Source organism: Acetobacter farinalis (assembly GCF_011516935.1).
GTDB lineage: Bacteria > Pseudomonadota > Alphaproteobacteria > Acetobacterales > Acetobacteraceae > Acetobacter > Acetobacter farinalis.
Genome location: NZ_WOTF01000012.1, coordinates 1 through 56,875 on the forward strand (window position 1 = coordinate 1; position 56,875 = coordinate 56,875).

The window sequence follows — 56,875 nt, forward strand, 5'->3', positions numbered from 1 at the left end:
TCTTCAACATCAAAGAAACCAGTCTGCTTCATGATCCATGCCCCCAATCAACTCAAGGGAAATGGAATCACAGAGCAGCTCTCAAAACCAGGGGGTTTTTCGAACCCTCCATCTTCCGAAAAATCTGCCCCCGGTTATTTATTTTGATAACTGGACTGTATGGGGGCTCTGGAAGCCCGAGCAGTTTATGGCGTGCGTCGTGCAGATTTTGCAAACACAGTATGATTTGCTGCCGGGTATTCCCAACGTTTATGTGCGTAAAGACCGTCTGAAACAGTAAAGGCGCTCAGGAACAAACAGCTTTGTAGAAGTCAGTCAACCAGAACGTAACCTGTCTGCCCGTGTTACCGTTCTGGTCAGTGTTTTCCGTTCTTCTTCTTGCCCTTCACGCTCTCATCGGGAGGTGGCAGCGGCGCATTTTCACGCCCTGAATAGCGGTCGATAATCTGGCGGACGGCGCCTGCGGCTTCCTGTGCGGCCACTACCGCTACGTCTCCCCAGTATTTGTCCAGAGAGTGAGCCTCAATATCATGGATCTGGGTTGCGGCCCCTGCTTCCTTGCCGGCTTTGTCCAGAACGCGCCAGACAATTTCAATATGCTGTTGCGGGTGCCCCGTGGTGCCTGCCGGGCCGGGGCTGAGCTTGACCGTGGTTGCAACAGAGTAATCCGCGTTTTCTTTTGAGTTCTGGAGCGTGTCGGACGTATCGCGGAAGGAGGCGGCAAAGGCGCGGCTCAGTGAGATATCGCCATCCCCCGGCGCGCCTTTCACACCTTTGAAATACACGCGCGCCGCACGGTGTTTCAGGCTGTGCGGATCTTTTTCCATGTCAGCGGCCTGAATGCCTGTCAGCACGGAGGCCACTTTGGGGGCAGCATCCTGTGCGGCAAGGCTGAGAGTGGCAGGGTCTGCCGCAGCCCAGAGCTGAGCCGAAAGGGGGGCGCCTTCCTGTGTGGCGCGCACCTCATTCTTCGGGGTCATGACCATATAGACCGGCACTATCTGGTCTCCCCGCACGTCCGCGCGCATTTTCAGCCACCAGTCACCGGGGCGTGCAGGCTGGGCCATGGCCGGAATGGTCTGTTGCAGCAGTTCTGCTGCAACATCCTTGGCCCACAGGCGGGCGTTATCGGCGGAAAGCTGGCTTTCTGCCGGGACCGGAATATCCAGCCGGGAGGGCGGCGCATTGGCGGCCAGCCGCTGGGCTTCTTTCCCCGGATTGGAAAAAGGGTGCGGAACATCAATACAGCCGCTGAGCAGGACCAGCCCTGAGAGAGGAAGAGCTGTGTGGCGAAAGAAACTGCTCATCGGTTCTGCACTCCTGTTGCAATAGCCGAAATCTGGTGCCCGATGGGGCCGCCACCAGCCAGTGTACGCCGCCTGTGGCTAAAAAACCGTTGCGTGTCGGCCAGCGTGTCCACCCCCAGGGCGGCCACCTGCCCAACTCCGGCCCGCGTCAGCCGGAAGGTGCACCAGCCTGCCAGATCAAACTGATAATGGCCCGGCTTGCCCGGAATGAAAAAACGGGCTGCCTGAGGGTCGGCTGAGGTAATGGCGGCGTGCATGTCCTCGCCTGTTTCGTAGCTTTCCTGCGCAATGCAGGGGCCAACCACAGCGTGTATTTCGCTTGGGTTCACGCCGAGGGCCTGCATGGCTTCCAGCGTGGCTTCCAGCACACCGGCCAGTGCTCCGCGCCAGCCCGCATGGGCGGCCCCTACGGTCTGCCCGTCCCGCGCGGCAAACAGAACCGGGGCACAATCCGCCGTAATCACACCGAGTGCCACATCCGGCAGGCGCGTGACCATGGCATCAGCCTGTTCGCCCTCGCCCGGTGCCCAGGGGGCCTTCACCGTGATCACACGCGGGCAGTGAATCTGTGTCACACCCAGCAGCTTCTCCGGCGCAACACCCAGCGTATCGGCCACACGGCGGCGGTTTTCGGCCAGATGGGCCGGATCATCTCCCGAGCGGGTGGAGCAGTTCAGGCTGGCGTAAGGGCCGGTTGAAACGCCGCCTTCCCGTGTGAAAAATCCGTGGCGGGTGTTGGCCAGCAGCGGGCTGGTCAGCGGGGAGGGCCGGTTACGGGCGGAAGTCAGGCCAGAGGGCATTCAGCCGGTCCTTTCATCAAAGCCGGGGGGCGCGGGCAGGGAGGGAGAGGTAAGGGCCATAACCCGGAAAAGGTGCCCCATTTTTTCCGGTGCGGCCAGCCTGTGTGCTGCGCTGCGCAAGGTGGCCGCATCCTGCGGGCTGGCTTGGGCCGCTAACTGTTCTGTGCGTTCCATCAACCCTAAAGCACGTAAAAACGTCCCTTGTGTGACGGTACCCCACACCTCGGCCCCGGCGTGCAGGGCGGCGGCCGCAAAGGCGGTGAAATCCACATGGGCCGTGAGATCAGCCTCCCCTGCGGCCTCAAGCGGTTTGGCCGGGCGTGCATGGCGCAGGGCCTGCAGGGAGTCTCCCGTCAGGCCGGAGTTGTGGCCATAATCCACAATCAGCGCAGCACCGGGGGTTCTGGCAAAGCGCCGGCCCAGAAGGCGGGCCACATCCAGTGCGGGTTCACACAGTTCCACCACGTAGTCCGGGTCCAGCGTGCGGCCATCGGGCAGGCTGGGGGGCGGGCAGGGCACGAGGCAGAACGCACCATCCTGCACATAATGTTCCTGCCAGCCCTCGGGTGTGTGCAGAAACTGGCGGATGGGCAGGGCGTCCAGAAATTCGTTCGCCACCAGAATCAGCGGTCCATCCGGCAGGCTTTCCAGCGTGGTGTGCCAGACAGGGGAAAGGTTCGGAAAGCGGGCCAGAAAAGGAGCGAGGGCGGCCGCCTGGGCCTCCTGCATCAGGGGAGATGTTTCCACCAGATGCACCGTAAGCACCTGTGCAAAAGCTGGCACACGGGAGGTGATCAGCCGGAGCATGTCGGCCATCAGCGTTCCGCGGCCCGGCCCGGCTTCCGCCAGTATAATCCGAGGGGGGCAGCCCATGCTGCTCCAGACCATGGCGGCCCACGCCCCGAGCAGTTCCCCGAACACCTGCGAGATTTCCGGCGCGGTAATAAAATCACTCAGCAAGGGGTGTGTGGCGTAATACTGCGCATTGGCCCGCGCCATGAAGGCATCAAGCCGCTCCGGCGGCCGTTCTTCACCGGGGGGAGGGGCGGGCATGGAACTGCGGTCCTTCAGGCCCCGGCGTCCTGCACGGGGTCCGGCAGGCCGGTATAAACAGGGCTGCGGCAGGCATGCACCATCAGCGCCACACCGGCCACCAGCATGGGCACACAGAGCACCTGCCCCATGGTCACACCGCCGGGCAGGAAGCCCAGAAACGCATCCGGTTCCCGGAAGAATTCGCAGAAGCTGCGGGCGCAGGCATAGCCCGCCAGAAACAGGCCCGCCAGAAAACCGGGGCGTTCACGCACACTCTGTTTGCGGGAGGCGGCGAACATGACGAGAAACAGCAGCAGCCCTTCCGTCAGGGCTTCATACAGTTCGGACGGATGGCGCGGAATTGGCCCGGCATCGGGGAAGATCATCGCCCAGGGCAGAGTAGCCGGTGCTTCCCGCCCCCACAGTTCCCCGTTGATGAAATTGGCAATGCGCCCCAGTGCCAGCCCCACAGGAACGGCTACAGTCGCGCGGTCCGCAAAGGCCAGAAAATTGAGCTTGTTGCGCCAGCTGAACAGGGCGAGGGCGATAATCACGCCCAACGCCCCGCCATGGAAGGACATGCCCCCCTTCCAGACCTCTATAATGGAGAACGGATGCGTGAGGTAATAGCCGGGCTGGTAGAACAGCACATACCCCAGACGCCCGCCCAGCAGCACGCCCAGCGTGACCCAGCCCAGAAAATCATCCGCCTGCTCGGGGGTGGCGGCAACCGGGGGCAGCCGCACCAGCCTGCGCAGCAGGGAAATGCCCAGCACAATGCCCACAATGTAGGAAAGCGCATACCACCGGATGGTCAGCGGCCCCAGATGCAGCAGTACAGGGTCAAATTGCGGGAAAAGAAGAACTGGCAGCATGCAGGGCAATATCCGGACAAGAGATCAGAAAGGCGGCGTTCAGAGATAGGGGTTATCCGTGGCAAGATAGTCCTGCACATAGCGGCGGATACCGTCTTCAAGTGTGGTGAACGTGCCCGTATAGCCCGCGGCCCGCAAGCGGGAGAGGTCCGCCTGCGTGTAGGACTGATATTGCCCGCGCAGGCTTTCCGGCATGGTGATGAAGTCTACCTGCCGGGCGCAGCCCGCCGCGTCACACACCGCATGGGCCAGGTCCAGATAGGAGCGGGCCGTGCCGCTGCCACAGTTGAACAGGCCGGACACGGAGGGTGTGTCGTACAGCCAGAGCATGACATCCACCACATCCCCCACCCAGATGAAGTCCCGCATCTGCTGGCCATCGGCAATGTCAGGGCGATCAGAACGGAAGAGGCGGGCAGGGTTGCCGGCCTTCACCTCATCATACTTCACCTTCACCACAGAGATCATCTTGCCCTTGTGGTATTCATTCGGCCCGTAGACGTTGAAGAACTTCAGCCCGGCCCACTGCGGGGGGCGGGGGGCGTTCTTTTTCAGCCCGGCCATCACATGCTGGTCAAACGTGTGCTTGGACCAGCCATACAGGTTGAGCGGCGTGAGCTGGTCCAGCTTTGCCGGATCATCCGAGAACAGCTCAGGTTTGTCAGCCGCGCCATAGGTGGCGGCGGAGGAGGCATAGATAAAGCGGGTGTCCGTACGAGCACACCAGTCCCACAGGGTCTGGGTCAGGGCCACATTGGTCCGCCAGACCAGGTCCGCATCCCGGGCGGTGGTCTCGCTTATGGCTCCCATGTGGAATACGGCGTCCACTTTCGGGGCGGTGGCCAGAAAAGCCTCAAGCTCTTCCGGAGCAATCACGCGGGAGGGGGCATGGGCCGCCAGATTCCGCCATTTGAGGTCAGAACCCAGCCAGTCCACCACCACGGTTTCCTCTCCACGCCGTGCGAGAGAGGCCTGAAGGCATGAGCCAATGAAACCGGCGCCACCGGTAATGATAATCATGGCAGAGAGTTATAAAGGGCGTGGCCGTTCCCTCCAAGATGCAAGGCGGTTTTTGTTTCCTCTTTTTGCATAGCGGGAAATGTTTGGCTTCCGGATGTGGTTTTCGCGTAAGGAGAGGTAATAAACGGAGCCATGACGGGTGCTGTACCAGCACTGTCAGGTTGCGTGACGGTGATTGTTTAAGGATGTCTTGATGAAGAAGCTTCTCATTCCTGCGATTCTGCTGATTGGACTGCTGTTTGTTTTCGGGTCCAGCTATAATCGCTTCATGGCGGCAGATCAGAACGTGCTGGAACTGACCGGACAGCTTCAGAACGAAGTGCAGCGCCAGTCTGACCTGATCCCCAATCTGGTTAACACCGTGAAGGGCTATGCCACGCATGAGCATGACACCCTGACAGATTACGCCGCCGCCCGCTCCGGCGAAACACCGCTGAGCCGGATTGACCCCCGCACGGTGGACAACGCGACACTCCAGCAGAAAATTCTGGAAGCCCAGTCCCGCAACACGCAGGAGATCAAGGCGATCAATGCTGTTGTGGAGCAGTCTCCCCAGTTGCAGGCCAATCAGGACTTCTCCCGCCTGATGGTGCAGCTTGAAGGCTCCCAGAACCGTATCACGGTTGCCCGCCAGCGTTTGCAGCAGGCTATCCTGTCCTACAACCAGACTGTCATGCATTTCCCCGGCAATCTGGTGGCGGGTATCCTGGGCTATCACACCCGCGTTTATTACGAGGCTTCCCCGGAAGCGCAGACCCCGCCGGTTGTTGATTTCTCCAAACACTGAAACCGGTATCTTGAGGCATAACACCATGCGGCAGGAGTATCCTGTGTTCCGCACTCCACAGCCCCGGATTCAGGGCGATCTGATGCAGGCTGCCCCGGTGCAGGGTGGTTTGCAGCAGGGGCTGTGGCTTCGGCCGTCCCGGGCCGTAAGCCTGCAGGCGCGTGTTGCCCGCTGGTGTGGTCTGCCGGTTTTCGGCTGGCTGGCCGCCGGGCGGGGGGAAACCTGCTTGGCCCGCGCTTCGGCTCCTGCCCGTGCCTGTGTGTTCGGGCTGGTTGCTGTTCTGGGGCTGGTTCTGTGTGGGGTTGGCGCTGGCCTGCCTGCTCCGGCCTGCGCGCAGGATGGCCTGCTTCTGCGGCAATGGGTGACAGATCCGCAGAATGTCCTCTCGCCTGAGGACAATGCGGCTCTTTCCCACAAGCTTTATGATCTTTCCCAAACCCTGCCGGGGCACCCGCAGATTGTGGTCGCGCTGCCGGGGCATGTGGAGGATATCAGCCAATATGCCAATGAGGCCTTCCATAAGACCGGTATTGGCAGAAAGGGCGTGGATAACGGCTTGCTGGTGGTGCTGGATATTCCGGACCGTCAATCCCGCATCGAGGTGGGATACGGGCTGGAAGGTGTGCTGACTGACCTGCAGAGCAACGACATCCTTCAGGCCGCCCGGCCAGCCCTTCAGGCTGGGCAGTACGCACAGGCCGTGAATGGCATTGTGGATGCCATAGCGTCTGTCCTCAGCCATGCGGACCCGGCGGACCTGCAGGGTGGTGCTGCCCCGCCAGCCAGCCAGCCGGACTCTCAGACGGATGCTTTTGAGGCTCTGGCAGGGCTGGTTGTGGTGGGCATACTGTTTATCCTGCTGCCCATCTGGTTGATCCGCCGGTCCCGCCGTCGGGCCGCCCTTTACCCCGGTGGCTATGTTCCGCCGGAAATACAGGCGGAGCGGAGCGCGCGCTGGAGCTTCTTCCTGAACCTGATCCTCAATATCCTCTCCATGCTTCTGCAAGGCGGAGGCCGGGGCGGTGGTGGCGGGAGTTCGTCCGGTGGCTCATCCGGCGGTTTTCGCGGCGGTGGCGGAGATTCCGGCGGAGGTGGCTCGCAAAGCTCCTGGTAAAGCGGCATGGCGGGTAAAGTGGTCAGGGGCTGGCTTTCAGACCACCGGCGGTGTTTAAGAAGCAGGTGGTTTGGGGCGTGCCGGCTGTGTGCCGGTCTGACCCGATTCAAATCCCGCCCGACTCAAGAAAGCATCTGAGCGAAAGGTAAAAAGACATGAGTGAAGATATTACCATTGTCGCGCTGCTGCACGCCAAACCGGGCGCAGAGCAGCAGGTTGCTCAGGCCATGCAGGCCTGCGTGGCGCCCTCCCGGCTGGAAGCAGGTAATCTGTCCTATGTGCCGCAGCAGGACCAGAATGACGCCCGCATGTTCATGTTTGTGGAACATTGGGACAGCCATAAGAGCTTCGAACAGCATCTGGAAACCCCGCACTTCAAGGCCCTGATTGCCGCTGTGCAGGATCTGCTGGTCACACCGCCTGCGGTCCATGTTCTGAAGCCGCTTGCCGCTCACTGAGTTTTTCGCGGTTTGCGAGATAAAAAGCCGGGAGAGCCGTAAGGCCATCCCGGCTTTTCAGTTTTGAGCACGTGCTTTTTGCGCAGGAGCAGTCTCCTGCCCAGTCCGTGCTGCCTCAGTCTGTGCCGTATTTCACAGAGCGCGGCCCATAAAGCAGCCCGGCGGGCGGCCCTGCACTGAGCAGACGTTCCGCTGTGACATGCGCCACACGGAAGCTCTGGTCTGTCAGGCTATGCACAGCCTGCTTGATAGCCGCTGTGATGAGTATCCCGACAATACCGCCACCCGCTCCCGATGCTTCTCCCACATCCTGACTGTTGGCAGTACCGGTGCCTGTCCACAAAACACTGCCGGTTTTCAGGTCTACCAGTTTGGAAGATGCCGTGACAGTCGTGGTGCTGTTGACCACCTGATAAACAGAGCCATACGCCGTAATGGTGGTATACAGTGCGGCATCCGCCCCGAAGATGGATTGGAGTTTGGCTGCCGGAGCCTGCATGATGTCGTCTGGCGTATCCAGCCCGTTCTGGCGGAATGTTTCTATTTCCACCGTTACTGGCACCACATAATAGCCAGCTTCCGCCAGCGGATGCGTCATCTGTGCAATCAGGCCGTTGGACGCGTTGACATCCGGCGTATGGTTCACTGGTGGCAGGATCAGAATGGAGCGCGGTTTGGCGGAACGGAACGCCGTATAATCCGGGGCTTTCACAGGTGTGCTGCATGCTGCGGCCATCAGAGGCAGGGCGGCACAGAGGCACAGGCGGGCAAAGCGGGACATCTTCATGAGGACGGCTCCGATTTCTTGCCAAGATTTTTCAGCAGAAAATCCATATAGGTTGCGGATTCAGGAAAGAGTGTCTTTTCCTGACTGAATTCCTGCTGGGCCAGATCCGTTCTGCCCGTTGTGGCATAAAGCATCCCGAGATGAGCATGGAAACCCGGCGGGAGCGCCAGCCCTTTGGACTGTGCTTTCTGCACGTCTTTTTCCAGAACGGTTATCTGGGCCTGCGGGTCTGTCTGCCCTTTCAGATACAGATATTGCTGGGTGGGGTAATCCTGCCAGCTATAAAGCGGAGGTGTTTTGTCCGCGCCGGAACATGCAGCCAGACAGCCCAGCAGGCCAAGGCCCGCCAGAGCGGTTTTTGAGAAAGACATTACAAGAAAGTCCGTTTCTTATTTTTGAAAAGTCGAAATCTTGGAAATTAATTACCGGATCTGGCCGGAATCCACCTGCTGCGCCAGATGATTGACAGCATCCTGAATAGCCAGATCAAGAACCTTGCCGTTCAGTGTGGAATCATAGCTGGCTGTGCTGCCAAACCCGATTACCTCACGGCTGGACAAGGCATATTCCGCAGCGCCTTCACTTGAGGTGACAATCTGCGATGTCAGCGGGTTCACAATCTGAAGGCTGACCTTGGCATAGGCAATCTGGCTGCGCCCACGGCCCGCAATGCCAAACAGTTGCTGGTCACCCACGTCCTTGCGGCCAAAAGCGGTCACGTCACCGGTTATCAGATACTGTGCACCCTGAATGTTCTGCCCCTGCTTGAGGAACGCGGCTTCCTGGCGTCCTTCTGTCAGATTATCGCGGTCCATGACATTAAAGCGGCCGCTTTGCTGGAGGCGTGTCAGCAAAATTGTGCGGGCCTGATTGCCCAGACGGTCAATACCATCTGAAAAAATCCCGTTCATGTAATTGGAATGGTTGGCAAACTTGCCTGCGGCAATCGCCACGCGCGGGCCGTTATAAGGGATCTGGGCGCTTGCGACAGCAGGTACAGGCAGCGTGCGTGAGGACTCCGTTGCACAACCGGAGAGTGTCAGGCTTGCCAGAGCAAGGCTACACACAGGAAAAATAGAACGCAAATTCAATAGTCCTTAATAAAATGGTTATCAGAGTGACGAGTAACAACATTTTGGAATAGTGTGAATGGCAACTTGTGGAGTAAGATTTTCTAATTATTGATACTAAATCTATTTTTTATTTTCCTTCTCTCCAGTTTGGTGTCGCGTTTTAGACAAATTTAGGGGGTGGGTTTTCTTCAACACGCTCCCGCAAAGTGGTGGCCTGGAGGCCGGGATATGTCATTGAAACCATCATGACAGTTTCAGAGAAGCTGCGGGGCAGGCAGATGCAGTGTTTTTCTATGCCTGCCTACTTCATGTTTGCCAGCCGACCTCAACAACCTGCTCTGTCGTTGTGACCAGAACCGCCAAGATTTTGTGCAGGGTGGAGTCTGTGAACAGGATGGAATCGATCACAGACTGAAAAGGAGCGTTGTATGGTGTCTAAAATGCCGCAGAAATATCTAAAAAATGCTACCTATGATATGAGTGCATGCCTCATTGGCGTCTTATGCAGTCATGTGATGATGGTGTGTCCAAAATGCATCGTTCTCTATGCAAAATATTGCACATTCGTATTTAAGAGTTCGGTCCGACCCGGAAATCAGTTTTAAGAAGATACGTTTTTTAAAATGCGGTTCACATTATAATTTGGGGTTAGATTTATATGATACAGCTACATCGCGGAGGTATGAAACTGGGACAACATAAAAGAGGGTGCATTTCGCTCTCTTTCTCCCTTCTTTACGTTCTGCCGGTTCTGGCTGTTGGTGTTCCGGCACCGGGTAACGCAGCCGATACGTACACAAAAACAGAGGTCAGCCCACGCAAAGTGGGAAAGGCCAGAAAAGCTCACCCCAGAGCAGTCTCTTCCAAACCTGCTGTCACACAGGTAGCCACTCCTGCCCTGAAAAGCACAGCGCCTCGTCCAGTTGTACAGACCAGCGCAGCCCGTGACGACCGGCAATCAGTAGCCTCGGAAGTTTTGAAGCAGAGTGCAGATATTGCTGCCGGAACCGAATCCAACACCGAGCGCGTGACAGTGACTGGCTCCCGTCTTCTGCAAAACCGTCTGACCAACACTATGGCCACCATGGATCTGGGGGCGGATCAGATACAGGCGCGAGGATATACCAATCTCGGTCTTGCACTGATGAGGGAAAACCCGAATTACGGCGTGCCTGACAATAGTACGCTTGGTCTGCAGCAAGGTGCGTATGGCGCAGGACAAACCTATGCCGATCTTCTGGATCTGGGTTCCCAGCGTACATTGACACTGGTAAATGGCCGTCGCTTTGTGTCCTCTGCAACAGCCTCTCTGGGAGGGGCTGTTCAGGGCACGCCGGTTGACGTTTCTAATATTCCTTCTCTGTTGATCAAAAAAGTTGAAACGGTTGTTGGTTCCGGTGGCCCGGTTTACGGGTCCGATGCCATTGCCGGTGTCCAGAACTTTGTACTTGATGATGATTATCAGGGTGTGAAACTTGAAGGGCAGACAGGATTCAGCCAACGGCAGGATGCCATCAACTATCGTCTGGCTGGTAAAGTTGGACGCCACTTCGATCATGATCGTGGCACGGTAGTGTTTGATACCGAATATAATCAGGTTTTCGGTATGACCACGGCAGATCGTGCCAACTGGACCGGTGCGGGGGATAATCGCCTGCAATACGTGCGTAATGCCAGCGGAAGCGGGTACCAGCTGGCGCGAGGTGGGCGTTATTTCTTACCGTTTACCACGGCGGGCGTTCCGTCCATGTCTGGCGCGTTGTATGATTATCCCAATTATCAGGGGCAGGATATCGGGACAGCCATTACGAATGCTGCCGATCAGCCCTTGGTGTTCAGCCAAGATGGCAAATCACTGGTGCCGTTGACATATGGTACACTGACAGGGGATGGTATTACTGCTGTAGGCAAAAAAGGCAGCAGCAACGGCTTTCCGCTGGCAAATTATGATAATCTTGTTACCAATCAGCAGCGTCTTAATCTGACCCTTCTGGGGCATTATGACATTACAGAGCATTTACGCGCGTCTTTTGAAGGCTGGTATGTCAGGTCTTCTGTCTCTAATATGGCAAATCAGCCGTATTATAATACCCAGATGTTTAACAATGCCATGACGGATATGACAGATCCGAACGGCGCTCTCCAACTGAGTACGGATAACCCGTTTCTGACATCTGCCGAGCAGGCCACAATAAAGAATAACCTTCAGGCTGCTGGTCTGCCCACTGATACATTCTATATGGCGCGTGCCAACACGGATTATTATACCGGGAAATATACAACAGATACGAATTTGTTCCGTTTTGTTGGTGGTTTGCAGGGTGATTTTCATTTTGCAGGTCGGAAATTTGACTGGAAAAGCAGCGCTGAATACGGCGAGTACCGTTCCACAACCACCCAACGCGAAATGCTGACGCAAAATTATATCAACGCGCTGGATGCGGTGAGGGATCCGTCCGGCAATATTGTCTGTGCTTCCGGCTATACCAATGCAACTTATCCCTCACTCAACGCAACGTGCTCTCCGCTCAACCCATTTGGGGTCAATCAGGCTAGTGGCGCGGCGTCACGTTATATTCAGGCAGATGCGCAAGCAAAATCCATCAACCAGCAGTGGGATTTCAATACAGACGTGCGCAGCACTGTCGTGAAGCTTCCCGCTGGTGACTGGACCTATGATATCGGGTATGAGCACCGTTATGAGGGCATGAATTTCAATGCAGGGAATTTCTATCGCGGGCAACTGATGTCCGACGGTACATACCAGCAATATGGTAATTCTGCGCCAGTCACCAACGCTGGTGGAGCGTATCATACTAACGAAGTTTACGGTGAAACCATGATCCCGCTGGTTTCCCCCAAGATGAACATCCCAGGTGTTTATGCCCTGACCGCAACCGGTTCCGGTCGTTATGTGAACAATAGTGCAAATGGTGGATTCTGGGCGTATTCTGGTGGCGGCAGTTATGCGCCTGTACGGGATATTGTCTTCCATGGTAATTACACAACATCTTTCCGTACACCATCCATTGCGGAGCTTTATTCGCCGGAAAGCACCATATTTGATGATGGAACAGACCCCTGTGACGTCACTGCGGTCAATTCGGGGCCTAATCCGGCAGTGCGTCTGGCAAATTGCCGGAAGGCCAATATTCCGGCGGGCTTCCAGTCCAACTTTAATAAATTTACCATCAAAGGTCTGACTGGCGGGAACCCGCATCTGCAGAACGAGCAGTCCAAGCAGTTTACTGCTGGAGCGTCTATACAACCTCGCTGGGTGAGAGGACTAACTCTTGGCGCAGATCTTTATGACGTGCGCGTCAAAAACGAGATTGCCAGCCTTGGCATGACAGATATCATGGCTGCCTGCTATGACTCTACCAGCTACCCGAATAGCCAGTATTGCAGTGCGTTCAGTCGCGATGCCAATGGCCAGATTAATGAAGGGTTCAAGGAAGGACTGTTTAACGTCGGTACGGAACATTACCGTGGCCTTCAGGCTCATCTGGCCTACTTCCTGCCTCTCTCCCGGCTTGGCTTGTCAGATGATGATGGTGCGCTTCAGACAACTGTCAATTATAAACATGGCTTTATTCACAAAGGGACTATCCTGACCAGTCAGTACGAGTATCTGGGTACAAGCAATGATCTGCGTGACAATTTTACGGCTAACTTCAACTATATGCGTGGTCCGTTGTTTGTGCAGTGGCAGATGATGTATTATGGCAAGGCGAAGTACAAGCTTCAGGTTGCTGACGGAGTGTACCCCAACAACACCATGAAGCAGTATTTCATGTTTAACACGACAATCGGTTACACGTTTGCCAAGCGCTACAACGTCAGTTTCGTAATGAACAACGTGTTTGATGCTAAACCGCAGTTCCCCTATCAGGGCAACACAAACCGGTATTGGGATGCAATTATTGGCCGAAACTTCCAAGTACAGGCTGGAGTTGAGTTTTAAGGATATTAAAAAGGATCATCCCGCATAGGATGATCCTTTTCATAATGGTTGTTCTGAATGTCTACCTATGGCCTTTCCAGAAATTCTGTGAAGGCCATAGGTTTTTTAAGTCGTTAATGCAGAACATATTGCTGAACCACTACCATCAGCCCAAGGCAGATGGTCAGGAACAGGCTGTGTTTGAAGGTGCGGGCCAGCACCACGCCTTCCTGCCCTTTGAGCGATGTCACTGCCACACCCGTGGTGATGTTCTGGGGAGAAATCATTTTCCCCATTACGCCACCTGCGGAGTTGGCCGAGGCAAACAGCACGGGGTCCAGTGAAAGCTGGTGCGCTGCGGCCACCTGCAGATTGCCAAACAGGGCATTGCCGGATGTATCGCTGCCGGTAAGAAACACGGCCACCCACCCCAGAAAAACGGATACGAACGGGAATAGGACACCTGTGGAGGCCACAGCAAACCCAAGTGTGTAGGTCATGCCGGAATAGTTCATCAGGAATGCAAGCCCGATGGTCAGCGCCACTGTCACAACGGCCAGCCAGCCCTGTCGTGCCGTAGTAACCAGCGCCGCCCGGATTTTGTGCGGAGCAAGGCCCGTGAGGAGGGCCGTGAGCAGGGCAGAAACCAGAATGGCGGTGCCAGTGCCGAGAGGCTCAAAATTCCAGACAGCAGCATAGGGCTTCTGATACAGGGAGATAAAGACCTGATGGTCCAGCCCCGGCCACTTGATGGGTGTGGCTCCAATTTTGGCAACATGCAGGGAATCCCACACAATCACCACCAGTACGACGGTAATCCACGGAATCCAGCCCTGCCAGTGCGGACCGTTCCAGTCGCCTGCTTTCTGTGGGGCGGGCTTCAGGAAGGTCTGGTCAATCGCATAGGCCGGGTCGGGTGCAGGCTGCCAGACTTTGAGAAACAGAATAGTGGCCAGCAGGGAAATACAGGAAGAAAGCACGTTGGTCAGGCTGTACGTTACCCAGGTTGAAACCACCACCAGCGTCAGCGCGAAGCTGCCGCCGGCCACAGCCAGCACCGGCCAGATCTGCCGCAGGCTGCGCCAGCCCGCGTAAAGCACCATCACGTAAAACGGGATGAAAAAGGCAAAGGGTGCAAGCTGCTGCCCGATGGTGGCGCCCAGCGTATCAGCGGAAAGCCCGGTAATGGAGGCAAGAACGGTAATGGGAATGCCAAGGCCGCCAAACGCGACAGGGGCCGAATTGAAAATAAGTACATAGGTCAGGGCTTCCAGAGCGGGGAAGCCGAGCATGATCAGAAGAGCGCTGGTAATGGCCACGGGTGTTCCGAACCCGGCCACGCCTTCCAGCGCCGCGCTGAAGCAGAACCCCAGCACCACCAGCATAACGCGGCGGTCATTGGGGAGATGTGTGATAATCCATTGCCGGAAGGCGTCAAATCGCCCGCTTTCCTTGGCGATGTTGAAAAGGAACAGCGCGGAAAGCGCAATCCACATCACCGGCAGGAAAGAAAAAATCACACCGTTGCTGATGCTGGCGGCCACCAGAGAGGCTGGCAGGCCCCAGACCCCGATGGCCATAACTACGCCGACACACATGCCACCCAGCGTGGCCTGCCAGGCGGGCCTTCGTAGCACCCCCATCAGGATAAGGGTGACGATAATCGGAGAGGCAGCCAGCAGAAAAGACAAAAGCAACGAGTGCGCGGCAGGCACGAGAGGCTGAATGAACATGATCGTCTCTTGGACAAGATTTTTCCCAAAATCGGGATGGTCCTATGCGTAGCGTGCAATGCTTAAAGAGATGGAGTCACGTTTGAGTGTGACGGGGCACTGCCGATGCGCAGCCGACAGAAAGGGGCGGAGAAATGCCCGTTTCATTAAAATGACATAATGGTAACTTTAATCGTTGATCTGGGCCAATCCCGTCTTCAGAGTTTTCCGGGAGAGGCCGAACAGTCAAAACAGGCGCGCCAGACAGGCAGGACAAAGCCGGACGCGCAGGTGTCATAGGGGCAGAATGTGCGGACGAGAGCTATAAAGGCGCAACCGTTATGCGTGCTGGTCACGGTCCTTGGGCTGGGGGCGGGGAGTGCTGTCCCTGCGCTGGCACGCACCTATCACGCTGTTTATGACCCGAACGCCGCCTATGACCCGGATGCCATTTATGACATGGGCACCGTTGAAACCACCCATCCTGCTTATCACGCCCCCGGCCCTGCGGAAGACCCGTGGGGGCCTTATATCCGGCAGGCCGCCAAACGCTTTGCTATTCCGGAAACATGGATCCGCGCCGTCATGCAGCAGGAATCGGGCGGCAAACAATATCTGAACGGCGGGCTTACAACCTCAGGTGCCGGGGCCATGGGGCTGATGCAGCTCATGCCCGCCACCTATGCGGACATGCAGAGCCAGTATGGCCTGGGGGGAGACCCCTATAACCCGCGTGACAATATTCAGGCTGGCGCGGCCTATATCCGCCTGATGTATGACCGTTACGGCGCGCCGGGCTTTCTGGCGGCCTATAATGCCGGGCCGGACCGCGTGGATGATTACCTGAATAACGGCCGCCATCTGCCGGATGAAACCGTGAACTATGTGGCCGCCATTACACCGCATCTGGGGGGCGGTGTGGCTGTGCGGGGCAAGTGGGCTCCTGTGCCGATACGGAGCACGACCACGCAGGTTGCCTCGTCCGAAGCGTTCTACGCCCGCCCCGATCTTTCTCGCAGCGCGGATGGCTGCCTGAGAGACCCGGATGCTGCGTATGATCCCTCAGCCCCGTGCCTGATGGACCGGGACATCCCGCATCCTGACCCCGTACCGGAAGCGGCCCCTGTTGCTGTGGCGCAGGCCGAGACCGCGCCTTCCTCTATCCCGGCGCAGACGCAGCCGGTGGCGGATACCGCCGCTGCGGATGAGGCCGCCTCTGCGGCACAGGCTCCCATACAGACGGCTGCTGTCAGCCAGAGCAGCCTGCCGCCCACCCGTGTCATACCGGCATCGTATGCTCAGGCGTCTTCGCAGCGCGCGGGGGTGAGGGGTGCCGGGCGCACGCTGGCTTATCAGGCCGTGTCAGAACAGGCTCCGGCCCCGCATCTGCAGAGTGCGGTTTATACCGCGCCGGTTTCCTCATCCGCGCATGTTTTGCGCCTGCCCGGTTCCTATTCCGCATCGGGTGTATCCAGCCGGTCTCCCATGCTGTCTTCTGCGGTGGCCACACGCTCCGTGTCGCCATCCGGTTCCGGCAAGGGGGGCACGGTGCAGGTGGGGGCCTTCGGGTCCTATGCTGAAGCACGTCATGCTGCGGAACGCGTAAACCGCGTTCTTGCATCCCGTTCCATGCAGGCCACGCCTGCCGTGCAGTCTGCTTCTGTTTCCGGAAAAGCCGTTTACCGGGCGCAGCTTGTTGCTAACAGCGGGGTTGGGGCTTCCGGCGTGTGTCAGATCCTGCATGCGCAGTCCATGCCGTGCTTCCCGGTGCGGAACAGCTAACCGATTTTTTAAAAATGCATCTTCTGTCTTGAAGATGGGGAAACGGGCAGGACCGGTGCCGCGTTTGCCTTACGGTGACTTCACAGCGTCATCCGGGTTGTTGTCGTGATAGGAGGTGAGCAGGGCAGCAAGCGTTTCTGCATCCGGCTCGCCCAGCGGCATCTGGTAAAGGGTTTTTCCGTAACGGCGGGAGAGCAGGCCCCATGTGGTCTTTCCATCTGCGGAGAACACCACATCAAGCTGATGGTCGGCGCAGTCATGCGGTTTGCATAAATGGCCAATCAGATAGGTCCTGCCATCCTGTGTCAGTGTTTTGGTCGGGACAGAGACGGCCGCCGCTTTTGTCACCCATTCAGGGAGTTGCGTCATGGCATGATAGGCAGGGCGGTATTTTACAGTTTTTGCCAGATCAGATGTGGTTTGCGTGCTTTGTGCGAAAGCGGGTGTCGCCACGCAAACTGCCAGAAGCATAAAGGAAAGTTTTTTCATTCACGTCTCTCCTGTGATTAAGCGGAAAAAAGGGAGCCTGTCGCAGTATAAACGTTTTGGAGAAAAGGAGAGACCTTAAAGCTCTGTCGTGGTTTCCCCGATGAACACATATGCGGGAGCGCTGACAAAAATCATGCTCATGGATCAGGTTTTGTCGAGGGATGTGACGGGAGAAGTGCTGCGTCACGGCAGCAGGCCGATGTCGAGCAGATGTGCGGGAATGTCGCGCAGGCAGAACGCACTGGAACGCGACGGCCTCAGGAGAAGGCCTGAGGAAACAACCAGCTTCAAATTAAAAAAGGGAAGTGGTGCACCCGAAGAGACTCGAACTCCTAACCCCCAGATTCGTAGTCTGGTGCTCTATCCAGTTGAGCTACGGGTGCGCCTTGCCGCGGTGTTTAACCGAGAGTGTTGGGGGTGGCAACCCCCAAAATTCACGCAACGCGATTTTTTTTAGTCATTCCCCAAAAAGTTCTTCCAGGTCCGCCCGTCAGGCCGTTTCAGGGTGATGTGCGCCCGGCATTCCGGGGTGCCGTAAACGCCTTCAAATGTGTCTCCCGCCGGATGCGCTTCAAACACCATGGGTAAGGGCTGATGGTGGGAGTCCTGCAGGATGAGCTGTGCATGATAGTGCTGCGTGCTCTTGTTGGGTACACCCCGCAGCACCAGCGAACCCATTTCGGGGGTGAAGGTCATGCGTTTGGGTTCGATCTGCATCAGGGAAGGACTATGCACCGGGCAGTTATGCCCCTGGTCTGCCACCAGCGTGCCAATCCAGTCTCCATACGGGTCGTCCGCCGCAGGGGCTGCGGCCCCGCACAGCAGGGCCAGCATGGCAAGACCTGCAAGCCGCAGGGCGCGCTCCGGCTGTGGCACGGTGGTGCTGGCTGTAAGAGAGTGAGGTTTCATGAACACGCTCCTGATCTGCGGATTGGAAAGTCTCAATTATAGGGTGACGTTCGGGCTGCACCGTTTTATATGCGCTGTCTAGCATACAGCCGCCCCGGCCCGCGGTGGTTGTCTCATTGTTTAGTAAAGCCGCTCAGGCGCTGACCAGAAAGACAGTAGCTCATGCCTGCCGATGCCACCATCCCCGCTTCCTCCTCCGCACTGAGCGAGTCCCTTCACCAGGACCGTATCCTGATCCTGGATTTTGGCAGTCAGGTGACACAGCTTATTGCCCGCCGCGTGCGTGAGAGTGGTGTTTATTGTGAAATCTGGCCGTTTACCGCCACGGCTGAGCGTATTCGGGCCTTTGCCCCGCGTGGCATTATTCTCTCTGGCGGCCCCGCCAGCGTGACCAGCCCGGACTCCCCCCGCGTGCCGGAGGTGGTGTTTGATCTGGGTATTCCGGTTCTGGGTATCTGCTACGGGCAGCAGGCCATGTGCCTGCAACTGGGTGGGCGGGTTGAAAGCTCCGAGCACCGTGAATTCGGCCGCGCCTTTGTTGATATTGTAGAAGACTGCGCGCTCTTCCGTGGCGCATGGGCGCGTGGCAACCGTGAACAGGTCTGGATGAGCCATGGCGACCGCGTGACGGAACTGCCCCCCGGCTTCCGCATTGTGGCGGTGAGCGAGGGCGCACCTTTTGCCGTGATCGCAGATGAAGGCCGCCGCCTGTATGGCGTGCAGTTCCACCCGGAAGTGGTGCATACGCCGCATGGGGCTGCTCTCCTGCGCAACTTCACGCATAATGTTGCGGGCTGCTCCGGCACCTGGACCATGGCGGGCTTCCGCGAGATGGAACTGGCCCGCATTCGTGAACAGGTAGGCACGGGCAAGGTGATCTGCGGTCTGTCCGGCGGGGTGGATTCCTCCGTGGCGGCTGTGTTGATCCATGAAGCCATTGGCGATCAGCTCACCTGTATCTTTGTGGATCACGGCATGCTGCGCGCGGGTGAGGCTGAGGAGGTGATTAAAACCTTCCGGGGCCGCTTCAATATCCGCCTTGTGCATCGTGATGCATCCGAGCTGTTCCTGCGTGAGCTGGACGGCGTGACGGACCCGGAAATCAAGCGCAAGACCATTGGTCGCCTGTTTGTGGAAGTGTTTGAGGAAGAGGCCACCAAGCTGGGCGGCGCACAGTTCCTGGCACAGGGCACGCTCTATCCGGATGTGATTGAAAGCGTGAGCTTCACCGGTGGTCCGTCTGTCACCATCAAATCGCACCATAATGTGGGCGGCCTGCCCGAACGTATGAACATGCAGCTTGTTGAGCCGCTGCGTGAACTGTTCAAGGATGAAGTGCGTGATCTGGGGCGTGAGCTGGATATTCCGGAAGCCATCGTGGGGCGGCATCCGTTCCCCGGGCCGGGTCTGGCCATTCGTATCCCCGGCAATATCACGCAGGAAAAGCTGGATCTTCTGCGCAAGGTGGACACGGTGTTTCTTGAAGAAATCCGTGCGGCTGGCCTGTATGATGCTATCTGGCAGGCCTTCGCGGTTCTGCTCCCCGTCCGCACTGTGGGCGTAATGGGGGATGGCCGGACTTATGATCAGGCCTGCGCCTTGCGTGCCGTGACGAGCACAGACGGCATGACTGCCGATGTCTACCCGTTTGACATGAGCTTCCTGAACCGCGTGGCGGGCCGTATTGTCAACGAAGTCCGCGGCATCAACCGCGTGACCTACGATATCACGTCCAAGCCGCCGGGCACGATTGAGTGGGAATAATAAACCAATAACCCCGGCCTGAGTCTGGCTGGGGAAGGTTTTAGCGCGTTCATGGGGTTTTTATAAAAAACCTTGTGGGCGCGTTTTTTTGTGCCTCCCGGCTATTGTGCGTCTGCTACAGGCCCAGTTCAGGCTGTGCCGCGGCGCGGTATCAGGCCGGGTTGGCTTGCAGAACTGACAGGGTAAGCAGGTTTCTTCGTGCTGGCTGCTCGCGCGTTGTTCAGAAGCCTGCACAAACCGGCGTGACCACCAGTCCCACGGACTGCTGCATAAACCGCTTTTTGTAGCGTGTGCGGATATTTTCCAGGCGTATGGCAAGATCGGGCGCGGGTTCCACAAGAAGCATCACCAGCCGTGAGGATTCCTGCGTTGTGCGCCCCGTGACACTATCCCGCCACTGGCCCTGTGCGGGGAGTACGGAAAGCCCATCCGGGAAGGCGGGCGTAAGCGTTGTTTTGAGAAAACTCTGCCATTCTGCTTCAGGAATATCTGGTTCGTTCGGGCGGCTCAGCCCAAACAGAAGCGTGATGCTCAGCATCGGGTGCGTCTGAAAGGGAGAGCACAGGCTGGGTATTTTCTGAAGAGTCAGGTCTGAAGAAGAGCGGGTATCAAGGCTGGCTCCTGCTTTCAGGCTCGCACGGGAAGCAGCCGTGTCAGATTTCCGGGCCGCAGGGGGCGTGCCTTTTTCGGTATCGGACGCATGGGGCGCACCCGCACCATTACAGCCACTCAGTAAAAAAGCCGCCACGGCCAGTACGCCCCACCGGCGCCTTGCGCGCCAGTGTTGCAGGGCGTGGCGGCCCGGCATCCCGCAGAGGCTCTTATTTATCCAGCCAGGGCGCAACCGGCAGGTTTTTGCTGCGCAGAAACGCGGGGTTGAACAGTTTGGATTCATACCGCGCCCCGCCATCGCACAGGATGGTGACAATCCGGTGCCCCGGTCCGAGCTTGCGGGCCGTGCGGATGGCGGAGGCCACGTTAATGCCGGAAGAGCCACCCACGGAAAGCCCCTCTTCAATCAGCAGGCTGTAGATGATGTCCAGCGCTTCCGGGTCTGGAATACGTTCGGCGTCATCAATGGGGGCACCTTCCAGATTGCCCGTCACGCGGGACTGGCCAATGCCTTCGGTAATGGATGAGCCGGAAACGGAGAGATCATTCTCCTTCACCCAGCCATACAGGCTGGAGCCTTCCGGATCTGCCAGCACAATGCGCGGCGCTGCAACACCGGCCCGGGCCGCAGCCTCGTGCAGGCCCATGGCCGTGCCCGCCAGCGTGCCGCCGGTGCCGCAGGCGCAGGTAAAGGCATCCACCTTGCCGCCCATCTGTTCCCAGATTTCGGGGGCGGTGGTGGTGCGGTGGCCTTCACGGTTTGCAAGATTGTCAAACTGGTTGGCCCAGACATATCCGCCTTCTTCCGCCAGCCTGCGGGAGACATGCACGTAATTGCCTTCATCCCGGTAGGGTTTGGCAGGCACCAGCCGCAGGTCCGAGCCGATCATGCGCAGAAAGCCGATTTTTTCCTGGCTCTGCGTTTCCGGCATCACGATAATGCAGCGGTACCCCCGCGCATTGGCCACCAGCGTCAGCCCGATGCCGGTGTTGCCCGCCGTGCCTTCCACCAGCGTTCCGCCGGGCTTGAGCACACCCCGGCGCTCCGCATCCTCAATAATGGCAAGACCCGCGCGGTCCTTGACCGAACCACCGGGGTTCATGAACTCGGCCTTGCCATAAATTTCGCAGCCGGTGGCTTCAGAGGCCTTGCGCAGGCGGATAAGCGGCGTGCCGCCTACAGCGCCGGGCATATCGGCAGAAAGGGTCTGCCAGCCGGGGCGGGCGGAGGGGTTTGCGCTTGCAGTCATCTGGTTGCACCTTCTCGCTTCGTTCAACAGGCTCGCATCTGCGCGCATCAGATGGGGCAAAGTCTGGCGTATTCAGAACAGGATAACAAGACGCCCTCCCGGCTTCCGCACGGGCGGCCAGCCGGGTCTGCCGGGTGAGGGCAGGGGCCGGGGAGGGGGGGTTATTGCCCCGCGTCCGGTTCCGCTTCTGCATCATAGAGCACTTCAAGCACCGCGCACCATGGGTAGCGGGTGTCATAGCTCTGCCCGCCGGGCGCGGAAATGCGGCCTGAAGGGTCTGTCGGGACATGGGTCAGGGCCACGGCATCATCAATATTGCCACCAATAATGCTGAGCTGGCGGCCGAAGGGCTGCCCGTTCTGCCCTGTGGCCACCACATAGCCGCAATGCGCCGGAAAGCCGTATGAGGTGGGCAGGCTGGAGAAGCGTACGGACTGTTTGGCACGGCCGCGCCCCACACAGATCAGATCACCCGCCTTGGGGGCATAGGTTGCCGGGTCCTGCGCACGCAGGATGGGAGACTGCCCGGAGGCAGCGGCATTGATATAGGTGGAATGGTTGGGAGAATACGGGAAGCGGCTGTTCGCTCCGGCCACGCGCATCACGTAGGAGATGAACGCAGCGGACCACGCATAATCGCCATCATGCACAAAGTTGGTCAGTTGCCCGTTGGCGTCATGTTTGCCGGTGAAGGTGGATTCCGTCATGTCCGGATCCATGCCGATCCACCAGTATTCCCCCACGCGCTGCCACAGGCCGGGCGCGCGTTCGGGTTTGACGGCGGGTGTCTGGGGTTCAGGGCGGAGTTCGGGGTCATCATCATTCACGGGGCTGCCAAACAGCCGCCACTCGCGCATGGCAATAGCCACCACATCCTGCCGGTTGAACGGTTCAAAATTACGGGTGGCAAAATCCGGCACGTGGGCAGAATACCCGGAGGTGTAACTTCCAGCGCTGCCCCCGGTGGTGGCTACGGTGGGGCGTGCGCCCGGAACCTGCGCGGGTTGGGTGGCGCAGGCAGCCAGACATAGCGGCGCCAGCAGGGCAGCAGAGAGCTTGCGTGACATCTCGTCTCCATCCAGACAAATTCCTCCGGGGTGCCCGGAGCGTCAGGAGCCCTTGCCTTCAAGAACTCCCAGCGTCCTGCATAAGCTGCCGGGGAGCGCGGGAAAAGAGGGTGATGCTTTTTTCACGCTTTGCATCTTTATCGGAGCCAAGGTCTTCAGGTGGTGGGGTCTACTGTCAGGTCGGCTGTCTGCCCGTTCACGCAGGAGAGGGCGTCCGCCGGGGCAAGCCCCACCACAAGGCCACGGCCCCCGCCGTTGATATACAGGGTATCCAGCGTCAGAGCTGTTTTTTCAAACACCACCGGCACCGGTGTGCGTGCCCCGAACGGGCTGATGCCGCCCACCTGAAACCCTGTGAGGGCTTCGGCCTTGTCCGCACCCAGCATCCGGGCGTTCTTGCCGCCAAACAGCGCGGCCACCTTTTTCAGGTTCATTTTCTGGTGGACGGGAATAACCGCGCATACCACCTGCTTTTTATCAATTTCGACCATCAGGGTCTTGAAGACCTTTTCCTGATCAATCCCGATACCTGCCGCAGCATGCAGGCCGATTTTGCCGGGGTCTGCCACATATTCATAATCATGCATGGTGTAGGCAATGCCATGAGCCGCCAGAAAGCGGGTTGTGGGGGTTTCTATTGTCTCAGACATGGTCTTGCCCTTTCCAGATGGCGTCATGGCGCAGGAGGGGAGTGCGGTGCGTATCGCTTATCAGGTGCAGGCCGGGGGGCGTCAAGAAAACGTGTGTGCATGGGTGCATGCACAAAAAAACGGCCCCGGGCAGATGGGGGCGGTCGGGCAGGCCGGGCGGCCAGATCGGATGGATAGAGGGAGCAGGTGGCCGGGCAGAGCGGGGAGGCACCGGTCGGGCCCGGTGCATGGTTACGGTGCACGGTACAGGACGCACTGTGCAGGTAACGCAGGGGAAAAACCGGGTTTGGTGAAGAAGCCGGTTTACAGGAGGGGGGATCAGGAAGGCGGGAAGGCCGCAACGTGTGTTGGCCGGGCCCTGGGGCCAACACACGGCAGCACTCAGGAGGCTGCTTCTTTATTTTCTCGCGGTTCAGGTCTGATCTTCAGCCCTGCTGTTCCGGAAACAGGGAGCGCAGGCCTGCCTCTGTCGCGGGGCAGCAGCCACGTTCGGTGATCAGCCCCGTAACCAGTCGGGCCGGTGTGACATCAAAGGCCGGGTTGGCGGCGCGGCTGCCGTCCGGAGTGATCTGCACGCGTGTCTGCACGCCGTCTTCCCCACGGCCCGCCACATGCGTGATCTCGGATGCGGAGCGTTCTTCAATGGGAATTTCCGTCACGCCATTGGCCACACTCCAGTCAATGGTGGTGGAGGGCAGGGCAACCCAGAACGGCACCGCGTTATCCTGCGCGGCCAGCGCTTTGAGATATGTGCCGATCTTGTTGGCAACATCCCCCGTGCGGGTCACGCGGTCTGTCCCCACAATCACCAGATCCACCTGCCCATGCTGCATCAGGTGCCCGCCGGCATTATCCGCAATTACTGTATGCGGCACACCATGGCTGCCCAGTTCCCATGCTGTCAGGGCAGCACCCTGATTACGCGGGCGGGTTTCATCAACCCATACATGTACATTCAGACCTTCATCATGCGCCATGTAGATGGGGGCCAGTGCGGTGCCCCAGTCCACCGTGGCAATCCAGCCCGCGTTGCAATGCGTCAGCAGGTTAACAGGCGTGCCGGCAGGACGGTTTTTTGCAAGTTCGCGGATCAGCTCCAGCCCGTGGCGGCCAATGGCTTCGTTCTGGGCGGCATCTTCATCACAGATGCGGCCGGCTTCCGCATAGGCGGCGGCCACGCGCTCCTGCGGGGCAACGGGGCGCAGGGCTTTCAGCATACGGTCAATAGCCCAGTGCAGGTTTACGGCGGTGGGGCGTGTTGCCGCCAGCATGGCGGCATTGCTTTCCATGGCGGCATCTCCCGCATCCTGCCGGAGTGCCAGCGCCAGGCCATATGCCGCCACAGCGCCAATCAGCGGTGCGCCACGCACCTGCATGGTGATGATGGCCTGCGCAACCTCCTGCTGTGTGGTCAGGCGCAGAATATCCAGAGAGAAGGGGAGGCGTGTCTGGTCAAAAATATGGATGGACCAGCCATCTTTTTCGTTCACCCAGACGCTGCGATAGGGCGTGCCGTTAATCTTCATGAAACCTGTCCTGTCAGGAATTGGGGATATGCGCTGATAATACCGGAGAGTTCACCACATCACCACTCCCTGTCGCCCGGAAGCTGCCCGGCCTGACCTGCGCAGGGCCGGTGCATGGCAAGCGGGTGGCGTAAAATGCCGACTATTCTTTCCTGTTCCAAAGTATTTTTTGCATTTCCCGGAGTTTTTGTTATGAATGACAGAAGTTTCAGGTCGTCTGGCTCTTTTTGGGGGGCCTTTTCCTGGAAAGCGTTAGAGAATGATTTGATAATCCCGTTTGTGGTTCTTGTACTTTTCAAATGGGAGTAAAACTGGAGTTTAAAATGAGCGAAACCAAAAAGCGCCGTGCACCGGCCCGGACAACAGCCCCCGCTGCCCGTACAGCCCCTGTTGCCACGCGCCGCACGCGCAAGGCCCCCGCAGAAAATGCAGTGCTGGAAGCAGAGATTGCACCGAAAGCCCCGGCCCGCAAATCGGCCAAGGGTGCTGCAGCCAAAGTTTCTGCGGCTGCCAAACCCGCACGGGCTCCCAAGGTTGTAAAGGCGGAAGCCGCCCCGAAGAAAAAGGTTGCCGCCAAGGTGACTACCCGCGCCACGCGCAAGGCTGCTGTGGTTGAGGCCAAACCTGCAACGCGCGCACCCCGCCGCAAGGTTGTGGAAACGGTGGTGGAAGCTCCGGCCTCCGCGCGTCGTAGCCGTCGGGCTGCTCTGGCTGTCGCTGTTGTAGAGACCAAACCGGTTAAGGCCACGCGCAAAGTGGCTGCATCCAAGAGCGTTTCTGCCAAGGCAGCGCCTGCAAAGGCCGAGGTCAAAGCCCGCACGCCGCGCGCAAAGGCGGCTCCGGTGGAAAAGAAAGTGCGTCTCTCCGCCGTTGAGAAACTGCGTATTGTGCAGGATGCCCGCCGCCAGAAGCGTTATGACCGTCTGGCAGCGGAAGCAGCACAGGCTGCGGCCAAACCGGCCCGCAAGGCTTCCAAAGGTACGCGTAACAAGAAATAAGGGTTTTCAGGTCTGGTCCCTGCCACAGGGGCCAGACTGATCCTGTTTTGTCAGCCGGGGTGCCTGCTTTTTTTCAGGCAGTATCCCGGCCAGACAGGGTTCCGGCCGGGGAGAAACCCGTATGCCGATAAAATTTTTCTTTCATAAAAAGCATGTTTCGGAACAGGCAGGATGCTCGCAAGGGCAGGATTTTGCGTGTCCGATCTGAAAATCTCTTCCCGCAAAACGATTTTTTGACGAATTGTTTTTGATTTGTTCTTATTTCTGGTCCGGATATCCTCTGAAATTTTATGGTGTGACTTAGGGTTTGCTCTCTGTTCGGGAGAATGACGCTTGCATGACAGATGCGAAAATGTTAACTACAGTTAATTCAATGTTAACATTGGAGAGATAAACCTGCCCGAAACGATAGGTTCAGAGATGATGCCAAAAATTTTCATTGCAACGCCCTGTTTCGGGGGTGTTGTCACACAGGTTTATATGCAGTCTGTTTTAGGGTGCCTTGCTACAGCGCAGGATTATAACCTGTCTTTTTCCCTGTGCATGATGGGGAATGATGCTCTGGTCTGCCGGGGACGCAACACCTTGCTTGACCAGTTCATGAATTTTAGTGACGCCACGCATATCCTGTTTGTGGATAACGATATCGGGTTTGCCCCGGATGCTCCGGCCCGGCTGGTTGCGGCGGGCAAGGATGTGGTGGCTGGCCTGTACCCGCTGAAAGAGCGGTATTGGGATGGCCTGACAACCGCGCAGATCGTGCGGGGGGAAGCCCCCGCCACCGCCTCGCTCCGCTATACGGGAGAGACGGAAAAGCTGCACGAAACACCCGCTACGGGCAACCCGCTGGTGAAAGCCGCTTTTGCGGGGGCAGGGTTTATGCTTATCACACGGGATGCCATCCGCCGGATGATGGCATTTTATCCGGAAACCCGTTACGCCCGCATGGAAGTTCCCACACAGTCTCTGGATGAAATGCTGGGGTGCCCGCCAGAGCGCCCGGATGAGGGAATGGGCGCACCCCACGCCCTGTTTGACTGCTCGATTGATGAGGAAACCCGCGCGTTCATGAGCGAGGATTTCACGTTCTGCAAACGCTGGCGCACCATGGGTGGGGAAATCTGGCTGGATACCTCATTGCTGCTCTCGCACACCGGCTCGGCTGTTTTCGCGGGGGATCCCACACAGCGTGTGGGCATTGCCCTGCCTGCTTCCGCACCAGCAGGGCAGGCGCGGTAGTCTTAAGCAGGCGCGGTGGCAGTCGCAGGCAGCGCGTAGCGGGCAGAGTGCCGGGGGGGGGCTCAGGTGGCATGCGGCTGGTCAGGCCACCTCTCGCCCGCAATAGCCTGCCAGCCGCCCGCAGTGGCGGGGAGGCGGACCGTTCAGGATGCGGCGTCGGGCAGTCTGTCTCCGGCCAGTTCCCGCGCGGCGCGCAGTTCGCCCACCACCAACCCGTTCCAGTTCTTCAGCGGGCGGCGCATGAAGTGGTTCAGCACGGGAGAGTCTTCTCCGCCAAAACGCGCAATCAGGGCCGCGGCTGCGGTTTCAGCCGCGCGCACGCCGCCATCCCGGCATTTGATGGCAATGCCCAGCCCCTTTTCGGGCAGGACGGCAATCATCACGCCTTCCGCACCCATTTTGGTCAGCACTCGCGGGGCCAGATCCTGCATGATGAGCGTATCGAACTGGTCTGTTCCCGCAATTATGAACGGGGCGGCGCTCATGGCGGCGCGCAGGCGTTCCGCGGCAAGGGCGCGTTCGGCCCCCAGCCCTGTGCCTGTGGCAAAGCGCGCATAGCCCAGCGCCAGGGCTGTGAGCGGAATGGCCCATGTGGGAATGGCGCAGCCATCTGTGCCCCGGTTGGCATCGTTATGCGCCACACCGGTTACATCAGCCAGTGTGCGCGCCATGGTTTGCATGATCGGGTGTTCGGGAAGGATGTAGTTGGCCGGGTCCTGCCCTGTGGCGCAGGAAAGGCAGACAAAGCCGGCATGTTTGCCCGAACAGCAGTTGTGCAGCGCATTGGCCTGCTCTCCTGTGGCGGCCAGTGCACGGCTGGCGCGGGTGTCCAGCGGCCAGTGTGTTCCGCATTCCAGAGCCCCGAGATCCCGCCCGGTGCGGGCGAGCATGTCCGTGGCAACAGCTACATGCTCCGGCTCCCCTTGATGAGAGGCACAGGCCAGTGCCAGTGCCTCCTGCGGCAGGGCGTATTTGTCCGCCGCCCCTTCAGTCAGCAGCGGCAGGGCCAGCAGGGCTTTCACGGTGGAACGCGGATAGAGAGGGGTTTCCACATCCCCCGTGGCAAACACGGTCTTTCCGGAGGCATCCATCACAACAGCCGCGCCATAATGGCGGGATTCCACCCGGCCTCCGCGTATGACCTCGGCCAGAAGCGTATCGCTGCGTGTGTGTTCTGTCATGGTGGTTTATGTATCCTGTTCCTGTCTGCTTCCGCTCAGCAGATAACACGGAGCGGAAAATTCTGCGCTGTGGTCCGGGTCTGGCTCCAGCAGGCCAGTCACCATGGTGCGGCGCAGGCGTAACACCACGGCGGGGGTGGAGAAAAGTCCTCCGGTGTCGTCAGCCTGTTTTGCCAGCCAGCCGCACACACCACCACGCTCGGCCAGAAGGAGAGGGGCGGCTTTACGCAGGGGCAGGCCGTGTTCCAGAAAATGGCTGGCGGTGTCTGGCTCCGTCACAAGGTAAAGCCAGCCATCCGGGGCGGCATGCGGAGCAAATTCTCTGGCCGGAACAGCGCAAAGCCGGAGTTCGTCCGTATCCAGATGGGTGCGGGGTGGGCGCGGGCGGGGCGGCAGGGGGCCGGAAAACAGGTCAGTCTGAAGCGGGTTTTCCGGTTCTTTGCGCCCCCTGTGGCGGGCCGGAGCAGCGCGTGGTGCGCGGGCGGACCGTGCCGGGGGAGACGCTTCGGCAGTCTGCTCGCGAGCCCGCTCACCGGGCGGCGCACCCAACAGGTCACACTGCGCAGGCAGGTGGCGCACAGGCGGACGGCCGCGGTTTTGGGTCATGAAGAGGCGGGATCGGCCTGTTTGTGGGCGGCTTTACGGGCGGGGCGTGCTTTGGCGGCGCAGTCGGCGCACAGGCCGATCACTTCAACAGAAGCCCCCTGCATGACAAAATTCTGGTCCCGGCAGATGTCACGCAAGGTGGACAGAACGCTGGATTCCGCAATTTCCGTCACCGCCTTGCAGGTGCGGCAGATCAGAAACTGCGCGGTATGCAGGCAGGTGTCATGATCATGCTCGTGGCAATGGTCGGGGTCATGGGCGGGGGCGTCCTGCATCAGGTGGGTGCAGGGCACAAAGGCGGAAAGTCGCTCAATCCGGTGGATCAGCCCATGTTCCAGCAGGAAATCCAGCGCCCGGTAGACTGTGGGCGGGGCCGGGCGGCGGTCTGGCGTTTTGATTTTTTCCAGAAGATCATAGGCGCCAACCGGTGTTTCAGCATCCAGAATCAGGCCAAGAATTTCGCGGCGCTGCTGTGTCATGCGGCCACCCAGACGCGCGCACAGGGCTTCGGCCCGCTCCAGCCTGATGAGCGTGGAGGGCGAAAATTCTGTCGGGTTCGTGCGGTCCGTCACAGTATGCGCGGCAGAAATCACAGTCAGTCTCCATTCCGGCCTTGGGAGCGCGCGCATCTTACCTGTGCCAGAGACTGAACGCAAAACAGACCAGCCCTCCGGGTTCTGGTCAAATGGCAAATGTTATAATATCACACTTGTCAGGCGTCCTGTCCTGCGCCTTTTCTTGAACAGCCGATCAATAAGGATCAGCCTGATGCGGTTTCCCACCTCCGTTCTACCCTGCCAGATGCTGGTCTGTCTGCTGCTGGCCTGCCTGTGGGGCGGGCACGCCGTGGCGGCTGATCTGCCTTCCGTGGTGGCGGCGGAAAATACGTGGGGGGATCTGGCCGCACAGGTGGTGGGGCCGGATATGCGTGTTATCTCCATTCTGAAGTCTCCGGTGGTGGACCCGCATCTGTATGAACCCACCCCGGCGGATGCCCGGCTGGTGGCGCAGGCCAGCCTGATTGTGGCCAATGGCGCGGGTTATGATGCCTGGCTGGACCGGCTGGTGCAGGCGCGGCGCGGGCCAGCGGTGCCGGTGGTGAAGGCTGATGGCTGGACGGGCTGGCATGAGGGCGATAATGCCCATCTGATGTATAGCCTGCCTGCCGTTGCGGCGTTTGTCGGGCGATTCACCGCTGCTTGTCAGGCTGTGGACCCCGCTCACGCCAGCGCCTATGCAGCGCGGAGCAGGGCAGTGCTGGCGGCTGTGCGGGGCGTGCGGGAGCAGACCGTGGTCCTGCGGGGGCTGGTGCAGGGTCAGCCTGTGGCGGCCACGGAGCCGGTTTTCACGCCGCTGGCGGATAGTCTTGGGTTGGTTATGAAGGAGCAGGTGTTTCAGGTGGCTGTGATGAATGATGTTGAACCTCCGGCTTCCTCTGTTGCGCTGTTTGATGAGGATATCCGCCAGCACAGGGTGCGGCTTGTGGCGTATAACGCGCAGGCGGACCGGCCTTCCGTGCAACGGCTGATTGCGCAGGCCCATGCCGCCGGCGTTCCGGTGGTGCCCGTGCTGGAGATCATGCCGCCAGACACGCACTGGCAGGACTGGATGCACACCACCCTGAAGCAGGTTGCCCAGGTGCTCGGCCAGACAATTCCATGACACGCGCTGGCCATGAACCGCACGGCATGACGCCCGCCGTGCCCGAGAGCATTCGCCTGCAGGATGTCACTCTGGCGCGCGGGGGGCGGGTGGTGCTCAGCCAGATCAGTCTGGCCATTCCGCAAGGCAGTTTTGTGGGGGTGCTCGGGGCGAACGGAGCGGGTAAAACTACCCTGTTCCATGCGCTGCTGGGGCTGGAGCCCCCGGTGCGGGGGGGCATGTGGGTCAATGGTCAGCCGGTGCGGCGGGGGAACAGCGCCGTGGGGTATATGCCGCAAATGCGCAAGCTGGTTGGCGGGCAGTTCAGCGGCTGGAGCATGGTAGCCACGGCCCTGCATGGGCAGCGCTGGGGCCTGCCCTGGTATGGCCGGGCTGGCCGTGCGGCGGTGGATGCCGCGCTGGCCGCGGTGGATGCGCAGGCACTGGCCCAAAGGCCCGTTGCCACCCTGTCCGGCGGAGAGCGCCAGCGGCTCCTGCTGGCGCAGACCCTGCTGGATGACCCCTCCGTGCTGCTGCTGGATGAACCTCTGGCCAGCCTAGATCCCGCCCGCATGCGTGAGACTGTGGAGCGTATTCATGCCCTTGCGCAGGCCCGCCGTATGACGGTGCTGATGTCCGCGCATGATATCAATCCACTGCTGGGTGTGATGGACCATGTGCTCTATCTGGCCCGTGGCAGGGCGCTGCTCGGCACGGAGGAGGAGGTGATCACCACGGACGCGCTGACAGCCTTGTATGGCGCGCCAGTGGATGTGGTGCGGGCCGGTGGCCGTGTGTTTGTGGTGGCGGAAGGGGGCGGTTCCGCCCTGCATATGCAGGACTGCGGAGGGTGCAGCGCCCATGCTTGAGTATGATTTCATGCGGACAGCCTTTCTGGCCGCGCTGCTGGTGGCGCTGGTGTGCGGCCCGGTGGGCTGGTTTCTGGTGCTGCGCGGGCAGACATTTGCCAGCCATGCCCTCTCCCATGTGGGGTTTGCGGGGGCCACGGGGGCGCTCATGTTCGGGCTTTCCCCCCTGACAGGTCTGGCCGGTGGCGCGCTGGGGGCTGGTATCCTGATGGGTCTGGCCGGAGAACGTGTGGCCGGGCGCGATGTGATGATCGGCCTTGTGCTTTCCGTTGCCATGGGGGTAGGGGCGCTGTTCCTGCACCTGCTCACCCGCTCGGCCAGCGCGGCCACGGCGCTGCTGTTTGGCGATATTCTGGGGATCAGCCCCGGAATGCTCGGTTGGCTGGCAGCGCTCTCTGCCGGGTGCCTGCTGGGGTTGGCCGTGCTGGCCCGCCCGCTCCTGTTCGCCACCCTGCAACCGGAAATGGCGGAGGCCAGAGGTGTGCGGCTTCAGGTGCTGGATGTGCTGTTTCTCGCCCTTGTGGCCATTGCCACGGCGGAATGTGCGCAGATTACCGGGGTGCTGCTGGTTTTTACACTGATGGTGGCGCCTGCCGCCACGGTGCTGCGGCTGAGTCTGCCGCCGCTGGGTGGTCTGGCGGCTGCGGCAGGGTTGGCGCTGGCAGAGGCATGGGGCGGGCTGATCCTGTCATGGGAGACAGATTACCCGACGTCTTTCTGGATTGCCCTGCTGGGGGGGGCCGGATTTATGCTTGTCGGGTTGGTTCAGCGCGCGCGGGGAGCGTAAGGGGAAAGCCCGGAGCGCTCTGGTTTTATTGCGGCAGAGACCAGTCCAGCCAGCCCCACAGCGCAATGAACACCGCCAGACAGATATGGATGATAATCAGCGCCCGGACAGTAATCACGGGTGCGTCGTCTTCATGTTCCATTTTCGGGCGGGGGGCCATGGTGAATGTCTGTTTCCTGTCAGGGCGCCGTATGGGGCAGGGCGTGATAGGCGCGATTGAAATACACAAGCCCGCCTGCCGTTTCATGGATGCGTAGCGCTTCTACCACCCCGAACAGCACACTATGTGTTCCTACTTCTACAATCTGGCTGATGCGGCAGTCAAACGTTACCACGGCCTCTTCCAGCACAGGCGCGCCGGTGGCCAGGGTGGTCCAGTGCCCCATGGCAAAGCGTTCCGCCATGGTATTGGGGGCCGCAAAATGGTTTGAAAGCGCCTGCTGCGCGGCGGAAAGCACGTTCACGCACAGTGGCCCGCCTTCCACAAACGCCAGCCGTGCGCGGCTGGCGCGGTTCAGGCAGACAAGAAGTGTGGGGGGAGTATCCGTGACGGAGCAAACTGCGGAGGCCGTAAACCCGATGGGGTCTTCACGCGTTCCGGTGGTAACAATATTCACAGCTGCGCCAAGTCTGGCCATGGCATCGCGGAAGGTACTGGTTTCCAGTGCCAACATCTGCTCTCCTCCTGAGTACATTCCAGACGCTGTGTTTTGTGCACGATTATATGAGGAAAGCAATGACTGAAGACCCTCTTTCAGGCACCCCGACAGTCAGGACAGAACGCCTCGGGCACATGGGCCGTATCCGGCTGGATCGCCCGGCCAAGCTGAATGCGGTCAATCTTGAGATGGCCGAAGGTGTGGCCCGCGTGCTGGCCCGCTGGCGGGATGACCCGGAGGTGAAGGTTCTGCTGCTGGACAGCACGAGCCCGCGTGCCTTTTGCGCAGGGGGAGACCTCCGCGCCCTGAGTGAGTTCATCAGCACGCATCAGCATGGTGTGGAAGCTGCTTATCAGGCGCTCGTGCGGACCTATGCCATCATGCAACAGATTGCGGCCTTTCCCACCCCCATTGTCTCCCTGCTGGACGGCATTGCCATGGGCGGTGGCATCGGGCTGGGCGGCCATGTGCCCTATCGCGTGGTGACGGAACGCTCCGTGGTCGCCATGCCGGAAACCAGCATTGGCTTCACCCCTGATGCCGGGGGATCATGGATTTTATCCCGTATGCCCGGTTTTTCCGGGCTCCGGCTGGCCCTGCTGGGGGAACGGATGGACGGGGTGGCCGCACTTCAGGCCGGGTTTGCAGACTATATGGTGCCTTCAGAGCGCCTGCCGGACCTTGTGGAGCGGCTGGCTGTGCAGCCGGTGGCTGAGGTGTTCGCCCCCTTCCCGCGCCAGCCGGAGGCCCCGCACCTGCACCCGCACCCGCTGGACGCGTGTTACAATGCGCCCGATCTGGCTCAGGTTCTGCGTAATCTGGAGGCGCACGGCAGTGAGGCCGCACGGCAGGACCTGCAAAACCTCGCGCAGCTCTGCCCGTTTTCTCTGGAAGTCACCTGGGCGGGATGGCACCGGGCGCGAACCCTCTCCTCTCTGGAGGCGGCGTTCGCGCAGGAAACCGCACTGGTCGGGCACCTCATCCGCCGTCCGGATTTTCGGGAAGGTGTGCGTGCCCGCCTGATTGATCGTGATAACACCCCCCACTGGCAGCCGGCCAGCATTGAGCAGGTCAATCCTGCGGAGGTGGCCCGCTGTTTTGAAGCGTTCTGATGTGAGGGTTTTCGGGCGAGAGCGTCTGTTTTGTGGCGCTCCGGCTCTTTAGTTATGTTAGTTATGGTGCGCCTGCTTCCGGCTGACCGCAGACTGTCCGCCAGGTGGCATAAAGGTCCGCCAGTTCCGGGTTAGGGCAGCGGCCTTCCCGTCGTCCGTATCGCTGGTAATGCAGGGCGCCGGAGGGATAATCCCCACGGCGGACAGCCGCTGCCACATCCGGGTTCTGGGCAAGATACCATTCTTCAGAAAACGAGGGCCCAGCCCCTTCGCGCTCTTCCCAGTAGCCCTGTGTGACATAATGGTGCTTGGCGGAGCAGATGGTTCCCGCCCGGAGGGCATCGGCCACATCCGGGTTGGTTTGCAAATATGTTTTTTCATCAAACGGCTGATGTTGCAGGTAGTGCGTGAGCAGAAACGCCAAAAGAGGATGCGGGGCAGGGCGTGCCTGCCCGGGCAGGGTGCCGGGAACAGAGGCAAGACTGTCTATCAGGCAGGAATATGGGATCATGGCCCATCGTACCATAAGTTAACAAAACCCTAAGAAAATTATGCGGGAGCACCCGGGTTTTCGTCAACCCGCACCGGCACTACGCATCGGGGGTTTCAAGGCGGGAGGTCAGGGTCTCTCCTGCTTCGGGGGAGGGGGAGAGCGTGAGGGCGGCTCCTGGTGTCCGGCAGAACGTGGCCACGGTCAGGGGCGTGTAAGGCAAGAACAGATGAAGTCCTGCAAAGAAGCTGTTAGACATCCCTAACCATTCGGGATGTGAGGGAAGGGGTTGTAACACGTGGATGTGGTGGATCTGCACGCCCTGCACAGGGTGCCGGTGGCCGAGGTCAGCTCTCCAGCGTATGAGCTGACCCCTCCGCGCGTGGTCAATCCGTCTGCTATTCCGCTCTCCATCATGCAGGCCATGCGGCATGGCTGGTTTGCCCGAACCCATGCCTCCCGGCCGGTCACGCTGACCAAAGTGTTTGATGTGTATGTCACCATGGAAGGGCTGGTGTTCACACAGGACAAAAAGCTGGTGAGGCAGAGCATTGCCCAGCATACGCCAGAGGAGTGCGCGCGGGGCCTTGCCGCGATCATGCAGACGGAACAGGCAGGGTCTGTTCAGGTTATTCGGCCTTCATCCCTGCTGCTGCGCAAGCGCGGAGAACATAATTACGGCCACTGGATGGTAGAACTTCTGCCAAAACTCTGGCTGGCGGAAGAGTATCTGCCGCTCTGCTCTCTTGTTGTGCCGCGTGTGTCCGGCAATTTTGCCCGCGTTCTGCGGGACAGTGTGGCCCTGAGCACATCCTTCCAGCCGCTGTTTTGTGAAATGGATGCGGCGGAGGTTCTGTTTTTCAAGGAACTGGTTCTGGTGGACGGGCTGACCGATCACGGCGTCTATATGTCTCCGCTGGTGTTTTCCCGCACGGAGGAGCTGCGGGCGCGCATACCCGGCACGCAGGTGCGGCGGCTGTATCTGACCCGCCGGGGCCGCTCCAGAACGGTGCGGAATGAGGACGCCCTGATGGCCTTCCTCCAGACACAGGGCTTCCTGTGCGTGGACCCCGCAGAACTGACATTTGCAGAGCAGGTCAAGCTTTTCAGAAATGCGGACTGTGTTGTCGGGGTCATGGGGGCAGCCATGACCAACATCATGTTCTGTGGCAAGGGCACCAAAGTCATCACTCTGGCTCCTGCCAGTATGCCGGACACGTTTTTCCATTTTATCGCTGGCCTGCGCGGGCTGGCGTATTACGAAATTCGTGGCCGGGTCCATGGTCCTGCGGAAGACTGGAACGCCCCGTTTGACATTGAAACGGACGATCTGGCCCGTGTTCTGGGCATTGCCCTGCCGCACGGCGCGGCCTGATGCCTGACCCTTCGAGCCCTGCACCCACCCCGTGTTTGCCTCCGGCCTTACCCGAACATCACGCTCCGGCGCGGAACGGCGGCGGAAACAGGGGCATCCGCACCGGGCATGTCCGGGCCAAGGTGCAGCGGGCCATGCCGATCGAAAAAACCCGGTGCTGATCGGATGATATAGGCCGCCTGTTCGAGGCAGGACACCGCGCGGTCCCGCGCCAGAGCGGTGGGGGCGCTGTCAGGAAGGGTGCTGATCCTGTAGGCCGCATGGCTCAGCCGGTCTGCCGTTTCCAGCGGGGCGCGATGCAGGAGGCGGAATGCTTCCAGAGCCTCCTGCAGAAGCGCATGCGCCTGTCTGTCACGCAGTGTGTGGCTGGCGTTCCAGCGCAGGCGCACAACCAGCCGCCCGAGCGAGAGAGCGGCAAAGGCGGCATCCGTATAGCCCTGCCGGTCCACGCTTTCTGTCAGGAAGGAAAAGCGCATCATCATGCGGGAGATTTTCTGAATCTGGAATCCTTCCCATGCCACCCACATGACCTCCCTTTTAGGGGATGCAAGAGCCAGACGCTGTACACTGCGCGTGAGAGAAGACACGAGCCGTGCCGCATCCAGCCGGTGGTTCGCGGGCAGGATCACCCGAAAGACCAGAACCAGCAGTACGCAGGCCACCGCCATGGTCAGCCAGTTATTGGTCAAGGTCAGGTCATCATAGGTGATGGGGTTATTCACGGCCAGCATCATGGTGAAAAACACCGCGTAGCCAAACGCCCCAATGCTGTAGCGCGGGTGGAACTGGAGCCACACACCGGGCAGCAGGAACAGGCAGAGTGTCAGCCACAGCAGGGGGTAGCCATCAATCTGCGGTAGCCCCACCACGTGGCACAGCATGCTGGAGGGGATGGCCAGAGCGGTGCCAAAGGCCATCATGGGGCTGGTTTTGGCGGCCGAGGGCGTGGTGGAAAGCAGGCTGGAGGCCGATACCACAAACAGCATCAGCATCGGGCCGCTGCTCCAGTGCAGCACGTACCACATCATGCCTGCCAGCAGCGCGATAAACATGCCCCGTGCCCCGTTCCGCAGTGCCATGGGCCATTCCAGATAGGGGCGCAGCGGTATGAGCACGCGGGTCGGGCGCTGGATAGTCAGGTCATGCAGGGCCTGATCAAGCTGCACCAGCACATCCCGCGTATTGTCCAGTGAGGCCAGAACCGAGGGGGAGGGAGACTGGTGTTCAAGCGCTTCCAGCTTGCGCAGAGTGTCGTGAATACAGGCTGAAACCGGTGCCGGGTTGTCCTGCCAGTCCGGCTTTTCCGTCAGGTCCAGAATGCGGGCCAGTGTTGTGGCCACTTCCCGGTGTACTGCGGAGGAGGCCCCGTTGGCCAGAGAGAGGTTCAGCCAGTAGGGGTGATACGTGACAATCAGCCCCGTCAGGCGGCTCAGGCCAATGCGCAGGCGCTTGACGCGGGCCTGCATGTCCCGGTCATCCGCGGCGGCATATTCAATGGCGGGGCCAAGTCCGGCCATGCGGGCCAGCAGGTGGCTGCGGCTGTCATACAGCGGCGGGGGCAGGGCGCGGAAGGAGGCTGTGCTTTCCAGCCGCTCCATCTGCTCTGCCGTGTGGTCCTGCGCATCAACCGGGGCGGTATGCTGGCTTTCCGCTGTGTAGAAAGAGAGCGCGTGGCGCACGGTCTCCCGAAAGACCTCCCCCAGCGCACCCAGCACCAGAGCCGGTTTGCGCGGAGATGTGAGCATGAACACGAAGGCGGTAGTCACAACCCCGGTGGTTACGGCGGAAAGCCGCCCCATGGCTGCCAGAAAAATATGCTCCGGGTTGGAAAAGGCCGGTGCGGCGACAATCACAATCGTATAGCCCACCAGCACGGCAGCATAGGCGCGGAACAGCCGCAGAAAGGTGGCCACCATGCAGGCCAGCCCCACAAAAGCGGAGAGTGCGGCAAAATACAGCACGGGAGACTGCATAAAGGCGGCCATGACTCCCACGCTGATGCCCGCGCCGAGCAGCGTGCCAATCACACGCCAGACACTTTTGGAAACCATGGCTCCCACTGTGGGGTTTGCCACAATCAGCACCGTGGTGGCCGCACTCATGGGAGATTGAAGCTGAAACATGAAGGCCAGAAAAAGAGCGATACCAATGCACAGGAAAACTCTGGCCGTATAGGCCGCGGTGCCCAGCATGGCGCGCCATTTTTCATCCTGCACAAAAATGGAGGGCAGCAGGCGGCCTATCTGATCTGAAAGGGTACGGAGCATGGTGCGGGCGGGTCCGGACTGTCAGGCGGGAAGGGTGTGTGCAACGGCCAGAAGAGCATCCATCCGGGTGAGGAGCGCCCGTGCGTCCTGCGTGCTCATGCCGGTTTTCATATGCTGTTCCACCTCGCCCGCAACAGAGTGAAACAGGGCGCAGGCCTCGCGGCCCGCCGGGGTCAGGCTCAGGCATTTGGCGCGGCGGTCCTGCGGGTCTGGAACGCGGGCAAGCAGCCCTTCCTTTTCCAGCAGGTCCAGCACGCGCACCAGCGCGGAGCAGTCTGTGTCCATCATGAGGGCCAGATCCCGCTGCGTGGTGCCTTCGGGCATCATCATCAGATACGCCAGAGGGCGCATGAGGGCCACCGTCATGCCGTGCGGGCGCAGGGCGCGTTCAAGCCGCGTGCGCCAGACAGCCGCCAGCCGCATGACACGAAACGTGAGCGCCATGGAACTGAAGGCGGAGTCATCCAGAGCGGGCAGGCCGGGGTGTGTCACCGGAAACTCCCTTTTTGTTAGGGTGGGAATATTTGACATGAAAAATATATTGATAGCAATATAACAGACGCATCCATGCGGTCAATATGGCGCTTTTTCGGGATGTTCGGAAAAAATACACATCATCTGGCTTAAAAATACACCCAAAAAAAGAGACCGGAGACAGGCCAGCGTTCAACACATCTCTGTGTTGTGGGGAATGTCGCGCAGTGTTCAATTTGATGCTGGAAGCGGCCTTGTTATATCATTATAGGCATAGGCCTTGATGAGATAATGAGGGGAACCACGGCTGTTCTGCCCGGTGGTTCGTCCGGCGTGTACGCCGCGCGAGAAAGGACTGACCATGAAGAAAGAGTGGCCCAAGGAAAACCCCTGCGTGCCGGCCAATTTGCATACTGTCTCGCCCAATGCCATGCGGTTGGCCCGCCTCCTGCGGATGTCCCGGCGCGATATGCTGCTGACAGGCATGGGCGCTGCCGTAACCGGTGCCGCCGCCAGCCTCTCTGGTGCGACTGCGGCGGAAACACACGCCACGTCTGCGCCAGATGCGGGTTCCATCCTCCACTCCGGGCCGGAAGCGGCGCAGTTCATGGCCGTGTCCCGCAAGCTGACGGACCGCCCCGCGCTGGACCTGCGGATCGGGAATGCCCTTCATGCCGGACTGGTGCAGGGCAACCCTGCACGCCAAGGGCAGATCAGCACGCTGCATGGCCTGATGGAAAAAGGGCAGTTCGCCAGTGCCGCAGAGTTTGCCGCCGCAGCGGAAAAGGCTGATCCGGCCCTGAAGGATGTGATTCATGACATCCTGACCGGCTGGTATCGTGGTGTGGCGGATGGCAAGGTGGTGGTGTACCGCTCCGCCCTGATGTTCGACATCACGAAGGATGCCGTCTACCCGAAAACCTATGCGGAAGGCGGCCCGTTTTACTGGACCAGCCAGCCACCCGAGGTGGCGCGCCCTACAGGGCACCCAGCTCTTTCACCCTCGAAATTCGTCGTAGAACCGACCTGAGAGCGGGAATATCAGCCGTATGTCTTCCGAACAGACCCTTTCCGCAGATGTTGTCATTGTCGGGTCCGGCGTTGCCGGGGCCTCCATTGCCAATGAACTCGCGCGTGCCGGTATTTCCGTTATTGTGCTGGAAGCTGGCCCGCGTGTGGACCGGCAGCATTTTGTGGAAAATTTCCGCACTCTGGAAAACAAGCCCTCCTATCAGGGGCCGTTTCCTTCCGTGCCATGGGCCGTGCATCCGCCCAACCAGATGACCCCCAATGCCTATCTGCACACCACCGGGCCGGATGCGGAAGCATATCAGCAGGTGTATCTGCGCATGATGGGGGGCACCACATGGCACTGGGCCGGCTGTGCATGGCGGTATCTGCCTTCTGATTTCGAGCTGAAAACCCGCTACGGGCAGGGGCGGGACTGGGCTTTGAAATATGATGATCTGGAGCCGTTCTATTATCAGGCGGAAGTCATGATGGGTGTCTGCGGCCCGGACCCTGCGAAGGAAGATCTGGGCTCTCCGCGCAAGCAGCCTTACCCGATGGAGGCGCTGCCCATTTCCTATGCGGCGCAGCAGTTCCGTAAACTGATTGATGAAAAAACACCCTGGCGCGTGGTGCATGAACCACAGGCGCGCAACACCCGCCCGTATGATGCCCGCCCGACGTGTGAGGGCCATAATAACTGCATGCCCATCTGCCCCATCGGGGCAATGTATAACGGCAGTTATTCCGTATACCATGCCGAGGCCGCCGGGGCGAAGTTCATCCCGAACGCCGTGGTGTATAAAATCGAGCGGGACAGCGCGAACAAGCGCGTGACCGGCGTGCAGTATTATGACCCGGATAAACAGTCCCACCGTGTAACCGGCAAATATTTCGTGATTGCCGCGCACTGTATCGAAACGGCAAAACTGCTTCTGGTTTCAGCGGATGAGCAGAGCCCGGAGGGTGTGGCCAACAGTTCCGGTCATGTAGGTCGGAACATGATGGACCACACCGGCGTGCAGGTGACGTTTATCAGCGGCGATAAAGCCCTGTGGCCGGGCCGTGGCCCCCTGCTGACCAACGTGATTGACAGTTTCCGTGATGGAGACTGGCGGAATGAGCGTGGCGCGTATCTGGTCCATATGGTGGATGACAATCAGGTGGATCTTGCCACCCAGCTTGCCATTTCCAAAGGATATGTCGGGCGGGAACTGGAAGAGCAGATCCGCTATCTGGCCTCTCACACCGTGCGGCTGTTCAGCCATAACGAAGCCCTGCCGGACCCCGAAAACCGGCTGACCCTGAGCAAGACCCAAAAGGACGTTCTCGGTATTCCGCATCCGGAGGTGTATTACAAACTGCCTGAATACACCGTGAAGAGCTGTGACCATACCCGCTCCGTGTTCAGGGAGCTGATCGGCCTGATGCACGGCACGGATGAGCAGTGGACACCCGGCTACTTCCCGCAGGACCATCCCTCCGGCAGCACCATCATGGGGACGGACCCGAAAACATCCGTTGTGGACGGCCATTGCCGGACGCACGATCACGAAAATCTCTTTATTGCCAGTTCCTCAGTTTTCTCAACCGTGGGCACGGGCAACATCACCCTGACGGTCGCAGCACTGGCGCTGCGTGTTGCTGACACGTTGAAAAAAGAACTGCTCCATGCCTGATTTCAAAAATATCCTGTGGTCTGCCCTTATTGCCGGAACAGCCCTTGGCAGTCTGGCTCTTGCTCCGGCGGCACTGGCGCAGTCTTCCGCTCCGGTGCAGCCTGCACCCTCAACCCGGCCTGAAGGGGTAGAGGCCGAACTGGCGCGTGGCGCATACCTCGCCACCGCGGCGGACTGTGTGGCCTGCCACACCATGCCGGGCGGGAAACCCTTTGCCGGGGGGCTGAAAATTGCCACCCCGATGGGCAATGTGGTGTCCACCAACATCACACCGGACCCGGTCCACGGTATTGGCTCCTATACGGAAGCCGAGTTTGAAAATGCCGTTCGCCACGGCGTTCGGAAGGACGGGGCCCATCTTTATCCGGTTATGCCGTATGTCTCTTATGCGGGCATGACGGATCAGGATGTCAAAGCCCTGTACGAATGGTTCATGCATTCCGTGAAACCTGTGCCGCAGGATACGGAAAAGACCAGACTGGCTTTCCCCGCCAGTATGCGCTCCGCCATGGTGGCGTGGAACTTTATGGCGCGTAAGGAACAACCGGAAACGGGTGATTCCAGCACGTATGACACTGTGCGGCGCGGGCAGTATCTGGCCAATGCGCTAGGGCACTGCGGCACCTGCCACACACCGCGTAATGCCCTGATGAGTGAAAAGCATGACCAATATCTGGCCGGTGCGTCACTTGGCTCATGGTATGCGCCCAACATCACGTCCAGCAAAACCGGCGGGATTGGGAACTGGAGCGGGGATGATCTGGTAACCTATCTCCGCACCGGGCGCATCAAGAGCCGGGCACAGGCAGCGGGGCCAATGGCCGAGGTGGTGGAGCACAGCACCAGCCACCTGACGGACGCGGACCTGCATGCGCTGGCGACCTTCATCAAACAGGTGGCTCCCATTGAGGATAAGCTGGATCATACCCCGCGTGATGCCGTCGGCAAGGCGGCGGACGTGCCGGATATCCGTACCAGAGGCCCGCAGCGGATTGATGATCTGACGGAAATGGATGGCCCGCGCCTTTATGATGCCAATTGCGCGGCCTGCCACGGGCAGGATGGTGCAGGCGTGCAGGACCATTATGTGCCTTCTCTGTTTGCCAATTCCACAGTCGGGGCGGGGCGTCCGGATAATCTGGTCATGACCATCCTGAAGGGCGTGGACCGCACTGCAAGTGGGGCACATGCCTTCATGCCGGGGTTTGATGGTCAGTCGGACGTGCAGCGGCTGAGTGATACGGAAATTGCCCGTCTGGTGAATTATGTGACTGCGACCTTCGGCACGGGGGACCATCATGTCACGCCGGAACAGGTGAACACCCTGCGTAAAGCTGCACACTAAAGCGCCTGCTGGAAAAGCCGGACTATCGGGCACGGGTAAACCGGACAGCTGAACCCGGCAGAGGCATGCCGGGTGTGGGTAAATCCGGCACAGGCAAGAACGGGCATGGGGGAAACGGGCAGACGCAAGGCCCGTTTTCCCCGGGGTGCGCCGGGAGAGGCCGGGACGCCTGAAGGCCCCGCGCGCACCAGTATCCCTGCGGATACGAAAAGGGGAGGTGCGGAGCGGAACTGGGCTGTGCAGAAAGCACGTCCCTTACGGCTTGAAAAATACCCTGATTATGCGATGCTTGCTCCCATGATGGTGTCCCGCAAGGGATGAAAAGGGAAGAACGGTGCGCAGCTTCGGCTGCAAGGCCGTCGCTGCCCCCGCAACTGTGAGTATCTGAATGCTCTGCCACATGCCTGCCCGGGTTCTCCGGGGTACAGGCACCGCCACCGGTCTCGGAGAGCGAGCCGGGAAGGCAGGCAGGGTCGCAGACCGCAAGGTGTGATCCACCTTTGCATCCTGCACGGTGCAAGCCAGGAGACCTGCCATCAGCCGCACGCCCGTTCGGGCCTGCCGGTGTTTTGAGGTGTCGTGTCCGGCGGGGTGCCCGGAAGGCGAGGGCGCGCCGGGCTGTGCGCCTCTTCCGCATGTGCGGGAGCACTGTTTTAGCACCCTGTCTCAGCGCTGCCCGCAAGGGCTGGCGCCTGATCGGGAATTTTCATGCCTGCCTCTTCAGCCTGTTCAGTTTCTCCTTCTTATCCTCCCCCTGCTCCGGCGGAAGGTCCGGTGCTGCATGTGTGCATCACCTGCCGCCGTGGTGGCCCGGATATGGAAACCCCGCCTGGCGCACAGCTTCTGGAGCGCCTGACCGCTCTTCTCGATGCAGAGACCCAGCCGGGCTCCGCGCTCCAGCCTGCGTTCCACACCGCCTCGCACACTGTGCCCCGGCATGCGTCCTCCGCCTCTGAGCAGCCTCCAGTGCTCTCTGCCGTGCCGTCCAGTCCGGCTGTGGCTCAGGGGCTGGTTCCCCTTACGCTGCATCCTGTCTCCTGTCTGGCGGCGTGTGATCGGGGGTGCACGGCGGCCATCGCCATGCCGGGGCGCTGGACATGGCTTCTGGGCCACCTCGGCCCGGAAAAAGCGGAAGATCTGTTGGCCTATGCCCGACTTTATGCAGCGTCTCCTCGCGGCACGGTCATGCCCTCCCGCCGCCCGGCCTCCCTTGCGGATATGGTGCTGGGCCGCCTGCCTGCCGCTCTTTACCCTGCTGCCGAGCCCCCTGCTGCTGCGCTGCCTGCCGCCGTTCCCGTCGCGGCTGTTGCCCCGGTTGCCCTTGCCTCTGTTGCTCCGGCCTCGGCCGCCCTTGTTCAGGAATAAGACTGCCATGACCACTCTCATGACCACTCCGCCCGCCCGCGTGCCCGTCACCATCATCACCGGTTTTCTGGGGGCAGGGAAAACCACGCTGCTGCGCCACCTCCTGCAGAAGGCGCAGGGCCACCGTATTGCCGTGGTGGTGAATGAATTCGGTTCTCTGGGGATTGATGGTGAAATCCTGCGGGGGTGCGGTGTGGAAGGGTGCCGGGAGGAGGATATTGTAGAACTCACCAATGGCTGCCTGTGCTGCACCGTGGCGGATGATTTCCTGCCCACCATGGAAGCTCTGCTGGACCGGGCGGATCCACCGGAGCATGTGGTGATTGAAACCTCCGGCCTAGCCCTGCCCAAACCTCTGCTGAAGGCTTTTGGCTGGCCCACCGTGCGCAACCGCATGACGGTAGATGGGGTGATTACCGTGCTGGATGCCCCCGCTGTGGCCTCCGGCCGTTTCGCGGATGACCCGGAAGCCGTGGCGCGCCAGCGTGAGGCGGATCCCTCGCTGGATCATGACAACCCCTTGGCCGAAGTGTTTGAAGACCAGTTGAACGCGGCGGACCTGATTATCCTGAACAAGACCGACCTTCTGGATGCCGCGCAGCTTGAAGCGGTGGAGGCGGATATCCAGCGCCTCAGCCCCCGCCCGGTGCGCAGCCTCCGCGCCACGGAAGGGCGGGTGGACCCTGCTGTCCTGCTCGGCCTTGGCGCTGCGGCGGAGGCTGATCTTGATGCCCGCCCCTCCCACCATGATGCGGAAGGAGGCGAGCACGAGCATGATGATTTTGAAAGCTTCGTCGTCCCTGTGCCGGAACAGCTCTCTGTGGAACGGTTTCTGACCCTGCTGCAGGATGTCGCGGCCCGGTATGATGTCCTGCGGATGAAAGGCTTTGCCACCGTGCAGGGCAAAGCCATGCGTCTGGCCGTGCAGGGGGTGGGCACCCGCTTCCGGCATGAGTTTGACCGCCCCCTGACACCGCAGGACTCCCGCACGGGCCATATTGTGGTGATCGGGCAGAAAGGGTTGGACAAGGCGGCCATCACATCCGCTCTCACGGCAGACTCGGCCTCGGCCTTCGTGGCCTGATCAGGCAGGGCCGCCCGCATGCACCTTCTTGTTCGGGAAAACAGGACGCTTGATGAGCAGGACGCGGCGGAAGACCTCGGCCTGCCTTCGGCTGATCTGGTGGTGCTCTCCTTTACGGAGAGTGACCTGCTTGGCCTGCTCCACGCGCAGGAGCGGCTGAAGGAAGAGGCGGGCCTTACAGCGCCTTCCCTTCAGGTCACCAGTCTGGTGCGGCTGCGCCACCCCATGTCGGTGGACCTGTATCTGGAAACCACACTGGCGCAGGCCCGGTGCGTGGTGGTGCGGCTGCTTGGCGGGCTGGATTACTGGCGCTACGGCGCGGAGGAACTGGCCGCGTGGTGCCGCGCGCATGGCGTGCCACTGGCCCTGCTGCCGGGTGAGGCCCGGCCGCAGGAAGCTGATACCGCCCCGCAGCCTGCAAGCGCGCCGCAAGCGGACGCGGCCTCTGCCGGAACGGCGGATGATGCGCGTCTGGCTGAACTTTCAACCATTCCTCCTGACATCAGGAGCCGCCTGAACGGATTTTTCCAGTATGGCGGTGTGCGAAATATGGTCGCCGCCCTGCGCCTGATGGCCAGTATTGCGGGCAAGGGGGCGGATGAGGGCGCGCAACCGGAGCCTCTGCCGCGCTGGGGGCTGTATCGTGCTGTGGCCGGGGCTGCGGTGCGCCGGACAACCGCTTCGGGCCGCAGCATCCAGACCCGCACAGGGGGCCTGCCGCCCGGCACGGCCCTGCGGGCAACACTGCTGTTCTACCGTGCCCATCTTGTGGTGGGGGATATTGCCGCACTCGAAGCTTTGGCCGAGGCGATGGCGGCGGAAGGGTGCACGGTGGAGATGCTGTTTGTCACATCTCTCAAAGACCCTGCTGCCGCCAGAGGTGTTGCGGAGCGCCTTCAGCAGTTCAGGCCGGATGTCGTGCTGAACGCCACAGTGTTTTCTTCCGGGTCTGCCCCGGAGGTTTCAGGCGCGAATGCGCCTTCGGGCAGCACACAGGGGAACGCGCCGCTTGCGGTGGCGGACGCCCCTATTCTGCAGGTGCTGCAACCGGGCGTTACACAGGCAATGTGGGCGCGCAGCCCGCGCGGCCTCTCCCGGTCGGACCTCGCCATGCAGGTGGTGTTGCCGGAACTCGATGGCAGCATCGCCACACTCCCGGTGTCCTTCCGGGCAGAAGCCCCTCCCGGTCTGCCCGCCGCTCGCGTGCCGTATGAACCCGGCATCCGGCATACCGTGGCGCGTGCGCTGGCGTGGGCGCGGTTGCGGCATCTCGTTCCGGCGCAGCGCCGCGTGGGTCTTGTCCTGTCCGATTATCCGGGTGCCGGGCTGGCTGCGGAAACCGGGCATGTCGCCCATGCCGTGGGGCTGGACGGGTTTGCCAGCCTTGCTTCCATTCTCGCGCTGCTGCGGGCGGAGGGGTACGAGACAGGCCCCACGCCCCTGCCGGGGCCGGAAAAACTGGTGGCCCTGCTGGCTCATACCGCACCGGCTCCCCTGTTCCATGTCGCCACCTACCGTGCCCTCGCCGCCGGGCTGGATGCCACGTTCATGGCCTCCGTCACACAGGCCTGGGGGGAACCGGAGCAGGACCCTGCCGTGCAGGATGGCCTGTTTCACATGCGGGTGTTGGAGCTGGGGAACCTGACACTCGCCGTCCAGCCGGACCGAGGGCAGAGTGCGGAACGCAAAGCGCTGTATCACTGCCCGGATACGCCGCCCTGCCATGCTTATGTAGCGTTCTACCTGTGGTTGCGGCTTGTGCGGCGGCTGGATGCCTTGGTGCATCTGGGCACACATGGCACGCTGGAATGGCTACCCGGCAAGGCTGCGGCACTGTCGGCCTCCTGCGCTCCAGCGGTGCTGGCAGGGTCTTTGCCGATTATCTACCCGTTTATTGTCAATAATCCGGGGGAAGCCGCCACGGCGCGGCGGCGGCTGGGCGCTGTAACCATCGGGCATATGACCCCGCCTGTCATGCAGGCGGAGCTTTCTCCAGACATGCAGGCACTGGAACGGCTGATTGATGAATATGCCGAGGCTGATGGCCTTGACCCGCGCCGGGGTGCCCTCCTGCGCAAGGAGATTCTGGAAAAAGCAGCGCGAACCGGTGTTCTTTCAGAAAGCGGGGTCCGCCCCGGTGAGGATGATGACGCCGAGGCACTTGCCCGTCTGGATGCTTATCTGTGTGATGTAAAAGATCTGCAAATTCGTGATGGCCTGCATATTTTTGGCCAGATCGCCCCCAAATCAGACTGCCTTGTGCAGACTATTTTTCAGGCCTGCACGGGTGGAACGGAGGCCGCCGGGCGTCAGGAACAGGCACAAAAGGCATCCGCGAGCAGGATGTCCTCCGCAGCGATTGAAAACAGTACACACTTTCAGGATGTTCCCTGTCAAAACAAGAGTGTTTCACAACAGGAGGTGGAACGCCGCATCCGGCAGAGCGGTTCGGCGGAAGCACAGGCGCTGCTGGCGGCGCTGTCCGGCCGGTTTGTGCCGCCCGGCCCGGCAGGCGCTCCCACGCGCGGGCGGCTGGATGTGCTGCCTACCGGGCGCAACCTGTTCACGCTGGACCCGCGTGCCCTGCCCACACCCTCCGCCATGCAACTGGCGGCAAAAATGGAAACAGTGCTGCTCACACGGCACATGCAGGAACAGGGTGAGCCCTTGACCCGCCTTGTCATGGACCTGTGGGGCTCCGCGAGCCTGCGCACTGGGGGGGAGGATATGGCGCTCGCCCTGCGCCTGATGGGGGTGGAGGTGCAGCGCGCTGCGGGCACGGGGCATGTCAGCGGGTTTGAAATTATCCCGCTGCCTTTGCTCAACCGCCCGCGTGTGGATGTCACCCTGCGGATCTCCGGCCTGTTCCGGGATGCCTTTCCGGGTCAGATCGCCCTGTTTGATCAGGTGGTGAGTGCCGTGGCAGCCCGACGTGAACCACCGGAGTGGAATCCTCTGGCGGCCAGTGTGCGCGGGCTGGAAGGGGAAGCCCGCACCCGCGCCACAGCCCGCATTTTTGGTGCGGCGGCGGGCACGTATGGCACCGGGCTTGAGGCCGCCCTGCAAACCGGCGCGTGGCAGGATCAGGCCGCACTGGCGCAGGCGTGGCTGGAAGGCTCCGCATGGACCTACGGCGGCGGGCGGGATGGCAGGCAGGATGCCGCCGCTCTGGCCAGCCTGCTGGGTCAGGCGGAGGCTGTGTTGCACGTGCAGGACCATGCTGAAGCAGACATGCTGGAAAGCCCGGAAAACGCAGCGCATGAGGGCGGCCTGGCGGCAGCGGCGGCGGCGCAGGGGGGCAGCCCGGCCCTTTGGCATGGGGACACATCCCGCCCGGACACCCCCCGCCTGCGGAGCACCGCGCAGGAAGTGGCGCGTCTTGTGCGCGGGCGGCTTGGCAACCCGCGCTGGATTGAGGGCCTGCAACGGCACGGCTACGCAGGCGCTGCGGAACTGGCACGCGGGCTGGATGCCCTGCACGGGTTTGCCGCCACCTTGCCGGAGCGGTTTGACCAGCAGTTTGACAGGGTTTTTGCCGTCACTCTGGGGGATGAGGCCTGTAACGCGTTCCTCCTGCGTGAGAACCCGGCAGCGCGGGAGGCCATGCGTGCTCGCTTTGCCGAGGCCTGGCGGCGTGGCCTGTGGCACCCACGCGGGAACAGCGTGGCGCAGGTTTTGGAAGACGCCGCCCCTCCGGTGCTGCACCCGGCGCAAAACCAGAGCGGTGATCAGAATCAGAACCAGACGTGGCAGAACCAGAGCGCGCACTCGGCCCAGAGCCGCAATGCGCCTGCGGCTCTGGCACAGTTTGCGCTACCGGGTGTGGCTTCAGGCGTGATACAGAGCGAGGCTCTGGTCCAGAACCCCTTTATTGCCGGGGGCGTTGGGGCAGGCTGGAGTGCGGCCTCCGGTTTGCAGGAGATATCGCTCCAGAACACCTCTCCGGGCCTGCAGGTCCGTGGGGGCAGGGCATGAGCGCACGGGCCATCATGGTGGCGGCACCCCGCTCCGGCGGGGGGAAAACCACAGTCACACTGGCCCTGCTGGCGGCCTTCCGGCGGCGGGGCATCCGGGTGGGGGCAGCCAAAACCGGCCCGGATTATATTGACCCCGCCTTTCACGCGGCTCTCACCGGTCGCCCCGGCCTCAATCTGGATAGCTGGTGCATGAACCCGGCCCTGCTGGCCGCCACGCTGGATGCCGCCCGGCAGGATGTGGAACTTGTGGTGATTGAATCCGCCATGGGGCTGTTTGACGGCCTCGTGGCGCCGGATGGTGCGCGTGGTGCGCCGTCCGATATCGCCGCCCGGTTTGGCATTCCCGTGCTGCTGGTGCTGGATGTATCCGGTCAGGGCCAGACGGTGGGGGCCGTGGCGCACGGGTTTGCTACATGGCAGCCGGATGTGCGGGTGGCGGGCGTGGTGCTCAACCGGGTGGCCTCCCCGCGCCATGCGAGACTGACGGAAGACGCCATCCGCGCGGCGGGCCTGCCGGTGTGCGGCACGCTGCTCCGCCAGCCCGGCACGCCTTTGCCGGAGCGGCATCTGGGCCTTGTGCAGGCGCGGGAGCATGAAGGCCTGACAGACTGGCTGGAAGATCTGGCAGACAAGGCCGAGCGCGAGCTGGACCTTGATGCCATTCTGGCCCTTGCCAGCCCTCTGCCGGAGCCTCTGCTGCCGGGGGCGCTCTCTTCCGCACTTCTTCCCCCCGAAAGAAACCAGCCAGACACATCTCTGTCGCGGCACCCCGCTCCGGCAGCTTTGCCCTCTGGAGTTCTGCCGCCTCCCGGCCAGCGCATTGCTCTGGCGGATGATGCCGCGTTTTCCTTCCTCTACGGTCACCTTGCCCTGTTCTGGCGGCAGGCCGGGGCGGAACTGGTGCCGTTCTCACCTCTGGCGGACGAGGGCCCGGACCCCTCCTGTGATGTCTGCTGGCTGCCCGGCGGTTACCCGGAGCTGCATGCGGGACGGCTGGCTGCGGCGGAGAGGTTCCGTCAGGGGCTGGTGGATTTCGCCCGGACCCGCCCGGTCCACGGTGAGTGCGGGGGCTTTATGGTTCTGGGTGAGGCGCTGGAAGATGCGGAAGGCGTCTCCCATCGCATGACCGGCCTGCTGGGGCATGTCACCTCTTTTGCGCGGCGTAAACTCACTCTGGGTTATCGGGAGGCCACCCTGCTTGCACCGGGTGTGCTGGGGCAGGCCGGAGCCACCCTGCGCGGGCACGAATTCCATTACGCCACGGTGCTGGAGGCCGGGGCAGATACCCCGCTTGCCCACCTGCGGGCGGGCGATGGCACAGCACTTGGCCCCTGTGGCGGGCGCAGGGGCGGGGTGTCAGGTTCATTTTTTCATGTGCTGGCTTGTGGTGCAGCCTCGTCGGCTCCACATCGTGCGGTGTTTGACGATCGGTTTTCTGAAAACACGCCTTCTGAAAATGTCACGTACCAGAGGGCGTGAGAGCAGTACAGAACAGGCCCCGCGGTCTGAGGAGAGAAAAATGGCGCAGTCTTTCCCGGTTTTATTGGTGCGCCATGCGCCTGTGATGGTGCCGGATGGCATGTGTTACGGGCGGCAGGACGTTGCCCTGCGTCCGGGGTGGGAAGGGATGACATCCGGGCTGGCGGTGCTGGCGCAGGGGGCGGTGTGCGAGGTTCTGTACAGCTCCCCGGCGGCCCGCTGCCAGCAGATGGCCCGTAAACTTGCCGCCACCACGGGCATGGATCTGCGGATTGATGCGCGTCTGGCCGAACTCGATTTTGGCGAATGGGAAGGCCAGCTCTGGGAGAATATTGATCGCGGCCTGCTGGATGCCTGGGCGGCGGATCCGGAAGGCTTCGTGCCGCCGGGGGGCGAAAGCGGCGGGGGGCTGGGCCGCCGTGTTCTGTCCTTCTGGCAGGATGTGCATCAGGCGGGCACACCGGCCTGCGTGCTCTCTCATGGTGGCCCGCTGCGTGTGCTCAGTGCGCTGGCGGCGGGCACCCCGCCGGAACTGCTGGCCCCGTCCATGCCGCAGGGATTTGCCCGGCTATTCATGGTGGATGCCCATGTAAAAACCGGGGCGTATAACGCCGCACCCGAAACCGCACCCGGCTCATGGTCGGGGAGCCACCGCCCTCTCACGGCAGAGAACACCCTGACATGACTTCTTCCTCACCACCTTCCTCCCCGGAGCCTGCCACCACACCAGCCGAAAGCCGCCCTGTGGCGGACCAGCAGGAGGACGCAGTGCGCCACCGTGAAAAAATGCAGAAGCGCAAGGCCGTGCAGGATCAGGAGGTCGCGGGGAAGCTGATCGAAAAAGGACTGCTCATGGTCCATACCGGGCCGGGCAAAGGCAAATCGACCGCCGCATTCGGACTGGTCCTGCGCACGCTGGGCTATGGGCGGCGCGTGGTGGTGGTGCAGTTCATCAAGGGCGCGTGGGACACGGGCGAACGCCGGGCGCTGGAGCGGTTTGAGGATCTTGTGGAGTTCCACACGCTGGGTGAAGGCTTTACGTGGGAAACACAGGACCGCGCGCGGGATATCGCGGCCTGCCAGCGGGCATGGGCTGTTGCCGCGCAGGCACTCTCCCGCCCGGATGTCGCCCTTGTGGTGCTGGATGAACTCAATATCGCCTTGCGGTATGAGTATCTGCCCCTGCCGGAAGTTCTGGCCACACTGGCCGCCCGGCCCCCCGGCCAGCATGTAGTGATCACGGGCCGCAATGCGAAACCGGAACTGGTTGAGGCGGCTGATCTGGTGACAGACATGACCCTCGTCAAACACCATTTCCGTGAGGGTGTTCGCGCCCAGCAGGGAGTGGAGTTTTGAGCGCCCGGGTGCTGATGGTGCAGGGAACGGGGTCGAGTGTCGGGAAATCAACTCTGGTGGCCGGGCTGGCGCGGGCCTTTACCCGGCGGGGCCTGCGGGTGCGGCCCTTTAAACCGCAAAACATGTCCAATAATGCCGCAGTTACGGCAGATGGCGGGGAAATAGGCCGCGCACAGGCTCTTCAGGCCCGCGCCTGCGGCGTGCCGCCTGTGGTGGATATGAATCCGGTGCTCCTCAAACCACAGGGTGAAACCGGGGCGCAACTGGTGGTGCGCGGGCGTGTGCGGGGCACGCTGGGCGCACGGGAGTATCAGAGCAGAAAGGATCAGCTTCTTTCTGAAGTCGTCGAAAGTTTTCAAAATCTGGCACAGCAGGCGGATCTTGTGCTGGTGGAAGGCGCTGGCTCGGCTTCAGAAATCAATTTGCGGGCGCGGGACATTGCCAATATGGGCTTTGCACAGGCTGTGGATACCCCTGTGGTTCTGGTGGGGGATATTGACCGTGGGGGCGTGATTGCCAGCCTTGTGGGCACGCAGGTTGTCCTGTCGCCCGAGGATGCCCAACGCATCAAAGGCTTCATCGTGAACAGAATGCGAGGGGATACCTCATTGTTTCATGATGGAATGGCCTTCATCGCGCAGCGCACCGGCTGGGCCGCCCTCGGCCTCGTGCCGCACCTGCCCACTGTGCGCACCCTCCCGGCGGAAGATACGGCGGACCTGCTTGCCACACTCACTCACGGCACCCGCCCCCCTGTGTACATTTCTGTGCATAACGGGGATACTCCCCCTCTGCGCATTGCCGTGCCGCTGCTGCCGCTGATTGCGAATTTTGATGATCTGGACCCCCTGCGTTCAGAACCCGGCGTGCAGCTTCTGCCTGTGCAACGCGGCCAGCGCCTGCCGGAGTGTGATCTTGTGCTGCTGCCCGGCTCCAAGGGTACACTGGCTGACCTAGCTACCTTCCGGGCCGAAGGCTGGGCGCAGGATCTTGCGGCTCATCTGGCACGCGGCGGGCATGTCATGGGGGTGTGCGGCGGGTATCAGATGCTGGGTGAAGCCGTGGCAGACCCGCACGGCACGGAAGGGCCTGCCGGTCAGGCTGAAGGACTGGGCCTTCTGGCGGTGCAGACCGTGCTGAGTTCTGAAAAGCATCTGGAAGACGCATCCGGGTTCCTTGCCGGAACGACAGCACCTGTCTCCGGATATGAAATGCACACAGGCCGCACCACGGGCGCGGACCGTGCGCGCCCGCTGCTCATGCTGAACGGGGTGGAGGAAGGCGCATGCTCAGCCAATGGTCAGGTTTATGGCACATATCTGCACGGCATTTTTCATGAGCGCGCCGCCCGGCTGGCCCTGTTGGCCCGCGTGGGGGGTGCCGCCTTCCGCCTCGGCGGCACATGGTACGAAGCTCCCCTGCCTGCACATCATGATAGCGTGACAGAACAGGCGCTCAACGCGCTGGCTGACCATCTGGAAACCCATATTGATCTGGATGCCCTGCTGGCGCTGGCACGTGCGCCAGCCCCCTTCCGCCCGGTTGCCACGGCAGGGCAGGGCGGGACATAAAAAAAGCGCGGTGCGTCCTCAGGGGAAGGCACCGCGCTGAAAACGCAACACGAAGGAAAACGCGTTATCCGGTTTTCCTGCCTGATGTCGCCTTGAGAGAGCCTTTCGGGATCACTCCGCGGCGCGTGTGGTAACACCCAGACGGAACCCCGCCTGTTTCAGAGCCTGAATGGCGGCCTCAGAATAGGTTCCAACCAGTGGCGTTACAGTGGCGGGCGCGCACCAGAAGCTGAGAGTGGCGGACACATTCGCAGCCTGCGGCAGGAACGTGACAGACGGTGCGGGTGTTTTCAGCACCTGCGCATCATTCTCCACCAGAGCGAGCAGAAGGGTGCGGGCCTGATCAATATTGTCATTATAGTCAATCAGGAGGGTGACGGACGCCTGAAGCCTGTCAGACTGTGAACTGTTGATAACAATATTGTTCGAAAGTGTGCCATTGGGCACATACACCAGCTTATTCTGCGCATCACGCAGCACAGTGCGGAACATCTCGATGGATTCTACAGTGCCCACGCTGCCGCCTGCATTGATGGAATCACCAACCTTGAAGGGGCGGAAGAGCAGAATCAGAACCCCACCGGCAAAGTTGGCAAGGCTTCCCTGCAGGGCCATACCCACAGCCAGACCTGCCGCCCCCAGAACCGCGACGAACGAGGTTGTGGCAATCCCGACCATGGACGCCACGCTGATCAGCAGCAGCGCCTTCATCAACAGGCCGGCAACACTCAGCAGGAAGCCCTGCAAGGTTGGCTCGATATGGCTCGCTACCATCATCCGGCCCATGGCGCGCGTCACCATGTTGATGATTTTCCAGCCAACCAGCAACACGACAAGCGCCAGCACAACCTGCCCCGTATAGCTCAATACTGCGGGCAGCCAGGTATTAAACTGGTTCCATAAAGAATTGACCTGATGTTCCATAACCATCCTTGTTATCTGTTACTCCCAGCCTGCACTCGTGCACCGGCCTCTTTAGGGCAAGTCTTACCAGAAATTTCAGTGGTGTTACAGTGAACGCTTATAGCCCCGCCTGCCACCACATCAGAGAAGGCTCCGAATACAAGAGGACTATAAGAGCCTGTTTGGAAATTCATGGATGAGCGTTTCGTCGGGTGAGATTGGCGCCCATGGCGACGAAGATCATGGCCTGTGAGACATCGATGCGGCGCTCGTAGTCGCGCACGAGGCGTCGCCATCGGGTCATCCATCCGAAGGTTCGCTCCAGGACCCAGCGCCGGGGGAGGACCTCAAAGCCTTTCGCTCCGTCCCTGCGACGAATCACCTCGACGACGAAGTCCGGGTAGGCAGCCTTGTCCATCAACTGAAGCCGGTCATAGGCACTGTCCGCGAATAGATGCTTGACCCACGGCCAGCGCTTGCGGATCGCGTCCAGGATCATCTGCGCTCCGGCGCTGTCGGAGATGTCCGCCGGCGTCAGGTTAACCATCAGCAGGCGTCCGTCCGTATCCACGGCAATATGCCGCTTGCGCCCGACAATCTTCTTTCCAGCGTCGTAACCTCTTGTTTTCGCGTGCGGCGCCTTGATGCTCTGGCTGTCGATCACTCCGGTCGAAGGGCTGGCTTCACGGCCCGATCGCTCCCGGTCAAGCATCAGTTCCACATCATGAATGGTCTGGAACAGGAACCGCCGGGCCAATTCCCTGAACCAACCATAGACCGTACGCCAATGCCCGAAATGGATCGGCAGCATCCGCCAGCCGCAGCCGGATCGAACCAGATAACGCACCGCGTTGATCACCTCGCGAAATTCGATCTCGCGCGGACGCCCCGTGCGTCCCGGTTCGGGCATCAACGGTGCGATGCGCTCCCATTCCTCCTCCGTCATGTCAGACGGATAACGCTTCGTCTTGCGGGTAATCCTGGCCATGCGGCCTCTCTGCTCAGGCGTCCACATCCAGAGCTTGAATCACACTTCAACCACTTTCCAAACAGGCTCTAAGGACCACGAAAACACACCCCGATTAGGACTGAGATTCAGGAAACTCTGAGTAAAACAGATAATATTAGACTAAATATAAATAAGAAATATCATTTATATGGGGGATTCAAAAGTAAAATTAGAGATTTATATTTAGTTGAAAAAATATACCAGGAAAAAATTTTTTCGAGTTAAATTATATTATAGATATTTTTCCTAGGTATATTATTTATAACATAACTCTATATCGGGATTTTATGGAGGTGTGGCATTACTGAAGCAGCATCAAGATAACCTGACACTGGTAATAAACCGGCTTCACCCAGGCTGCTGAAGGTACAGTTAATCTGCTTTCATCTTTATTTAAGAGATATGAGGAGTTGTTCGAATTTTCGGGAAACAGAGGTGAATATTGTGCCTTTTCGCGTCTGAGTTGGATCCTCAACTGCAGGTCATGCGAGACGCAACAAATCTCGTTGTCAAGCCCATTGGAGTCTGGTGCTGCAATTTTTCTGAGGTACAATAGGAAGCACTCTTGCTGATACGCATGCCTTAAAATAAACTGGTCCAGAACTCGTCCGAGGGCACTCAGTCTGCAGAAGAAAGTGTACGAAACGAGTATGCATCGCGGTCGTGGTAAACTGTTGGGGATGATGGAAAGATTTTTATTTTTTCTTTATCGAAATGAAAGCGCCAAATGAAGATACTTTCGATATTTAATAACAAAGGTGGTGTTGGTAAAACCACTCTTACCTATCATCTTGCTCATGCATTAGCGGAGCAAAAAAAAAAGGTTCTGATGATTGATATGGATCCTCAGTGCAACTTGACTATTTATGCGTTAAATGAAGATTTTATTGCTGACATATGGGTGCCAGAAGATAAATATATCGAAGATTTCAAGGCTGCCCGTGAAAATGATAGTCAGAAGGAATTTCAGAGCCTAACGCAATCTGTAAGATCTGTGCATTTTAGTTTGAAGCCTATCGAAGACGGGACTGAGGAGCTTAAAACTCTGCCGCCACCAGCGATACTAAACTCAAATCTTCATTTGATCCCCGGTCGTCTCACTCTCCATATGTTCGAGGGGAAAGTTGCAGAGCGTTTCAGTAGCGTCTATTCTGGAGACCCCTTGTCTATTCGCACCGCCACCAGCGTTCGATCCATGGCGGAAGAATACGCAAAGGTGTACGGGTACGATATCGTAATTATAGATACTTCTCCATCCTTAGGCGCGCTCAACAGAAATATCCTCATTCAGGCAGACGCATTTTTGGTTCCAGCCAATCCTGACCTATTCTCCCTTTATGGTATTAGGAATATTGGATCGGCGTTGAAACTTTGGAAGCGTCAGTATGATAGTATTTTTACACTTATATCTGATGCCAAGCGTCACAGTTTTTCAAAGCAG

At 60.3% G+C, this 56,875-nt stretch carries 50 protein-coding genes, 1 tRNA gene, 1 pseudogene and 1 riboswitch (1 of these 53 cut by a window edge); of the genes and pseudogenes, 24 read left to right on the forward strand and 28 right to left on the reverse strand.

All coding sequences use genetic code 11. From position 1 onward, the window contains the following. Positions 1-356 precede the first annotated feature (356 nt). Genes GOB82_RS09495 through rfaD form a run of 5 tightly spaced genes read right to left on the reverse strand, consistent with a single transcriptional unit; the run spans position 357 to position 5,037 of the window. Positions 357-1,307 (reverse strand): hypothetical protein, encoded by a 951-nt coding sequence (locus GOB82_RS09495; RefSeq protein ID WP_166122470.1) that lies wholly within the window; start codon positions 1,305-1,307, stop codon positions 357-359. Next, the gene (pgeF, locus tag GOB82_RS09500; protein ID WP_166122472.1) at positions 1,304-2,107 is read right to left on the reverse strand and encodes a peptidoglycan editing factor PgeF; all 804 of its coding nucleotides are present in this window, start codon (positions 2,105-2,107) and stop codon (positions 1,304-1,306) included. Before pgeF ends, GOB82_RS09495 begins: the two co-directional genes overlap by 4 nt. Next, positions 2,108-3,160, reverse strand: coding sequence for a class I SAM-dependent methyltransferase (locus tag GOB82_RS09505; RefSeq protein ID WP_166122474.1), 1,053 nt, complete (start codon positions 3,158-3,160; stop codon positions 2,108-2,110). Positions 3,161-3,174: 14 nt separating this feature from the next. Further along, positions 3,175-4,017, reverse strand: a complete 843-nt coding sequence (gene lgt, locus GOB82_RS09510) for a prolipoprotein diacylglyceryl transferase (protein WP_166122476.1) — start codon at positions 4,015-4,017, stop codon at positions 3,175-3,177. 39 nt (positions 4,018-4,056) lie between these two features. After that, positions 4,057-5,037 (reverse strand): ADP-glyceromanno-heptose 6-epimerase, encoded by a 981-nt coding sequence (rfaD, locus tag GOB82_RS09515; protein WP_166122478.1) that lies wholly within the window; start codon positions 5,035-5,037, stop codon positions 4,057-4,059. Positions 5,038-5,230: 193 nt separating this feature from the next. Between rfaD and GOB82_RS09520 the strand changes: the two genes are divergently transcribed. The 3 genes from GOB82_RS09520 to GOB82_RS09530 all read left to right on the forward strand — a co-directional run bounded on the left by GOB82_RS09520 (position 5,231) and on the right by GOB82_RS09530 (position 7,396). Next, positions 5,231-5,824, forward strand: a complete 594-nt coding sequence (locus GOB82_RS09520) for a LemA family protein (protein ID WP_166122480.1) — start codon at positions 5,231-5,233, stop codon at positions 5,822-5,824. Between the two features lie 43 nt (positions 5,825-5,867). Then, positions 5,868-6,938, forward strand: a complete 1,071-nt coding sequence (locus tag GOB82_RS09525) for a TPM domain-containing protein (RefSeq protein WP_166122482.1) — start codon at positions 5,868-5,870, stop codon at positions 6,936-6,938. 155 nt (positions 6,939-7,093) lie between these two features. Continuing rightward, on the forward strand, positions 7,094-7,396 hold the full coding sequence (locus tag GOB82_RS09530) for a putative quinol monooxygenase (RefSeq protein ID WP_166122484.1): 303 nt from the start codon (positions 7,094-7,096) through the stop codon (positions 7,394-7,396). A gap of 115 nt (positions 7,397-7,511) precedes the next feature. Here the strand turns inward: GOB82_RS09530 and GOB82_RS09535 are convergent, their stop codons facing one another. From GOB82_RS09535 to GOB82_RS09545, 3 genes are read right to left on the reverse strand one after another with little or no spacing between them, the layout of a single operon-like run. After that, positions 7,512-8,183: a DUF799 domain-containing protein gene (locus tag GOB82_RS09535; protein ID WP_198911964.1), complete on the reverse strand. Its 672-nt coding sequence runs from the start codon at positions 8,181-8,183 to the stop codon at positions 7,512-7,514. Continuing rightward, positions 8,180-8,554, reverse strand: a complete 375-nt coding sequence (locus GOB82_RS09540) for a DUF4810 domain-containing protein (protein ID WP_166122486.1) — start codon at positions 8,552-8,554, stop codon at positions 8,180-8,182. Before GOB82_RS09540 ends, GOB82_RS09535 begins: the two co-directional genes overlap by 4 nt. Before the next feature lie 51 nt (positions 8,555-8,605). Next, a complete protein-coding gene (locus GOB82_RS09545) occupies positions 8,606-9,268 on the reverse strand; it encodes a CsgG/HfaB family protein (RefSeq protein WP_242007316.1) in 663 nt (220 codons plus the stop codon). A 670-nt stretch (positions 9,269-9,938) separates the two neighbouring features. Between GOB82_RS09545 and GOB82_RS09550 the strand changes: the two genes are divergently transcribed. Next, entirely contained in the window at positions 9,939-13,220 is a 3,282-nt protein-coding gene (locus GOB82_RS09550; RefSeq protein WP_166122490.1) for a TonB-dependent receptor domain-containing protein, read from the forward strand. A gap of 113 nt (positions 13,221-13,333) precedes the next feature. On the opposite strand, the gene GOB82_RS09555 is transcribed toward GOB82_RS09550, so the two are convergent. Further along, positions 13,334-14,932, reverse strand: coding sequence for an L-lactate permease (locus tag GOB82_RS09555; RefSeq protein WP_166122492.1), 1,599 nt, complete (start codon positions 14,930-14,932; stop codon positions 13,334-13,336). A 438-nt stretch (positions 14,933-15,370) separates the two neighbouring features. Here GOB82_RS09555 and GOB82_RS09560 point away from each other — a divergent pair, with 438 nt between their 5' ends. Continuing rightward, positions 15,371-16,693, forward strand: coding sequence for a lytic transglycosylase domain-containing protein (locus GOB82_RS09560; RefSeq protein ID WP_166122555.1), 1,323 nt, complete (start codon positions 15,371-15,373; stop codon positions 16,691-16,693). A gap of 69 nt (positions 16,694-16,762) precedes the next feature. On the opposite strand, the gene GOB82_RS09565 is transcribed toward GOB82_RS09560, so the two are convergent. From GOB82_RS09565 to GOB82_RS09575, 3 genes are all read right to left on the reverse strand, one after another. After that, positions 16,763-17,182 carry an Ivy family c-type lysozyme inhibitor gene (locus GOB82_RS09565; RefSeq protein WP_166122494.1) on the reverse strand — a complete coding sequence of 140 codons (420 nt, stop codon included), beginning with the start codon at positions 17,180-17,182 and terminating at the stop codon, positions 16,763-16,765. A gap of 306 nt (positions 17,183-17,488) precedes the next feature. After that, positions 17,489-17,565 (reverse strand) — tRNA-Arg (locus GOB82_RS09570). Between the two features lie 70 nt (positions 17,566-17,635). Further along, positions 17,636-18,091, reverse strand: a complete 456-nt coding sequence (locus GOB82_RS09575; RefSeq protein ID WP_242007317.1) for a hypothetical protein — start codon at positions 18,089-18,091, stop codon at positions 17,636-17,638. 162 nt (positions 18,092-18,253) lie between these two features. Here GOB82_RS09575 and guaA point away from each other — a divergent pair, with 162 nt between their 5' ends. Next, positions 18,254-19,855: a glutamine-hydrolyzing GMP synthase gene (gene guaA, locus GOB82_RS09580; RefSeq protein ID WP_166122496.1), complete on the forward strand. Its 1,602-nt coding sequence runs from the start codon at positions 18,254-18,256 to the stop codon at positions 19,853-19,855. A 220-nt stretch (positions 19,856-20,075) separates the two neighbouring features. Here the strand turns inward: guaA and GOB82_RS09585 are convergent, their stop codons facing one another. From GOB82_RS09585 to mtnA, 5 genes are all read right to left on the reverse strand, one after another. After that, a complete protein-coding gene (locus GOB82_RS09585; protein ID WP_166122498.1) occupies positions 20,076-20,663 on the reverse strand; it encodes a DUF3574 domain-containing protein in 588 nt (195 codons plus the stop codon). A 13-nt stretch (positions 20,664-20,676) separates the two neighbouring features. After that, complete coding sequence (locus GOB82_RS09590; RefSeq protein WP_166122500.1) at positions 20,677-21,717, reverse strand: cysteine synthase A; 1,041 nt, start codon at positions 21,715-21,717, stop codon at positions 20,677-20,679. 161 nt (positions 21,718-21,878) lie between these two features. Beyond that, the gene (locus tag GOB82_RS09595) at positions 21,879-22,784 is read right to left on the reverse strand and encodes a DUF2272 domain-containing protein (protein WP_166122502.1); all 906 of its coding nucleotides are present in this window, start codon (positions 22,782-22,784) and stop codon (positions 21,879-21,881) included. Positions 22,785-22,939: 155 nt separating this feature from the next. After that, complete coding sequence (ybaK, locus tag GOB82_RS09600; protein WP_166122504.1) at positions 22,940-23,434, reverse strand: Cys-tRNA(Pro) deacylase; 495 nt, start codon at positions 23,432-23,434, stop codon at positions 22,940-22,942. Positions 23,435-23,859: 425 nt separating this feature from the next. After that, entirely contained in the window at positions 23,860-24,960 is a 1,101-nt protein-coding gene (mtnA, locus tag GOB82_RS09605) for an S-methyl-5-thioribose-1-phosphate isomerase (RefSeq protein ID WP_166122506.1), read from the reverse strand. A 323-nt stretch (positions 24,961-25,283) separates the two neighbouring features. Between mtnA and GOB82_RS09610 the strand changes: the two genes are divergently transcribed. Together GOB82_RS09610 and GOB82_RS09615 are read left to right on the forward strand one after the other, a co-directional pair. Continuing rightward, entirely contained in the window at positions 25,284-25,958 is a 675-nt protein-coding gene (locus GOB82_RS09610) for a hypothetical protein (protein ID WP_166122508.1), read from the forward strand. A gap of 420 nt (positions 25,959-26,378) precedes the next feature. Then, entirely contained in the window at positions 26,379-27,197 is an 819-nt protein-coding gene (locus GOB82_RS09615) for a hypothetical protein (protein WP_166122510.1), read from the forward strand. 143 nt (positions 27,198-27,340) lie between these two features. Here GOB82_RS09615 and GOB82_RS09620 read toward each other — a convergent pair whose 3' ends face one another. The 3 genes from GOB82_RS09620 to GOB82_RS09630 are packed head-to-tail and all read right to left on the reverse strand — an operon-like array spanning position 27,341 to position 29,556. Beyond that, on the reverse strand, positions 27,341-28,378 hold the full coding sequence (locus GOB82_RS09620; RefSeq protein ID WP_166122512.1) for an asparaginase: 1,038 nt from the start codon (positions 28,376-28,378) through the stop codon (positions 27,341-27,343). 6 nt (positions 28,379-28,384) lie between these two features. Further along, positions 28,385-28,984 carry a hypothetical protein gene (locus GOB82_RS09625; protein WP_166122514.1) on the reverse strand — a complete coding sequence of 200 codons (600 nt, stop codon included), beginning with the start codon at positions 28,982-28,984 and terminating at the stop codon, positions 28,385-28,387. Next, positions 28,981-29,556 carry a Fur family transcriptional regulator gene (locus GOB82_RS09630; RefSeq protein WP_265794556.1) on the reverse strand — a complete coding sequence of 192 codons (576 nt, stop codon included), beginning with the start codon at positions 29,554-29,556 and terminating at the stop codon, positions 28,981-28,983. Before GOB82_RS09630 ends, GOB82_RS09625 begins: the two co-directional genes overlap by 4 nt. 196 nt (positions 29,557-29,752) lie before the next feature. Here GOB82_RS09630 and GOB82_RS09635 point away from each other — a divergent pair, with 196 nt between their 5' ends. From GOB82_RS09635 to GOB82_RS09645, 3 genes are read left to right on the forward strand one after another with little or no spacing between them, the layout of a single operon-like run. Beyond that, a complete protein-coding gene (locus tag GOB82_RS09635) occupies positions 29,753-30,646 on the forward strand; it encodes a metal ABC transporter solute-binding protein, Zn/Mn family (RefSeq protein ID WP_166122518.1) in 894 nt (297 codons plus the stop codon). 38 nt (positions 30,647-30,684) lie between these two features. After that, positions 30,685-31,494 (forward strand): metal ABC transporter ATP-binding protein, encoded by an 810-nt coding sequence (locus GOB82_RS09640; RefSeq protein ID WP_338078193.1) that lies wholly within the window; start codon positions 30,685-30,687, stop codon positions 31,492-31,494. Continuing rightward, on the forward strand, positions 31,487-32,281 hold the full coding sequence (locus GOB82_RS09645; protein WP_166122520.1) for a metal ABC transporter permease: 795 nt from the start codon (positions 31,487-31,489) through the stop codon (positions 32,279-32,281). Before GOB82_RS09640 ends, GOB82_RS09645 begins: the two co-directional genes overlap by 8 nt. A gap of 25 nt (positions 32,282-32,306) precedes the next feature. Here GOB82_RS09645 and GOB82_RS13545 read toward each other — a convergent pair whose 3' ends face one another. After that, entirely contained in the window at positions 32,307-32,441 is a 135-nt protein-coding gene (locus GOB82_RS13545; protein ID WP_265794551.1) for a hypothetical protein, read from the reverse strand. A gap of 19 nt (positions 32,442-32,460) precedes the next feature. Continuing rightward, the gene (locus GOB82_RS09650; RefSeq protein WP_166122522.1) at positions 32,461-32,955 is read right to left on the reverse strand and encodes a flavin reductase; all 495 of its coding nucleotides are present in this window, start codon (positions 32,953-32,955) and stop codon (positions 32,461-32,463) included. 62 nt (positions 32,956-33,017) lie between these two features. On the opposite strand from GOB82_RS09650, the gene GOB82_RS09655 reads away from it, so the two are divergent. Beyond that, complete coding sequence (locus GOB82_RS09655) at positions 33,018-34,052, forward strand: enoyl-CoA hydratase/isomerase family protein (protein WP_166122524.1); 1,035 nt, start codon at positions 33,018-33,020, stop codon at positions 34,050-34,052. A 61-nt stretch (positions 34,053-34,113) separates the two neighbouring features. Here the strand turns inward: GOB82_RS09655 and GOB82_RS09660 are convergent, their stop codons facing one another. Both GOB82_RS09660 and GOB82_RS13550 read right to left on the reverse strand, forming a co-directional pair. Next, entirely contained in the window at positions 34,114-34,563 is a 450-nt protein-coding gene (locus tag GOB82_RS09660) for a hypothetical protein (RefSeq protein ID WP_166122526.1), read from the reverse strand. Between the two features lie 79 nt (positions 34,564-34,642). Then, complete coding sequence (locus GOB82_RS13550; protein WP_265794550.1) at positions 34,643-34,765, reverse strand: hypothetical protein; 123 nt, start codon at positions 34,763-34,765, stop codon at positions 34,643-34,645. A 75-nt stretch (positions 34,766-34,840) separates the two neighbouring features. Between GOB82_RS13550 and GOB82_RS13605 the strand changes: the two genes are divergently transcribed. Continuing rightward, positions 34,841-35,917 carry a glycosyltransferase 61 family protein gene (locus GOB82_RS13605; protein WP_166122529.1) on the forward strand — a complete coding sequence of 359 codons (1,077 nt, stop codon included), beginning with the start codon at positions 34,841-34,843 and terminating at the stop codon, positions 35,915-35,917. Between the two features lie 47 nt (positions 35,918-35,964). Here GOB82_RS13605 and GOB82_RS09670 read toward each other — a convergent pair whose 3' ends face one another. Together GOB82_RS09670 and GOB82_RS09675 are read right to left on the reverse strand one after the other, a co-directional pair. Further along, positions 35,965-38,184: an FUSC family protein gene (locus GOB82_RS09670; RefSeq protein ID WP_166122531.1), complete on the reverse strand. Its 2,220-nt coding sequence runs from the start codon at positions 38,182-38,184 to the stop codon at positions 35,965-35,967. Positions 38,185-38,205: 21 nt separating this feature from the next. Next, positions 38,206-38,730 (reverse strand): MarR family transcriptional regulator, encoded by a 525-nt coding sequence (locus GOB82_RS09675; protein ID WP_166122561.1) that lies wholly within the window; start codon positions 38,728-38,730, stop codon positions 38,206-38,208. 289 nt (positions 38,731-39,019) lie between these two features. On the opposite strand from GOB82_RS09675, the gene GOB82_RS09680 reads away from it, so the two are divergent. From GOB82_RS09680 to GOB82_RS09725, 10 genes and pseudogenes are all read left to right on the forward strand, one after another. After that, a complete protein-coding gene (locus tag GOB82_RS09680) occupies positions 39,020-39,688 on the forward strand; it encodes a sorbitol dehydrogenase family protein (RefSeq protein ID WP_242007319.1) in 669 nt (222 codons plus the stop codon). Positions 39,689-39,707: 19 nt separating this feature from the next. Then, a complete protein-coding gene (locus tag GOB82_RS09685) occupies positions 39,708-41,345 on the forward strand; it encodes a GMC family oxidoreductase (RefSeq protein WP_166122533.1) in 1,638 nt (545 codons plus the stop codon). Continuing rightward, positions 41,338-42,690 carry a cytochrome c gene (locus GOB82_RS09690; protein ID WP_166122535.1) on the forward strand — a complete coding sequence of 451 codons (1,353 nt, stop codon included), beginning with the start codon at positions 41,338-41,340 and terminating at the stop codon, positions 42,688-42,690. Before GOB82_RS09685 ends, GOB82_RS09690 begins: the two co-directional genes overlap by 8 nt. A gap of 284 nt (positions 42,691-42,974) precedes the next feature. Beyond that, positions 42,975-43,242: riboswitch (cobalamin riboswitch) on the forward strand. Between the two features lie 156 nt (positions 43,243-43,398). Then, positions 43,399-43,959: pseudogene (locus GOB82_RS09695) on the forward strand (DUF1636 family protein); the annotation flags it as partial. Positions 43,960-44,062: 103 nt separating this feature from the next. Beyond that, positions 44,063-45,139, forward strand: coding sequence for a cobalamin biosynthesis protein CobW (cobW, locus tag GOB82_RS09700; RefSeq protein ID WP_242007320.1), 1,077 nt, complete (start codon positions 44,063-44,065; stop codon positions 45,137-45,139). 18 nt (positions 45,140-45,157) lie between these two features. Next, on the forward strand, positions 45,158-49,114 hold the full coding sequence (cobN, locus tag GOB82_RS09705; protein ID WP_166122537.1) for a cobaltochelatase subunit CobN: 3,957 nt from the start codon (positions 45,158-45,160) through the stop codon (positions 49,112-49,114). Further along, positions 49,111-50,595, forward strand: a complete 1,485-nt coding sequence (locus GOB82_RS09710; RefSeq protein ID WP_166122539.1) for a cobyrinate a,c-diamide synthase — start codon at positions 49,111-49,113, stop codon at positions 50,593-50,595. Before cobN ends, GOB82_RS09710 begins: the two co-directional genes overlap by 4 nt. Before the next feature lie 40 nt (positions 50,596-50,635). Beyond that, on the forward strand, positions 50,636-51,280 hold the full coding sequence (locus GOB82_RS09715) for a histidine phosphatase family protein (RefSeq protein WP_166122541.1): 645 nt from the start codon (positions 50,636-50,638) through the stop codon (positions 51,278-51,280). Further along, positions 51,277-51,951 (forward strand): cob(I)yrinic acid a,c-diamide adenosyltransferase, encoded by a 675-nt coding sequence (gene cobO, locus GOB82_RS09720; RefSeq protein WP_166122543.1) that lies wholly within the window; start codon positions 51,277-51,279, stop codon positions 51,949-51,951. The genes GOB82_RS09715 and cobO overlap by 4 nt, the downstream gene beginning before the upstream one ends. Positions 51,952-51,965: 14 nt before the next feature. Then, on the forward strand, positions 51,966-53,522 hold the full coding sequence (locus tag GOB82_RS09725; RefSeq protein WP_166122569.1) for a cobyric acid synthase: 1,557 nt from the start codon (positions 51,966-51,968) through the stop codon (positions 53,520-53,522). A 111-nt stretch (positions 53,523-53,633) separates the two neighbouring features. On the opposite strand, the gene GOB82_RS09730 is transcribed toward GOB82_RS09725, so the two are convergent. Both GOB82_RS09730 and GOB82_RS09735 read right to left on the reverse strand, forming a co-directional pair. After that, positions 53,634-54,452, reverse strand: a complete 819-nt coding sequence (locus tag GOB82_RS09730; RefSeq protein ID WP_194300451.1) for a mechanosensitive ion channel domain-containing protein — start codon at positions 54,450-54,452, stop codon at positions 53,634-53,636. Positions 54,453-54,615: 163 nt separating this feature from the next. Beyond that, a complete protein-coding gene (locus GOB82_RS09735) occupies positions 54,616-55,440 on the reverse strand; it encodes an IS5-like element ISGdi2 family transposase (RefSeq protein WP_166122547.1) in 825 nt (274 codons plus the stop codon). A 721-nt stretch (positions 55,441-56,161) separates the two neighbouring features. On the opposite strand from GOB82_RS09735, the gene GOB82_RS09740 reads away from it, so the two are divergent. Continuing rightward, positions 56,162-56,875: the 5' portion of a ParA family protein gene (locus tag GOB82_RS09740; protein ID WP_166122549.1), read on the forward strand. 393 nt of this gene lie beyond the right edge of the window; only the first 714 of its 1,107 coding nucleotides appear in the window; it begins with the start codon at positions 56,162-56,164; its stop codon lies beyond the right edge, outside the window.

Bases quoted from the DNA above. Each gene is read 5' to 3' on its own strand.
- GOB82_RS09495 (WP_166122470.1), bottom strand. From the start codon at position 1,307: ATGAGCAGTTTCTTTCGCCACACAGCTCTTCCTCTCTCAGGGCTGGTC.
- pgeF (WP_166122472.1), bottom strand. From the start codon at position 2,107: ATGCCCTCTGGCCTGACTTCCGCCCGTAACCGGCCCTCCCCGCTGACC.
- GOB82_RS09505 (WP_166122474.1), bottom strand. From the start codon at position 3,160: ATGCCCGCCCCTCCCCCCGGTGAAGAACGGCCGCCGGAGCGGCTTGAT.
- lgt (WP_166122476.1), bottom strand. From the start codon at position 4,017: ATGCTGCCAGTTCTTCTTTTCCCGCAATTTGACCCTGTACTGCTGCAT.
- rfaD (WP_166122478.1), bottom strand. From the start codon at position 5,037: ATGATTATCATTACCGGTGGCGCCGGTTTCATTGGCTCATGCCTTCAG.
- GOB82_RS09520 (WP_166122480.1), top strand. From the start codon at position 5,231: ATGAAGAAGCTTCTCATTCCTGCGATTCTGCTGATTGGACTGCTGTTT.
- GOB82_RS09530 (WP_166122484.1), top strand. From the start codon at position 7,094: ATGAGTGAAGATATTACCATTGTCGCGCTGCTGCACGCCAAACCGGGC.
- GOB82_RS09535 (WP_198911964.1), bottom strand. From the start codon at position 8,183: ATGAAGATGTCCCGCTTTGCCCGCCTGTGCCTCTGTGCCGCCCTGCCT.
- GOB82_RS09540 (WP_166122486.1), bottom strand. From the start codon at position 8,554: ATGTCTTTCTCAAAAACCGCTCTGGCGGGCCTTGGCCTGCTGGGCTGT.
- GOB82_RS09550 (WP_166122490.1), top strand. From the start codon at position 9,939: ATGAAACTGGGACAACATAAAAGAGGGTGCATTTCGCTCTCTTTCTCC.
- GOB82_RS09555 (WP_166122492.1), bottom strand. From the start codon at position 14,932: ATGTTCATTCAGCCTCTCGTGCCTGCCGCGCACTCGTTGCTTTTGTCT.
- GOB82_RS09560 (WP_166122555.1), top strand. From the start codon at position 15,371: ATGGGCACCGTTGAAACCACCCATCCTGCTTATCACGCCCCCGGCCCT.
- GOB82_RS09565 (WP_166122494.1), bottom strand. From the start codon at position 17,182: ATGAAAAAACTTTCCTTTATGCTTCTGGCAGTTTGCGTGGCGACACCC.
- GOB82_RS09575 (WP_242007317.1), bottom strand. From the start codon at position 18,091: ATGAAACCTCACTCTCTTACAGCCAGCACCACCGTGCCACAGCCGGAG.
- guaA (WP_166122496.1), top strand. From the start codon at position 18,254: ATGCCTGCCGATGCCACCATCCCCGCTTCCTCCTCCGCACTGAGCGAG.
- GOB82_RS09585 (WP_166122498.1), bottom strand. From the start codon at position 20,663: ATGCCGGGCCGCCACGCCCTGCAACACTGGCGCGCAAGGCGCCGGTGG.
- GOB82_RS09590 (WP_166122500.1), bottom strand. From the start codon at position 21,717: ATGACTGCAAGCGCAAACCCCTCCGCCCGCCCCGGCTGGCAGACCCTT.
- GOB82_RS09595 (WP_166122502.1), bottom strand. From the start codon at position 22,784: ATGTCACGCAAGCTCTCTGCTGCCCTGCTGGCGCCGCTATGTCTGGCT.
- ybaK (WP_166122504.1), bottom strand. From the start codon at position 23,434: ATGTCTGAGACAATAGAAACCCCCACAACCCGCTTTCTGGCGGCTCAT.
- mtnA (WP_166122506.1), bottom strand. From the start codon at position 24,960: ATGAAGATTAACGGCACGCCCTATCGCAGCGTCTGGGTGAACGAAAAA.
- GOB82_RS09610 (WP_166122508.1), top strand. From the start codon at position 25,284: ATGAGCGAAACCAAAAAGCGCCGTGCACCGGCCCGGACAACAGCCCCC.
- GOB82_RS09615 (WP_166122510.1), top strand. From the start codon at position 26,379: ATGATGCCAAAAATTTTCATTGCAACGCCCTGTTTCGGGGGTGTTGTC.
- GOB82_RS09620 (WP_166122512.1), bottom strand. From the start codon at position 28,378: ATGACAGAACACACACGCAGCGATACGCTTCTGGCCGAGGTCATACGC.
- GOB82_RS09625 (WP_166122514.1), bottom strand. From the start codon at position 28,984: ATGACCCAAAACCGCGGCCGTCCGCCTGTGCGCCACCTGCCTGCGCAG.
- GOB82_RS09635 (WP_166122518.1), top strand. From the start codon at position 29,753: ATGCGGTTTCCCACCTCCGTTCTACCCTGCCAGATGCTGGTCTGTCTG.
- GOB82_RS09645 (WP_166122520.1), top strand. From the start codon at position 31,487: ATGCTTGAGTATGATTTCATGCGGACAGCCTTTCTGGCCGCGCTGCTG.
- GOB82_RS13545 (WP_265794551.1), bottom strand. From the start codon at position 32,441: ATGGCCCCCCGCCCGAAAATGGAACATGAAGACGACGCACCCGTGATT.
- GOB82_RS09650 (WP_166122522.1), bottom strand. From the start codon at position 32,955: ATGTTGGCACTGGAAACCAGTACCTTCCGCGATGCCATGGCCAGACTT.
- GOB82_RS09655 (WP_166122524.1), top strand. From the start codon at position 33,018: ATGACTGAAGACCCTCTTTCAGGCACCCCGACAGTCAGGACAGAACGC.
- GOB82_RS09660 (WP_166122526.1), bottom strand. From the start codon at position 34,563: ATGATCCCATATTCCTGCCTGATAGACAGTCTTGCCTCTGTTCCCGGC.
- GOB82_RS09670 (WP_166122531.1), bottom strand. From the start codon at position 38,184: ATGCTCCGTACCCTTTCAGATCAGATAGGCCGCCTGCTGCCCTCCATT.
- GOB82_RS09680 (WP_242007319.1), top strand. From the start codon at position 39,020: ATGAAGAAAGAGTGGCCCAAGGAAAACCCCTGCGTGCCGGCCAATTTG.
- GOB82_RS09685 (WP_166122533.1), top strand. From the start codon at position 39,708: ATGTCTTCCGAACAGACCCTTTCCGCAGATGTTGTCATTGTCGGGTCC.
- GOB82_RS09690 (WP_166122535.1), top strand. From the start codon at position 41,338: ATGCCTGATTTCAAAAATATCCTGTGGTCTGCCCTTATTGCCGGAACA.
- cobW (WP_242007320.1), top strand. From the start codon at position 44,063: ATGACCACTCTCATGACCACTCCGCCCGCCCGCGTGCCCGTCACCATC.
- cobN (WP_166122537.1), top strand. From the start codon at position 45,158: ATGCACCTTCTTGTTCGGGAAAACAGGACGCTTGATGAGCAGGACGCG.
- GOB82_RS09710 (WP_166122539.1), top strand. From the start codon at position 49,111: ATGAGCGCACGGGCCATCATGGTGGCGGCACCCCGCTCCGGCGGGGGG.
- GOB82_RS09715 (WP_166122541.1), top strand. From the start codon at position 50,636: ATGGCGCAGTCTTTCCCGGTTTTATTGGTGCGCCATGCGCCTGTGATG.
- cobO (WP_166122543.1), top strand. From the start codon at position 51,277: ATGACTTCTTCCTCACCACCTTCCTCCCCGGAGCCTGCCACCACACCA.
- GOB82_RS09725 (WP_166122569.1), top strand. From the start codon at position 51,966: ATGGTGCAGGGAACGGGGTCGAGTGTCGGGAAATCAACTCTGGTGGCC.
- GOB82_RS09730 (WP_194300451.1), bottom strand. From the start codon at position 54,452: ATGGTTATGGAACATCAGGTCAATTCTTTATGGAACCAGTTTAATACC.
- GOB82_RS09735 (WP_166122547.1), bottom strand. From the start codon at position 55,440: ATGTGGACGCCTGAGCAGAGAGGCCGCATGGCCAGGATTACCCGCAAG.